Source organism: Pseudomonas sp. RW407 (assembly GCF_003176655.1).
In the GTDB taxonomy this organism is placed as follows: Bacteria; Pseudomonadota; Gammaproteobacteria; order Pseudomonadales; family Pseudomonadaceae; genus Pseudomonas; species Pseudomonas delhiensis.
Genome location: NZ_QGSL01000091.1, coordinates 146,503 through 197,676, shown reverse-complemented (window position 1 = coordinate 197,676; position 51,174 = coordinate 146,503). Strand labels below are relative to the sequence as shown.

Below are 51,174 nucleotides of genomic sequence, written 5' to 3'. Positions count from 1 at the left end.
GAATTGATGGCCTGATGTTCCCCAGAAAAGCCAACGCCCCGAACCAGTCGGGGCGTTGGCTTGGCCTTGCTCTCAGCGTGTTTTCACACAGTCTGCATTGGCGGGGCTTTTTCATGGGCGCGATGGCTCAGGCGGCGTCGGCGACGATACCGGCGGCGCGCTGGGCCTTGCGGCGGTTCGACACCAGCAGGCCGGAGCACACCACCACTATGGTCAGCAGGGCGGTGGCGACCACCTCCATGCGGTGGTCCGGGCGGATCATCATGATGATCAGCGCGGCGCCGATGAACAGGATCACCGCCCAGGTCAGCCAGGGGAACAGCCACATCTTCAGCGTCAGCTGGTGGCCCTGGGCGAGCAGCTTCTTGCGCATGTTCAGCTGCGAGATGGCGATCACCAGGTACACCAGCAGGGCGATGGCGCCGGAGCTGGCCAGCAGGAAGTTGAACACTTCGGCTGGGGCCAGGTAGTTGGCGAAGGTGCACAGGAAGGCCATGGCGGTGGACAGCAGCACGGCGTACACCGGGGTGCGGCTGGCGCTGGTCACCTGGGCGATGCGCGGGGCGTCGCCGCGCTTGCTCAGCGAGTACATCATCCGCGAGGCGGTGTAGAGCGCCGAGTTCAGGCAGCTGGTCACCGAGACCAGGACGATGATGTCGACGATCAGCTTGGCGTAGGGCACGTGCAGCTGGTCCAGCACGGTCTGGTAGGAGCCCATGCTCACCAGGCGCGGGTCGTTCCACGGCACCAGGCAGACCACGATCAGGATCGACAGCAGGTAGAACAGGGCGATACGCCAGATCACCGAGTTGGTGGCGCGGGTGATCTGCTGCGCCGGGTCCTTGGACTCGGTGGCGGCGATGGTGACGATCTCCGAGCCCATGAACGAGAACATGGTGGTCAGCAGGGCGGCCAGCACGGCGCCCCAGCCCTTGGGAATGAAGCCGCCTTCGGCATACAGGTGGCTGATGCCGCTGACCTCGGTGTTCAGCGAGAAGCCGAAGATGGCCGCGCAGCCCAGGACCAGGAAGGCGATGATCGAGCCGACCTTGATCAGCGCCAGCCAGAACTCGAACTCGCCGTAGTTCTTCACGCTGAACAGGTTGGTCACGGTCAGTGCCGAGGTGATCACGAAGGCCAGCACCCAGACCGGCGCTCCGGGGAACCAGGCGTGGATGATGGCCGCGGCGGCGTTGGCCTCCAGCGGGATCACCAGCACCCAGAACCACCAGTACAGCCAGCCGATGGTGAAACCGGCCCAGTGGCCGATGGCGCGGTCGGCATAGGTGGAGAAGGAGCCGCTGTCCGGCTGCGCGACGGCCATTTCGGCCAGCATGCGCATGACCAGGACCACCAGCAGGCCGGCGACCAGGTAGGAGACCATGACGCCCGGGCCGGCTTCGGCGATGGCGTGGCCGGAGCCGACGAAGAGGCCGGCGCCGATGGCCCCGGCGATGGACAGCATGGTGACGTGGCGGTTCTTCAGGCCCTGGGCCAGACCGGCGGATGGGGTACTGCTCATGCGTTACCTACAGCGAGAAAAGGAAGGAAATGCGTCCTGCGCAGCCGAAGCCGTTTTGATAATCCAACGAGGTGTTCCTTTTCCTGAACGCAAGATGTGCGCCATATTTTGTTACGACCTTGGTCGTAGGCGCGAAATTTCTGGGTAGAAGCGCCACGACGCCCCAGGCTAGGGGCGTTGTGTTCACGGGCATGTCATATCTGGAGGCGACACTGGCATATCCGTCGCCGACAGTCTTTCAATCAGGTGTGTAGAAAATACTCAATTGTGCGAAGTGCTCAAGGCGGGAAGGGTGCGCGGTAACACTGCCAGGCGCGCCAGGTGCAGGGCCACCAGCACGGCGACCGCCAGCAGCGCGGCGATGAACAGGCCCACGCCGGTCCAGCCGAAGTGGTGCCAGAACACCCCGCCGGTGGTACCGGCCACGCTGGAGCCCAGGTAGTAGCTGAACAGGTACAGCGACGAGGCCTGGCCCTTGGCCTTCAGCGCGCGGCGGCCGATCCAGCTGCTGGCCACCGAGTGCGCGGCGAAGAAGCCGAAGGTGAACAGCAGCATGCCCGCGACTATCAGCGGCAGCGCCGGCAGCAGGGTCAGCAGCAGGCCGCTGAGCATCAGCACTATCACCGCCCAGAGCACCTTGCGCCGGCCCAGGCGGTCGGCCAGCGAGCCGACCCAGGCGGAGCTGTAGATGCCCACCAGGTACACCAGCGAGAGTACGCCGACCACGGCCTGGCTCAGGTGGTAGGGGTCGGCCAGCAGGCGGTAGCCGATGTAGTTGAACAGGGTGACGAAGGCGCCCATCAGCAGGAAGCCCTCGAGGAACAGCCAGGGCAGGCCGGCATCGCGCAGGTGCGAGGCGAAGCCGTCGGCCAGTTGCCGGAGGTTCAGCGGCGTGGGGCGGAAGTTGCGCGATTCCGGGAGGATGCGCCAGAACACCACGGCGGCGAGCAGCGCCAGGCCGCCGAGGATGGCGATGGCGGCGTGCCAGGACACGAAGTCCACCAGCACCCCGGTGATCAGCCGGCCGCTCATGCCGCCGATGGCGTTGCCGCCGATGTACAGGCCCATGGACAGGCCGATGTGCTGCGGGTGGATTTCCTCGCTCAGGTAGGTCATGCCCACCGCGGCCAGGCCGCTGAGCGACAGGCCGACCAGCGCGCGCATGGCCAGCACCCCGTGCCAGGTGGGCATCACCGCGCTGGCCAGGGTGAAGAGGGCGGCGAAGGCCAGCGAGGCGACCATGATCGGCTTGCGCCCGATGGCGTCGGAAATCGGCCCGGTGATCAGCAGGCCGAGGGCCATCATGATGGTCGCGATGGACAGCACCAGGCTGCTCTGGGCGGCGGACAGGGCGAAGGTCTGCGACAGCACCGGCATCATCGGCTGCACGCAGTAGAGCAGGGCGAAGGTGGCGAAGCCGCCGGAGAACAGCGCCAGCGAGGTGCGCATGAAGGCCGGGGTGCCTTTCTCGATGTAGCTCTCGATGTCGTTCACGGCGCCGGCCAGCGCCTGGTTGGCCGCTTCGGCGGCCTGCAGCAAGGCGGGTTCGGAATCCGACGAAGCCCGCACGGCAGAGTGACTCACAACTCACCTCGATTCTGGGAAGGGGTGCGCCTCGCGGCGAGCGAAAGCGGCCCGCGCAGCCAGGCTGGCAGAAAGTGGAAAGTCGTTGTTGGGCTTATGTGACAAGGATAGGGAAGGGCTTTTATTATTTCCAATATATTGATCGACACGTTTGATATGTAATTCGAATCATTGAGGTGCCCCATGGAGCTGCGCCACCTGCGTTACTTCATCGCCGTCGCCGAAGAACTGCATTTCGGCCGCGCCGCCGAGGCCCTGGGTATCTCCCAGCCGCCGCTGAGCCAGCAGATCCAGGCGCTGGAGGAGGAGATAGGCGCGCGCCTGCTGGAGCGCACCAACCGCCGGGTGGCGCTGACCGAGGCGGGCCGCCTGTTCCTCGACGAAGCCCGCCAGGTGCTCGCCCAGGTCGACCGCGCGGTGCTGCTGGCGCGCCGTGCGCACCAGGGCGAACTGGGCGAGCTGCGCATCGGCTTCACCGCCTCGGCGCCCTTCACCTCGGCCATCCCGCGCAGCATCCACGCCTTCCGCCAGGCCTACCCCGAGGTGCACCTGGACCTGCAGGAGATGAGCAGCCGGCAGATCGTCGAGGCGCTGCAGGAAGAGCGCCTGCAGGTCGGGGTGATCCGCTCCTTCCAGCTGCCGGCCTCGCTGGAGGCGGTGGAGCTGTTCAGCGAGCCGCTGGTGGCGGTGCTGCGCGCCGACCACCCGCTGGCCCGCGAATCGCTGGAAGGCCTGGCGCTGGCGGCGCTGGCCGACGAGCCCTTCGTGTTCTTCCCGCGCAGCTACGGCACCGGCCTCTACGACCAGTTGCAGGCGCTGGCGCGGCAGGCCGGCTTCACCCCGCGCATCAGCCAGGAGGCCGGCGAGGCCATGACCATCATCGGCCTGGTGGCGGCGGGCCTGGGCGTGTCCATGCTACCCGGCTCGTTCCGCCGCACGCGGGTGGACGGGGTGGTCTACCGCACCCTGCTGGACCCCGGCGCGACCAGTTCGGTGTGGCTGGTGCGGCGGCGCAGCGAAAGCTCGCCGGCGGCGCTCGCCTTCATCGAGCTGGTCACCCGCGGCGCGGCGGCCTAGCCGCCGCCGGGCGGCATGCGCAAGTGCTCGCCCTCGTCATGGGCATTGCATAGAATCCGGTGTCACTTGAACGGCTTGGAGGGGTGCTCATGCGTCGCGTGGTTTTCAATCAGAAGGGCGGGGTCGGCAAGTCGAGCATTGCCTGCAACCTGGCCGCCGTGAGCGCCGCCGAGGGCTACCGCACGCTGCTGGTGGACCTGGACGCCCAGGGCAACTCCACCCACTACCTCACCGGCCTGACCGGTGAGGACGTGCCCATGGGCATCGCCGACTTCTTCAAGCAGACGCTGGCCAGCGGCCCCTTCGCCCGCAAGGGCAAGGTGGACATCTACGAGACGCCGTTCGACAACCTCCACGTGGTCACCGCCACCGCCGAGCTGGCCGACCTGCAGCCCAAGCTCGAGGCCAAGCACAAGATCAACAAGCTGCGCAAACTGCTCGACGAGCTGGCCGAGGACTACGACCGCATCTACCTGGACACCCCGCCGGCGCTGAACTTCTACACCGTTTCCGCGCTGATCGCCGCCGACCGCTGCCTGATCCCCTTCGACTGCGACAGCTTCTCCCGCCAGGCGCTGTACGGCCTGCTGCGCGAGATCGAGGAGCTGAAGGAAGACCACAACGAGGACCTGGAGGTGGAAGGCATAGTGGTCAACCAGTTCCAGCCGCGCGCCAGCCTGCCGCAGCAACTGCTCGACGAACTGGTGGAAGAGGAAATGCCGGTGCTGCCCGTCTACCTGATGAGCTCAGTGAAAATGCGCGAATCCCACCAGGCCTGCACTCCCCTGATCTACCTCGACCCCCGCCACAAACTGACGCAACAGTTCGTCGAACTGCACGGCCTCCTCGAAGCCTGACACCTACCACCTACCGCCTGCCGCCTGAAGCCGCTCTTCAAGCACTGACCAGCAAATCGCAAGGCGGCCGGCGCAGGTAGTAGCGCGCCGTGCTGCCCAGCAGGGCCTGCTGCAGCGCGCCGCGGCCGCGGCTGCCTAGCACCAGCAGCTGCGGCTGCCAGTCGGCGAGGCTGTGGTCCAGCGCTTCGCGAACCCCCATCGAACTCACCCGGCACTCCAGCTGCGGTAGCGGGCCGCCCACCTGCTGGCCCTCGTCGTGCATCAGTTGCTCCAGCAGTTCGCGCTGCTCGTCCAGGCGCTCGCGCAGCCGTGCGGGGTCGTTGCCGGCGTCGTAGGCATGCAGGGCCAGCAGTTCGCCGCCCGGTGCCAGCCAGGCGCAGGCGCTGCGCCAGGCGTGGCAGGCGCCGACGGAGAAGTCCAGGGCGCTGAGCGCCCGCCGGTAGGGGCGTAGCTGCGCGTCGGCCACCAGCAGCGCGGGTACCCGGCTGCAGCGCAGGATCTGCTCCAGGGTGGTGCCGTCGAAACGTTCCACCAGCGCCTGGCGGTGGGTGCCGGTGACCAGCAGGTCCGCCTGCAGCTCCTCCGCCGTGGCGGCTATCACGCTGGCCGGGCGGCCCTCGGCGACCAGCGGCTGGTAATCCGCCAGGCCAGCGCTGCGGGCGCTGTCCTGCAGCGCGGCGACGGCGCTCTGCCGGGCCTTGGCCAGCAGCGGTGCGCCCAGGGGTTGTTCGATGACGTGCAGCAGGCTGACGCGGGCGCCGTGTTCGGCGGCCAGTTGCGCGGCGCGACGCACGGCGACGTCGGCTTCGACGCTGAGATCGTGGGCGACCAGGATGTGCTTGGGCATGGTGGGATCCTCCGGCGGTCCCACCACTCTGGCCCAGCTGCGCGCGCCCATGTTGACGCAGCGCAAGGGCCGCGGATCAACGGCTGCGCAGCTGATAGACGGCGCGGCTCTCGGCCACTACCTCGCCGTGGATGTCCTTGAGTTGCAGTTCCAGCACGTACTCGGCCTTGCCGTTGAGCGTGGCTTCCTCGGCGATGCGCTGGAGCTCGGCCTCGTCCAGGCGCGCCTCCACCCGCACGTCGCTGGCCGCCGGGCGGCGGAAGCGCAGGCCGGCTTCCTTGACGATGGGGTAGAAGCGGTGGCTGTCGAAGCTGGTCAGGGTGATGACGCCGCCGGGCAGCTCGGCGAGGGTGAAGAGCGCGCCGGCGTACATGTTGCCCAGGTGGTTCTCGTTGCCGTGCAGCGGCATGCACAGGCGCACGTGGCCGCGTTCGAGGATTTCGGCCTTGAGTCCGCAGCGCTTGACGAAGGCGATGTGCTCTTCGGTCATCTGGCGGACGAATTCGACGGGAAAGGACATCGGGCGGCTCCGTTTCTTGTGTTGTTCAGGCAAGCCTAGCCGCCCTGCCGTGGCGGGCAATGACCGCTTCGCTCAGGCGCGCTGACCGAAGCGGTCGCGGTGCCTCACAGGCCCTGCCGGGCCAGCCAGTCGAGCAGTTGCGGCAGCGGCAGGGCGCCGCTCTGGCGCGCCACTTCGCGGCCGCCCTTGAACAGGATCAGGCTGGGGATGGAACGGATGCCCAGCTGACCGGCCAGGCGCTGGTTGGCCTCGCTGTCCAGCTTGGCCAGGCGGCAGCGCCCGGCCAGGCGCGCGGCGGCCTGCTCGAAGGTCGGCGCGAAGGCCTTGCACGGCCCGCACCAGTCGGCCCAGACGTCCAGCAGCAGCGGCAGGTCGCCCTTGAGCTGGGCGGCGAAGCCGGCCTCGTCGACGGCGAAGGGCTTGCCCGGCAGCACATCGCCCTTGCAGCGGCCGCAGCGCGGGTGGTCGCCCAGGCGCGCGGCCGGCAGGCGGTTGAGCCCGCCGCAATGCGGGCAGGGAATCAGCAGGGGGTCGGACATGGCGCGGCTCCAGCGGGTGATTTCCCCAATCTGGAGCCGCGCCCGGCGGATATCAAGCCGCGGCGGCGGCCAGGGCCTGTTCGAGGTCGGCGATGATGTCGTCGCTGTGCTCGATGCCGATGGACAGCCGCACCATGTCCTGGCTCACTCCGGCGCGGGCCAGTTCCTCGGCGTTGAGCTGGCGGTGGGTGGTGCTGGCCGGGTGGCAGGCCAGGGACTTGGCGTCGCCGATGTTGACCAGGCGCACCACCAGCTTCAGCGCGTCGATGAAGCGCGCGCCGGCCTCGGCGCCGCCCTGGATGCCGAAGGACAGGATCGAGGCCGGCTTGCCGTCCAGGTAGCGCCTGGCCAGGGCGTGCTCGGGGTGCTCCGGCAGGCCAGCGTACTTCACCCAGGCCACCTGCGGGTGCTGCTCCAGGTAGTGGGCGACCTTCAGGGCGTTCTCGCAGTGGCGCTCCATGCGCAGGGCGAGGGTCTCCAGGCCCTGGAGGATGAGGAAGGCGTTGAACGGTGACAGCGCCGCGCCGGTGTTGCGCAGCGGCACCACGCGGCAGCGGCCGATGAACGCGGCCGGGCCGAAGGCCTCGGTGTAGGTCACGCCGTGGTAGGACGGGTCCGGGGTATTGAGCAGCGGGAAGCGGTCCTTGTGCTGCGCCCAGGGGAACTTGCCGGAGTCGACCACGATGCCGCCGATGCTGGTGCCGTGGCCGCCGATGTACTTGGTCAGCGAGTGCACCACGATGTCCGCGCCGTGCTCGAAGGGGCGGCAGAGGATGGGCGTGGCCACGGTGTTGTCGACGATCAGCGGCACGCCGTGGCGGTGCGCGGCGTCGGCCAGGGCCTGGAGGTCGACGATGTTGCCCGCCGGGTTGCCGATGGACTCGCAGAACACCGCCTTGGTGCGCTCGTCGATCAGCGCTTCCAGGGCGGCCACGTCGTCGTGGGGGGCGAAGCGCGTCTGGATGCCGAAGCGCGGCAGGGTGTGGGCCAGCAGGTTGTAGGTGCCGCCGTAGAGCTTGGCCACCGAGACGATGTTGTCGCCGGCCTCGGCCAGGGTCTGGATGGCATAGGTGATGGCGGCCATGCCCGAGGCCACGGCCAGCGCGCCCACGCCGCCTTCCAGGGCGGCGACGCGCTGCTCCAGCACGTCGTTGGTGGGGTTCATGATGCGCGTGTAGATGTTGCCGGCCACCTTGAGGTCGAACAGGTCGGCGCCGTGCTGGGTGTCGTCGAAGGCGTAGGAGGTGGTCTGGTAGATCGGCACGGCCACCGCCTTGGTGGTCGGGTCGGGGCTGTAGCCGGCGTGGATGGCCAGGGTTTCCAGTTTCATCGTGCGTGCATCCTTGGTGGGCAGAAAGGCCCGAGGATGCGAGCGGCCCCGCCCGCGGTCAATGACCCGGAGCAATGCCCGGCGGGCGCCGCTAGATCGCTTTTCGCTGAGCTTATAACCGCTCAGGAGGAGCAGCTGATCTCCAGGTGGCGGCCCCAGTCCGGCGGGCGGCGGGTGAAGGCCTCGCGCCCGGGCTGTTCCTCGAAGGGCCGGCTGAGGGTTTCGTGCAGCTCGCGCACCACCGAGTAGTCGCCCTGTTCGGCGGCGGCGATGGCTTCCTGGGCCAGGTAGTTGCGCAGCACGTACAGCGGGTTCACCGCGTGCATGCGGGCGCGGCGTTCATCCTGGCTGCCGCCCTCGCGTTCGGCGCGGGCGCGGTAGTCGGCGGCCCAGGCGTCGAAGCCGGCGAGGTCGACGAAGTCCTCGCGGACCACCGCCAGCGACGCCTCCGGCGCCTGCTCGCCGAGCCGGCGGAAGAACAGGCTGTAGTCCACCGCGCCGCTCTGCATGGCCTGCAGCAGGTTCTGCACCAGCTCCAGGTCGCCGTCTTCCGCCGTGGTGAAGCCCAGGCGGCGGCGCATCAGGTCCAGGTAGTGGGCCTGGTACAGCGGCAGGAACAGGCCGAGGGCCTCGCGCAGCTCGTCCACCTCGACGAAAGGCGTCAGCGCCTGGGCCAGGGCCGCCAGGTTCCAGTGGGCGATGGGCACCTGGTTGTTGAAGCTGTAGCGCCCGGCGTCGTCGGAGTGGTTGCAGATGTGCCTGGCGTCGAAGTCGTCGAGGAAGGCGTAGGGGCCGTAGTCGAAGGTGATGCCGAGGATCGACATGTTGTCGGTGTTCATCACCCCGTGGCAGAAGCCGTAGGCCTGCCAGTGGGCGATGAGTCCGGCGTTGCTTTCCACCACTTCGCGGAAGAACGCGGCATAGGGCCGCTCCTGCGCCAGGCAGTCGGGGAAGTGGTTGGCCAGGACGAACTCGCCCAGTTCCTTCAGCTTGTCGTGCTGCTGGGTGTAGTAGAAGTACTCGAAGTGGCCGAAGCGCACGTGGCTGGGGGCCAGGCGCAGCAGCATGGCGGCGCTTTCCTTCTGCTCGCGCCACACCGGGGTGGCCGAGCCGGTGACGCAGAGCGCGCGGCTGGTGGGGATGCCCAGGGCGTGCAGGTATTCGCTGGCGAGGAATTCGCGGATGGAGCTGCGCAGCACTGCGCGGCCGTCGCCCATGCGCGAGTAGGGCGTCTGCCCGGCGCCTTTCAGGTGCAGGTCCCAGTGCTCGCCGGCGTCGTTGACCACCTCGCCCAGCAGCAGGCCGCGGCCGTCGCCCAGGCGCGGGTTGTAGGCGCCGAACTGGTGGCCGGAGTAGACCATGGCCCGCGGCTCGGCTTCGGACCAAAGCTTGTGCCCGGAGAAGATTTCGGCGAACACCGGCTCCCCGGCCACCGCCGGGTCGAGATCGAGCAGCGCCATCGCAGCAGGGCTGGCCACCACCAGGCGCGGTTCGGCGATGGGGTCGGGGAGGACTTCGGTGGAGAAGGCGTCGCCCAGGCGGGCGAAGCGGTTGTCGAAGGTCAGTTCGTCGAGCTTTTTCACAGTCACAAGGCGGGCTCCGGTAAGTCCGAGCATTGTGCTCGGACTTGTCCGGAGCCGTCCAGACTCAGGGCTTGCTGCCGGGCGGCAGCGGCGGCTCCTGGTCCTTCACCGGCGCCCCGGGCAGCGCCAGGGGCAGCTGGGTGACGTTCTGCGCCAGGTGGATTTCCTTGCCCTCGCCGTTCTTGACGAACACGTCCAGTTGGTTGAAGGCCATGTCCACGCCGTGCTCGCGGAAGCTCAGGGCGATGGCGGTGAGCAGTTCGTCCACCGCCGGGTTGCGGTCGCCCAGCTCGCGCACGTGGAAGCGCAGCTCGTAGTCGAAGGTGCTGGCACTGATGGCCAGGAAGTACAGCGATGGCGCCGGGTCGGTGAGCACCCTCGGGTTGGCCCGCGCGGCCTCGAGCATGAGCTTGCGCGCCAGGGCCAGGTCGCTCTCGTAGGCCAGGCCGATCTTGATGGTCACGCGGGTCACGGTGTCGCTCAGCGACCAGTTGATCAGCTGCCCGGTGATGAACGTCTGGTTGGGGACGATGATTTCCTTGCGGTCGAAGTCGGTGATGGTGGTGGCGCGGATGCGGATGCGGCTGACGGTGCCGGACAGGTTGCCGATGGTCACGGTGTCGCCGATGCGCACCGGGCGCTCGAAGAGGATGATCAGGCCGGAGACGAAGTTGGAGAAGATCGCCTGCAGGCCGAAGCCCAGGCCCACCGAGAGGGCCGCCACCAGCCACTGCAGCTTGTCCCAGCTCACCCCCAGGGTGGACAGCGCGCTGACGATGCCGACGCCGCTGATGGCGTAGGACAGCAGGGTTGTGATGGCGTAGGCGCTGCCCTGGGCCAGGGTCAGGCGCTGCAGCACCAGCACTTCCAGCAGGCCCGGCAGGTTGCGCGCCAGGGCCATGGTCACCGCGGCGATGACCAGCGCCATGAGCACGTCGCCGAGGCTGATCGGCAGGTTGGTGGCGCTGTCGCCGGTGCCGCCGGTGTACTGGTAGAGGGTGACGTTGTCCAGGTAGGCGGCGACGCTGATCAGGTCGGCCCACACCCAGTACAGCGCCACCACGAAGCCGATCAGCAGGCCCAGGCGGATCAGGCGCAGGGACTGCTCGTTGATCTGCTCGATGCCCAGGGTCGGTTCTTCCGCGGTCTCGCCGCCGTCGACGCCTTCCTTCGGTGGGTTCTGACGCTTGGCCTGGGCGCGCTGGTAGGCCAGGCGCCGCGCCGCCACGCTGAGGCCGCGGACGAAGGTGGCCTCGATCACCACCCAGACCATCAGCAGGAACAGGGTGTCGATCAGCCGGTCGCTCAGGCGCAGAGCGGTGTAGTAGTAGCCAAAGCAGACGGCGACGAAGAGCAGCACAGGTAGCGCGGTGAAGAGCGCGCCGACGATCATCTTCACCGCCGACGGCCGGCTGGTGCTGGGGCTGGCGAAGAGCATGCGCGCCATCAGCCAGGTCATCACCGCGAAGCCGGTGAGCACCACGGCGATGCCGATCACGTCATCGGCCAGGCTGCCGGGCTGGCGCTCGGCCACGGTGACCACCGCGGCCAGGGCCATGACCACCACGCCGAGGCGGCGGATCAGCTTGCTGCTGAAGCGCACCTGGGCCTGGCTCCAGTGGAAGTGCCGCTCGGCGATGCCGCCGGGGCTGAGGATGCGGTGCGCGGTGTAGAACACCAGCCAGACCTCGGCCATCTGCAGCAGCGCGGCGCCCAGGGTGGCGTTCTGCCCGCGGGCGTCGAGCATCAGGGCCAGGCCGGCGATGGCCAGGGTCAGTGTCCCGGGCAGTGCCAGCAGTACCGCCAGCAGCAGGGCCAGCGGGGTGTGCGCCTGGCTGTCGCGCTTGAAGTGGCCGATGTCGTCGTTGATCGAGGCGAGCTTGTCGTAGAGGTAGCGGCGCTTCCACAGCAGCCCGGCGATCAGCAGCAGCAGCGGCAGGAACAGCAGCGGGCGGTCCACCAGGCCCTCGCCCACCTCCACCACCGCCGAGCCCCAGGGCACCTCGGAGAGCTGGTGCTGCAGCAGCACCGGGGTCATCTTGAACCAGGACAGGTCCAGCGGGCGGTTGCTGGGGATCCAGAACATCTGCTCGTCGAGGGTGGCGCGCAGGTTGTCGCTGGTGTCCTTGAGCTGCTTCTGGTTCAGCTGCAGGGTGATGGCCTCGTTGAGCACCGCGTTGAGCTCGTGGTTGAGGCGCTCCATCAGCTCGCCGCGGGTGTCCACCAGGTTCGCCAGGTCCTTGCGCAGCTGCACGGTGACGGCTTCCTGGGGCTGCTGGGCGAGCAGGTTGTCGATGTACAGCTGCGGGTTGGCCAGTTCGTCGCGCTTCTGGTTCAGCTCGAACTGGTACAGGCGCAGGTCGGCGATCTCGTCGGCCAGCTCCTGGTCGGTCTTGATCTTCGGCAGCGACTGCTTCTGCTGGTAGAGCACCTTGGACAGCAGCAGGCTGCCGCGCAGCACGTTGATCTGCTGGTCGAGGGTCTGGTCGAGCTGGGTCAGGCTGTCCAGGTGCTGCTTGGCCTCGAGGTTGCGGCGGGTCAGCTCGTTGAGGCGGTCGGTGGTGCGCAGCAGGTAGTCGGACAGGCGCAGGTTCTCGGCGCTCTCCTGGCTCAGCAGGCTGTCGCTGCCGGTGCCCTGGCTGCCGTCGCGGGCCAGTTCGGCGACGGTCTTCTCCGACTGCTCGCGGCGCATGCCGCTGATCATGGTCTGCAGTTCGAGGGTCTCGCGCTCGGCGCGGGCCACCTGTTCGCCGAGCAGGTCCTGCTGGCTGCTGGCCAGGTCCTGCAGCAGGTTGTTGCCGGCCAGCTGCTGGCGCAGCAGCTGGATCTGCGCGTTGAGCGCGGCCTGTTCGGCGAGCAGCTCGTTGCGCCGCTCGGGGGCCAGCGCCTTGCCGGTCTCCTTGCTGGCCTTGAGGATGTTGCCGATCTCCAGCAGGCGCGACTGGGCGCTGCTGATATCGGACTGGGCGCGTTCCGGGCGGGTCTGCGCGGTGATGTACTGGCTCTTCGCGTCGGTCAGCTGCTTCTGCCAGTCGGCCAGCTGGGTGGAGCGGTCGTTGAGCAGCATTTCCAGGCGGCTGACGTTCTCACCGGCGTAGCGCTGGGCCGCCGGCTTCTCGCTGCTGCCCTTCAGGCGCGCCAGGCTGCGCTGGTTCTCCAGGATCTGCCGGGGCGCGTCGGCCAGGCTGGCCTTGAGCTCGGCCAACTGCTTCTCGCTGTCGTCGCGGGCGCCGAGCAGCTTGAGGGTGCGCTCCAGGCTGGCCTTGGTGACCTTGGCATCGGCGTCGGCGAGCTTGCGATCGGCCAGGCCGTCGAGGCTCTGCTGGACGGCGTCGGCGGACGGTGGCTGGTTGGTGTCCTCGGCGTGCACGGGGAGCACGGCGAGGCAGCCGCCGAGCAGGACGGCGGCGAGCAGGTTGCGCAGCGGGAATGGCATGGTCGCGGGCGGCTATCGATAAGTTGCAGTGAGGGTAGGTGTGCCCGGCGGCGCCAGCAAGAGGGAGCGGCGCCGCCAGGCGTTCGGCAGGTTCAGAGGAACAGCCCGGGGCCCGGGCGACCTTCGGGGAATTTGACCCCCACCTTGCGGATCTTGTTCCCGTCCAGGGCGGCCACGGTCCAGGTCAGGCCGTTCCACTCCACCTGGTCGCCGATGATCGCCTGGCCGCCGATCTGCTGGGCGATGAAGCGGCCGAGGTTCTGCTCGCCGTCGACGCCGTCGAGCTTGAGGCCGTAGAGCGAGGCCACCGCGGAGAGCTGGGCGTCGCCCTCCAGCACGAAGTCGCCGAAGAAGCGCGCGCCCAGACCGCGGTCCGGGGCCTGGCTGAACAGCTTGCCGAGGGCCGACAGGTCGTGCTCGTGGCCGATCACGCAGAGGATGTCGTCGGCCTCGAGGATGGTGCTGCCGGAGGGGTGCAGCAGCTGGGTGCCGCGGAACAGCGCGGCGATGCGGGTGCCCTCGGGCATCTTCAACTCGCGCAGGGCCGCGCCTATGCACCACTTTTCCTTGCTCAGGTGGTAGACGAACAGCTCCCATTCGCTGGTCGGGTGCACTTCCAGGCCGGCGCGGGAGATCGGCGCCGGGTCCGGCGGCACCACCACGCGCAGCAGCTTGGCCGCCCAGGGCAGGCTGGTGCCCTGCACCAGCAGCGAGATCAGCACGATGAAGAAGGCCACGTTGAAGAACAGCTGGGCATTGGGCAGGCCGGCCATCAGCGGGAACACCGCGAGGATGATCGGCACCGCGCCGCGCAGGCCGACCCAGGCGATGAAGGCCTTCTCGCGGCCATGGAAGGCGCGGAACGGCGCCAGGCCCACCAGCACCGACAGCGGCCGGGCGAAGAGGATCATCCACAGCGCCAGGCCCAGGGCCGGCAGGGCGATGGGCCAGAGGTCATGGGGCGTGACCAGCAGGCCGAGGACCAGGAACATGCCGATCTGCGCCAGCCAGGCCATGCCGTCGAGCATGTGCAGGATGCCGTGGCGCGAGCGGATCGGCTGGTTGCCCAGCACCAGGCCGCACAGGTAGATGGCCAGGATGCCGCTGCCGTGCACGGCGTTGGCCAGGGCGAAGATCAGCAGGCCGCCGCTGATCGCCAGTAGCGGGTAGAGGCCGCTGGCCAGCTGCATGCGGTTGATCACCTGCAGCAGCAGCCAGCCGCCGCCCAGGCCGAGCACGGCGCCGATGCCGAACTCGCGCAGGAAGTGGGCGAAGAAGCTCCAGCTCAGCTCGCTCTGGCCGTGGGCGAGCATGTCGATCAGGGTGACGGTGAGGAACACCGCCATGGGGTCGTTGCTGCCCGACTCGATCTCCAGGCTGGCGGTGACCCGCTCGTTCAGGCCCTTGCCGCCGAGCAGCGAGAACACCGCCGCGGCGTCGGTGGAGCCGACGATGGCGCCGATCAGCAGGCCCTCCATCCAGCTCAGCTTGAACAGCCAGGCGGCGGCCACGCCGGTGAGCCCGGCGGTGATCAGCACCCCCACCGTGGCCAGCGACAGCGCCGGCCAGAGCGCCACGCGGAAGCTCGCCACGCGGGTGCGCAGGCCGCCGTCGAGGAGGATCACCGCCAGCGCCAGGTTGCCCACCAGGTAGGCCATGGGGTAGTTGGAGAAGCCGATGCCGCCGGGCCCGTCGGTGCCGGCGACCATGCCCACGGCGAGGAAGATGACCAGGATCGGGATGCCCAGGCGCGAGGACAGCGAGCTGACCAGGATGCTCATGCCCACCAGCACCGCACCGACCAGGAAATAGGTGTTGATCGAGACGGCATCCAAGGTGTCGGAGCTCCTGGCGGGGCGAGGGGGAGTGGCGGCGCTGACGGAACGGATGCAGGCCGCATGCCAAGGGATTCTAACCTGCGGATTTGCAAGGCTGTCAAAGGCTAATTGCGGCGTCTTTCAGCGAGCTTTCAGGGGGCCTTTCACCGATGCCGGATCCCCCTGTAGGAGCGAGCTTGCTCGCGAACCGCCGAAGGTTCCAGGATGACACCTGGCTTCCCGCGCATGCCGATCGGCCCCCTCTCCCTTCAGGGAGAGGGTTGGGGAGAGGGGCGGAGCCCAACCCGGCACACCGTTGCAACCGGGATACTCCGTTCGCGAGCAAGCTCGCTCCTACGAAAGGCAGCCTGTCGCCAGGGTTTGGCCCATAAAAAAGCCCCGGACGTGACCGGGGCCCGAAGGTACATGGGGACTAGAACCAGGCGTCCCGCATGCTCGAACAGGTATCGTCGCGGGCCTCCAGCAGGGCCAGCTCGTGGTGGCAGGACGGTACTTCCCAGGTCAGGAAGTAGCGCGCGGCCTGCAGCTTGCCGCGGTAGAAGTCCTCGTCGGCGGCGTTGCTCACGCCGTTATGGATCGATGCCAGGCCTTCCTCGGCGCGGATCGCCTGTTCCAGCCAGCGCCAGCCGATGATGGTGTGGCCGAACACCTTCAGGTACAGCGCCGAGTTGGCCAGGCCCTGGGCCACCTTGCCCTGCATCAGGTCGCCGAGCAGCGCCAGGGTCACCTCCGACAGGCGCGCCAGCAGTTGTTCCAGCGGCTGGCGCAGGGTGTCCAGCGACGGGTACGCCCGGGCGCGCTCGCAGGCCTGGTGGATCAGGCGGGTCAGCTGCTTGAGGCCCGCGCCGCCGTTCTGCGCCAGCTTGCGGCCCAGCAGGTCCAGCGACTGGATGCCGTGGGTGCCCTCGTGGATGGGGTTGAGGCGGTTGTCGCGGTAGTACTGCTCCACCGGGTATTCGCGAGTGTAGCCGTGGCCGCCGAGGATCTGGATGGCCAGTTCGTTGGCCTTCAGGCAGAACTCCGAGGGCCAGGACTTGACGATCGGGGTGAGCAGGTCGAGCAGCTCGTGGGCCTGCTTGCGCGCATCCTCGGTGGGCAGCGTCTCGCAGTCGTCCACCAGGCGCGCGGCGTACAGGCCGAGGTCGAAGGCGCCCTCGACGTAGGCCTTCTGCGTCAGCAGCATGCGCTTGACGTCGGCGTGCCCGATGATCGACACCTGCGCCGAGGTCGGGTCCTTGGCGTCCACCGGGCGGCCCTGGGGGCGCTCGCGGGCGTATTCCAGGGAGTACAGGTAGCCGGCGTAGCCGAGCATGATGGCGCCCATGCCGACGCCGATGCGCGCCTCGTTCATCATCTGGAACATGTAGGCCAGGCCGTGGTGCGGCTTGCCCACCAGGTAGCCGACGCAGTCGCCGTTGTCGCCGAAGTTCAGCGCGGTGGAGGTGGTGCCGCGCCAGCCCATCTTGTGGAACAGCCCGGCCAGGGCCACGTCGTTGCGCTTGCCGAGGCTGCCGTCCGGGTTCACCAGGAACTTGGGCACGATGAACAGCGAGATGCCCTTCACTCCGGGCGGCGCATCCGGCAGCTTGGCCAGCACCATGTGGACTATGTTTTCCGAAAGCGGGTGGTCGCCGCCGGAGATGAAGATCTTGTTGCCCTTGATCCGGTAGCTGCCGTCGGCATGGGGTTCGGCGCGGGTGCGGATGTCGGCCAGGGAGGAGCCGGCGTGGGGCTCGGTCAGGGCCATGGTGCCGAAGAAGCGGCCTTCGATCATCGGCTGCAGGAACAGGCGCTTCTGCTCGTCGTTGCCGAAGGACTCGATCAGGTGGCTGGAGCCCATGCTCAGCATCGGGTAGGACGAGGTGGCGATGTTGGCCGACTGGAAGTGCGCGAAGCAGGCCCGCGAGAGCAGGTGGGGCAATTGCATGCCACCCTGTTCGAAGCTGCGCGAGGCATTCTGGAAGCCGGCTTCGTTGAAGGCGTCCACCGCCGGCTTGACCTCGGGGATCAGCACCGCGGCGCCGTCCACGTACTGCGGCTCGTGCTCGTCGTTCTTGCGGTTGTGCGGGGCGAAGAGTTCCTCGGCGATGCCGCGGGCGGTGGCCAGGGCGGCGTCGAAGGTCTCGCGGTTGTGCTCGGCGAAACGTTCGCGTTGGGTCAGGGCCTCGGCGTCGAGCACTTCGTAGAGCTCGAAGGCGAGGTTGCGGGAGCTGAGCAGGGTCTCGGACATGGTCGGCCTCCAGGGGAATGGCCGCAGTCTAGTCTGGTGAATGAAGCGGGCACAGCAACATCGACGAGCGTGATAAAGGCCTAAAACAATGCCGGTGCAGCTAAACTGCACGCCCCCAAGGAGTCTGCCGTCCATGAACTACCGTCACGCCTACCACGCCGGCAACCACGCCGATGTCCTCAAGCACCTGGTCCTGTCGCGGATCTTCGCCCTGATGGTACGCAAGGACACGCCCTTCGCCTTCCTCGACAGCCATTCCGGCATCGGCCTGTACGACCTGCAGGGCGACGAGGCCAGCCGCACCGGCGAGTGGGAAGCGGGCATCGGCCGCCTGTGGCAGCTCGACGAAGTGCCGGAACTGGCGGCGGACTACATGGAAGTGGTGCGCGCGCTGAACCCCGACGGCGAACTGCAGTACTACCCCGGCTCGCCCGAGCTGGCGCGGCGCCTGACGCGTTCCCAGGACCGCGTGCACCTGAACGAGCTGCACCCGGAGGACGGCCGCCTGCTCAAGGCCAACATGGGCGGCGAGCGGCGCATCGCCGTGCACCAGAACGACGGCTGGCTGCTGCCGCGGGCGCTGCTGCCGGTGCAGGAGAAGCGCGGCGTGCTGCTGATCGACCCGCCCTTCGAGGAGGCCGACGAACTGGAACGCTGCGTCATCGCCCTGGAAGAGGCCATCGGGCGCATGCGCCAGACGGTGGTGGCGATCTGGTACCCGATCAAGGACGAACGCCAGCTCAAGCGCTTCTACCAGGGCCTGGAACGCAGCAAGGCGCCCAAGCTGCTGCGCGTGGAGCTGCTGGTGCACCCGGCGGACAGCGCCGACCGCCTCAACGGCTCCGGCCTGGCCATCGCCAACCCGCCGTGGCCGCTGGAGGACGAACTGCGCGAGCTGCTGCCCTGGCTGGCCGAGGTGCTGGCGCAGAGCGAGGGCGGCTGGCGGCTGGATTGGCTGATCGAAGAAGCTGCAAGCGGCAAGCTTTAAGCCTCAAGCAAGAGCATCCAGGGCGTAGGGCGTATAACCGTTCGCGGTTATACGCCGTTGGTCGGGTCTCTCCTGGCGCCCTGGTGCCAGGGCCAATCGGCGGATAACGCTGGCGCGTTATGCGCCCTACGATGTTGGGCTTGCAGCTTGCAGCTTGCAGCTTGCAGCTTGCAGCTTGCAGCTTGCAGCCTCCGGCTACGCCGGCAGGCACACCCCGGTCCCACCCAGCCCGCAATAGCCGTTGGGGTTCTTCGCCAGGTACTGCTGGTGGTAGGCCTCGGCGTAGTAGAACGGCGGCACCTCGCGGATCTCGGTGGTGATCTCGCCGTAGCCGCTGGCGCTCAGTTCCTGCTGGAAGGCCGCGCGGCTGGCTTCCACCGCGGCCTTCTGCGCCTGGTCGTACCAGTAGATGGCCGAGCGGTACTGGGTGCCGGTGTCGCCGCCCTGGCGCATGCCCTGGGTCGGGTCGTGGGATTCCCAGAACACCTTGAGCAGCTGCTCCAGGCTGGTCTGCTGCGGGTCGAACACCACCAGCACCACCTCGCTGTGCCCGGTCAGGCCGGAGCAGACCTCGTCGTAGGTGGGGTTGGGCGTCAGGCCGCCGGCATAGCCCACCGCGGTGACCCACACCCCCGTCTGCTGCCAGAAGCGCCGCTCGGCACCCCAGAAGCAGCCGAGGCCGAGGACGATCTGCTGCAGGCCGCCGGGGAACGGCGGGCACAGCGGGTGGCCGTTGACGTAGTGGGTCTCCGGCACCGGCATCGGCGCTTCGCGGCCGGGCAGGGCCTGGGCCTGGGTGGGCAGCTCCTGCTTGTGCACGAGTATCTGCGAGCGGAGGGTCATGGCGTGGGTCTCCTTTGTCCTGGGTGGCGATAGACGCGCGAAGACCCTGGAGATTACAGCCTTTGTCCGGGCGGTGGGGCTTTTCAGTCGCCGCGGCAGGGGTAGCGCTGCAGGCTGCTGGCGAGCAGGGCGCCGGGGATCGGCTTGTCGAACAGGTAGCCCTGGCCGATGTCGCAGCGGTTGCGCCGCAGGAAGGCCAGCTGCGCCGCGGTCTCGACGCCTTCGGCGACTACCTGCAGCTTGAGGTTGTGGGCCATGGCGATCACCGCCGAGGTGATTTCCATGTCGTCCTGGTTGTCGGGGATGTCCTTGATGAAGCTGCGGTCGATCTTGATCACGTCGATGGGGAACTTCTTCAGGTAGCTCAGCGACGAGTAGCCGGTGCCGAAGTCGTCCATGGCCAGGGTCAGGCCCAGTTGCTTGAGGCGTTCCAGCTGCTGCTTGGTGTCGGCGGTGGCGTCCAGCAGCAGGCTTTCGGTCAGCTCCAGTTCCAGGCGCCCGGCCGGTACCTGTTCTTCATGGAGGATGGCGGCGATGGAGCCGACCAGGTCGGGGTCGCTGAACTGCTTGGGCGACAGGTTGATGGCGATGTTCAGGTCGCCCAGACCGGTTTCCGCCAGCTCGCGGCCCTTGCGGCAGGCCTCGCGGATCACCCACTTGCCGATGGGGATGATCAGCCCGGTTTCCTCGGCCACGCTGATGAACTGGTCCGGGCGGATCATGCCCTTCTCCGGGTGCTGCCAGCGCAGCAGCGCCTCCAGGCCTAGCAGCTGGCCGCTGCGCAGGCACAGCTTGGGCTGGTAGTGCACCGCCAGCTCGTTCTGCACCAGGGCGCGGCGCAGGTTGCTCTCGACGAACAGCTTGTGGCTGGCCTCGGCGGTCATTTCCTCGGTGAAGGTCTGCAGCTGGTGCTTGCCGTTGGCCTTGGCCTTGTGCAGGGCCAGGCCGGCGTTCTTCATCAGCGTCTGCGGGTCCTGGCCGTGCTGCGGCGCGTAGGCCAGGCCGATGGAGCCGGTGATGTTGATCAGCTGGTTGTCGACGAACAGCGGCTTGTCGAGCACGTCGAGGATCTGCGCCGCCACCCGCTCGCCGCGGCCGGGGCTGGATTCCTCCAGCAGCACGGCGAATTCGTTGCTGGCGAAGCGCGCCAGGGTGGTGCCGTCCACCAGGCTGCTGCGCAGGCGCCGGGCGAGGCTGGCGAGGAGTTTGTCGCCGGTCTGGTGGCCGAGGCTGTCGTTGATCCGCTTGAAGTTGTCGATGTCCACCAGCAGCAGGCCCAGGGGCGGGCCGGAGCCGGCGCGCAGGCGTTCTTCCAGCACGTTGATGAAGTAGTGCCGGTTGGCCAGGCCGGTGAGGTTGTCGCGGTAGGCGAGCTTCTCGATGTGCTGCTGGGCCAGCTTGCTCTGGGTGATGTCCTCGTAGATGCCGATGTAGTGGGTCAGCTCGCCGTCGTCGGCGTAGACCTTGGACAGCGACAGCTGCCCCCAGTAGGGCTCGAGGTTCTTGCGCCGGCTGCGGAACTCGCCCTGCCAGCTGTTCTGGTTGACCAGGGTGGAGCGCGCGTCGAACAGCAGCTCGCTGAGGTTGGCCAGGGCCGGCACTTCGGCCAGGCGGCGGCCGCGCACCTCGTCGGCGCCGTACTGGGTGATGGCGGTGAAGCTGGGGTTGACGTACTCGATGACGCCGTCGCGGTCGATCAGCAGGAAGGCGTTGGCGCTCTGCTCGACGGCGCGCTGGAACAGGTGCAGGGCGCTGGAGGCGCTGCGCCGCTCGTGGTTCATCAGGACCTGGGCGTACTGGTCGGCCAGCTCGCCGGCGAAGGCGATCTCGTCGCTCTGCCACAGGCGCACTTCGCCGATGTGCTCCAGGCAGAGCACGCCGACCACCTCGCCGCCGACGCGGATGGTGGCGTCGAGCATGGCGCTGATGCCCTGCGGGCGCAGGTAGGCCTCGGCCAGCTCGCGGGTGCGCGGGTCCTGCAGGACGTTGTGCGCGTCGATGGCGCGGCCGCTGTTGATGGCGTCCAGGTAGTTGGGGTAGCGGCTGGCGTCGAAGCCGCGCGGCAGCTCGAACTGGTCGATGTCGCGGCGGTACACCGCCAGCGGCTCCATGTGGTCGTCGTCGGTCAGCCGCCAGATGCCGGCGCGGGCCACGTCGTAGGCCTCGCTGGCGGCCTGGGCGATCAGCTGCGCGGCCTCCAGCAGCGGGTCGCTGGACTGGTAGCGGTGCCGCGCCAGGCGCACGATCAGGTTCTGCTGGGCGCGCGAGCGCACCAGGTGCTGTAGGTGCTCGTCCTGGGAGCGCTGGTACATCTCCAGGGACATCTGCAGGCGCAGGTTCTGTTCCGCCAACTCGCCCTGGGTTTCCTGGCGGGCGCCTTCCTCGTCCTGCAGCAGGTAGCCGTGGAGCAGCTGGCGGCCGCGCTGCTGGAAGGCCTCGCCGACTTCCAGCAGGTTCAGCACGCCGCGGGGCGTGTGCAGGGAGTAGCGCACCTGGTAGTGGGCATGTTCCACCAGTTGCTGCTGGATCTGTTCGTGCAGGCGGTGCCGCGCCTCGGGTTCCATCAGGCTGGCGTAGGGGGCGTCGAGCAGGCCGCAGAGCTCGGCGGCGGCGACGCCGAAGGCGCGCTCGCAGGCCGGGTCGAGGAACAGCAGGGTCCAGCTCGGTTCATTCAACCGCTCGAAGCGCAGCAACCCCAGCCGCGAAGGGACGGGGAGCTGGGTGACAGCCTCGACCGCCGGGCGATTGGCGGTATCGGGATGACTCTTCATGCTCGGCGGTTTTCCAATACTGGGCGAGGTACTTTGCCTCGGCCGACTTCTGCTGGGCGAAGGCAAGGGTGCATGATGCGGTTTTGTCTGACAAGCAATGCCTGTATCGGCGGGACCGGGAGGATTTTGAGCCGCGTGCGGGGTGCCGTTGATCGGAGAATGCCACGCGTCATGGCGTTTTGCCATTATCGCGGCTGGCGGAAATAAAAAAAGCCCCGTCATCCGGCGGGGCTGGAGAGAACGAGCGTGGCGTGCCCGTTGGTGGAAAGCGATCGGCCCCCGGGCGGGGGCCGATGCGGTTACAGCAGCAGGGTGCGGATGTCGCCGAGCAGCTCGCCCAGGCGCTTGGTGAAGCGCGCGGCGGCGGCGCCGTTGATCACCCGGTGGTCGTAGGACAGCGACAGCGGCAGCATCAGGCGCGGCTGGAAGGTCTTGCCGTCCCAGACCGGCTGCATGGAAGCCTTGCTCACTCCCAGGATCGCCACTTCCGGCGCGTTGACGATCGGCGTGAAGCCGGTGCCGCCGATGTGCCCGAGGCTGGAGATGGTGAAGCAGGCACCCTGCATGGCGTCGGCCGAGAGTTTCTTGGAGCGCGCCTTCTCCGCCAGTTCCGCGGCCTCGGCGGCCAGCTGCAGCAGGCTCTTGCGGTCGACGTCGCGGATCACCGGCACCAGCAGGCCGTCCGGGGTGTCCACGGCGAAGCCGATGTGCACGTACTTCTTGCGGATCAGCGCCTTGCCGCTGGGGGCCAGGGAGCTGTTGAAGTCCGGCAGCTCCCTGAGCAGGTGGGCGCAGGCCTTGAGCAGGATCGGCAGGATGGTCAGCTTGGTGCCGGCCTTTTCCGCCACCGCCTTCTGCGCCACGCGGAAGGCTTCCACCTCGGTGATGTCGGCCGACTCGAACTGGGTCACGTGGGGCACGTTCAGCCAGCTGCGGTGCAGGTTGGCGGCGCCGACCTGCATCAGGCGGGTCATGGCCACTTCTTCCACTTCGCCGAACTTGCTGAAGTCGACTTCCGGGATCGGCGGGATGCCCGCGCCGCCGCCGGCTCCCACCGCCGCGCCCTTGGGCCGTTGCAGCTGCTCCTTGACGAACAGTTGCACGTCTTCCTTGAGGATGCGGCCCTTGGGCCCGGTGGCCTTCACTTCCGCCAGTTCGACGCCGAACTCGCGGGCCAGCATGCGCACGGCCGGGCCGGCGTGGACCTTGGTGCCATCGCGGCTGGGCGCGCCCACCGGCGGGGGCGCCTCGGCCTTGGCCGGCGCGGCGGCGGGCGCCGGGGCGCTGGGGGTGGCTTCCGGCGCCGCTGCCGGTGCCGCAGAAGCTGCAGCCGGGGCTGCCTCGCCCTCGGCTTCCAGTTCGAGGATTTCGTCGCCTTCCTTCAATGTGTCGCCAAGCTTCACCTTGAGGGCCTTGACCACGCCGGCGGCGGGCGAGGGGATTTCCATGCTGGCCTTGTCGGACTCCAGGGTCAGCAGGCTCTGGTCGGCCTCGACGCGCTCGCCGACCTTGACCATCAGCTCGATGATCTCGCCCTGGCCGTTGCCGATGTCCGGCACCCGCACCGTCTGTACGCCGCCGCCACTTGCCCGCGGCGTCGGCGCAGGCGCCGGTGCCTCGGCGGGCGCCGCCTCGGGCGCTTCGGCAGCCGGGGCGGGCGCCTCCGCCCTGGGGGCCTCGGCGGCGCCGCCCTCGGCCTCCAGTTCGAGGATTTCGTCGCCCTCCTTCAGGGTGTCGCCGACCTTGACCTTGATGCTCTTCACCACGCCGGCCTTGGGCGCGGGGATTTCCATGCTGGCCTTGTCGGATTCCAGGGTCAGCAGGCTCTGCTCGGCCTCGACCTTGTCGCCAACCTTGACCAGCAGCTCGATGACTTCACCCTGGCCATTGCCGATGTCGGGTACGCGGATCAGCTCGCTCACGATGCGTCTCCTCAGCAGTCCAGGGGGTTGCGCTTGTTCGGGTCGAGGCCGAGCTTGACGATGGTCTCGGCCACCACCTTGGGCTCGATGTCGCCGCGGTCGGCCAGGGACTCCAGCGCCGCCAGGACGATCCAGCGGCGGTCCACCTCGAAGAAGTCGCGCAGCTTGCGGCGGGTGTCGCTGCGGCCGAAGCCGTCGGTGCCCAGCACCTTGTATTCCTTGCCCGGCACCCACTGGCGGATCTGCTCGGCGTACAGCTTCATGTAGTCGGTGGAGGCGATCACCGGGCCCTTGCGGCCTTCCAGGCACTGCTCGACGTAGCTCTTCGCCGGCTTCTGCTCCGGGTGCAGGCGGTTCCAGCGCTCGGTGGCCAGGCCGTCGCGGCGCAGCTCGTTGAAGCTGGGGACCGACCAGACGTCGGCGCCGATGCCGAAGTCCTCGCGGAGGATCTTCGCCGCGGCTTCCACTTCGCGCAGGATGGTGCCCGAGCCCAGCAACTGCACGTGGTGGGCGGCGTCCTTTTTGTCTTCCTCCAGCAGGTACATGCCGCGGATGATGCCTTCCTCCGCGCCGGCGGGCATGGCCGGGTGCGGGTAGTTCTCGTTCATCACGGTGATGTAGTAGAAGATGTTCTGCTGTTCCTGCAGCATGCGCCGCGCGCCGTCGTGGATGATCACCGCCAGCTCGTAGGCGTAGGTGGGGTCGTAGGTGCGGCAGTTGGGGATCACCGAGGCGAGCACGTGGCTCTGGCCGTCCTCGTGCTGCAGGCCTTCGCCGTTGAGGGTGGTGCGCCCGGCGGTGCCGCCGAGCAGGAAGCCGCGGACCATGGCGTCGCCGGCGGCCCAGGCCAGGTCGCCGATGCGCTGGAAGCCGAACATCGAGTAGAAGATGTAGAACGGCAGCATCGGCTGGCGGTAGTTGCTGTAGGCGCTGCCGGCGGCGATGAACGAGGACATGGCGCCGGCCTCGGTGATGCCTTCCTCCAGTATCTGGCCCTTCTTGTCCTCGCGGTAGAACATCAGCTGTTCCTTGTCGACCGGCTCGTACAGCTGGCCCACCGAGGAGTAGATGCCCAGCTGGCGGAACATGCCCTCCATGCCGAAGGTGCGCGCCTCGTCGGGGATGATGGGGACGATGCGCGGGCCCATCTCCTTGTCCTTGATCAGCTGCGAGATGATCCGCACGAAGGCCATGGTGGTGGAGATCTCGCGGTCGCCGGTGCTGTCGAGCATGGCCTTGAGGGTCTCCAGCGGCGGCACCGGCACGCTGAAGGCGTTGCCCGGGCGGTGCGGCACCGAGCCGCCCAGCTCGGCGCGGCGCTCGGCCAGGTACTTGGCCTCGGCGCTGCCCGGCTCGGGCTTGTAGAAGGGCACCTTCTCCAGGTCGGCGTCGCGGATCGGGATGTCGAAGCGGTCGCGGAAGGCGCGCAGGCTGGCCACGTCGATCTCGTGGATGTTGTGGGCGATGTTCTTCGCCTCGCCGGTGCCGGTGCCGTAGCCCTTGATGGTCTTGGCCAGGATCACGCTCGGCTGGCCCTTGTGGTTCACCGCCGCGTGGTAGGCCGCGTAGACCTTGTAGGGGTCGTGGCCGCCGCGGTTGAGCTTCCAGATCTCGTCGTCGGAGAGGTCCTTGACCATCTCCAGCAGTTCCGGGCGGGTGCCGAAGAAGTGCTCGCGCACGTAGGCGCCGTCCTTGGCCTTGTAGTTCTGGTAGTCGCCGTCCACCGCCTCGTCCATGCGCGCCTGCAGCAGGCCGGCGGTGTCCTTGGCGAACAGCGGGTCCCAGAAGCGGCCCCAGATGACCTTGATGACGTTCCAGCTGGCGCCGCGGAACACGCCTTCCAGCTCCTGGATGATCTTGCCGTTGCCGCGCACCGGGCCGTCCAGGCGCTGCAGGTTGCAGTTGACCACGAAGATCAGGTTGTCCAGCTTCTCGCGCCCGGCCAGGGAGATGGCGCCGAGGGATTCGGGCTCGTCGGTCTCGCCGTCGCCGAGGAAGCACCACACGCGCTGCTGGCCCGGGGGAATGAAGCCGCGGCTTTCCAGGTACTTCATGAAGCGCGCCTGGTAGATGGCCTGGATCGGCCCCAGGCCCATGGACACCGTGGGGAACTGCCAGAAGTCCGGCATCAGCCAGGGGTGCGGGTAGGAGGACAGGCCGTGGCCGTCCACCTCCTGGCGGAAGTTCTCCAGCTGCTCCTCGCTCAGGCGCCCCTCGATGAAGGCGCGGGCGTAGATGCCGGGGGAGGCGTGGCCCTGGAAGTAGATGAGGTCGCCGCCATGTTCCTCGGTGGGGGCGCGGAAGAAGTAGTTGAAGCCGATGTCGTAGAGCGTCGCCGAGGAGGCGAAGGTGGAGATGTGGCCGCCCAGGGACGGGTCCTTGTGGTTGGCGCGCATCACCATGGCCAGGGCGTTCCAGCGCACCAGCGAGCGGATGCGCCGCTCCATGAACAGGTCCCCCGGCATTCGCGCCTCGTGGCCCACCGGGATGCTGTTGCGGTAGGGGGTGGTGATGGCGTAGGGCAACTGGGTGCCGGTGCGGCTGGCCAGCTCGCCCATGCGCGTCATCAGGTAGTGGGCGCGCTCTTCGCCTTCGCGGTCGAGCACCGATTCCAGTGCGTCCAGCCACTCCTGGGTTTCAACGGGGTCGATATCGTGCATTGCGGAATACCTTGCCGGTTGCGATAGGTCCACGCTTGTTCAGCGCCCCGGGCAATCCCCCGGCCGAAGGGCCGGAAAGCCGCTGGACCAATCGCCGGCAGGGCCGACGTCCCGGCTTGCGGGAGGTCGCTGGTCGCTGCGAAAGAAACCCGGGTGGTCGCTATAGCCTAGCTGGCGAGACGCGGGGCGCCACCGGCAATAAGTCGCAGAAGGCGCTTCAGGGCGCTTCGTCGCGCAGCGCCAGGCTCAGCTCCTGCAGGCGCTGCTGCAGGGCCTGCAACTGCCGGGACTGCTCGCGGCCGTGCTGCTCCAGGCGCGCCAGTTCCTCGCCCTGGGCCAGGTTGCGCTGCTCCAGCACCGAGCGGGCGCCTTCGGCCTGGGCCCGTTCCTGGCGCAGGGCTTCCATCGCCAGGGCGTGGCGGGCCAGCTGCTGCTGTTGCTCCTGCTGCTGGTCGCGCAGCAGGCGCGCCTCGGTGAGCAGGCGCTCGTTGTCGCGGTTCAGCCGTGTCAGCTCGTCCTGGCGCGCGGCCAGGCCCTGCTGCGCCTGGCGCAGTTCGCCCGCCAGCTGCTGCAGCTGGGCTTCGTGCTGGCGCTGTTGCTGTTCGCGTTCCTGCTTCGCGGCCTGGCGGTAGTGCTCCAGGGAGAGGCGGGCGTGGTTGTGCTTTTCCTCCAGCGCGGCGATCTGCGCGTCGCGTTCGCGCAGGCGGGCCTCCAGGTCGCCGGCGGCCTGGCGCAGGCGGGCGCTGGCCAGCTCGCCCTGGTGCTTCTGCTGGCGGGTCTGCTCCAGCTGCTCGCGGGTTTCCCGCAGTTGCGTCTCCAGCGTCTGGTTCTGGGCCTGCAACTGCTCGATGCGCTGCTGGGCGGTGCGCACCTGCTGCTGGTAGTCCAGCCGCTCGCGGGACAGCCTGGCGCGGTCCTCGGCCACCGAGTCGCGGGCCTCCTGCTGCAGGCGCTCGGCCAGCTGCGCCACCAGGTTGCCCAGCTCTTCGCTGAAGGCGAGGGGACGCCCGGTGCTGCCGCCGGCCTCGGCTTCCAGCTCCTTCAGGTAGCGGTGGATGGTGGTCTTGGAGCCGGTGTTGCCCAGCTCCACGCGCAGGGCGTCGATGCTCGGGTTCTCCCCGCGGGCCAGTATGGCCATGCGTGCCTTCTGTACCAGCACCTTGTTGATCCCGCCCCGTGCCATGGCCGCTCCCGTGATTTCGTAATGTACTACGTAGCATGTAATTACATACTAAAAATGCGCGATGGGGAAGCGCTCGAAGGCCCGCACGCGCCAAATCCGTGGCGCGGTTTGCGTACGAGGTGCGGGCCTGGCGCCCGGGCGGTGGTGCGGGTTCAGCGCCGGCGGTTGATCAGGCAGGCGGCGACCAGCGCTCCGCAGGTGGCGGCGAGGATGAGCGCGACCTGCCAGGGATGCTCGCTGGCGTAGTCGCCACCGCGGCGCAGTGCGCGCCGGCCCTGGTAGGCCAGGCGGTCGCCGATGGCATGGCAGTCGTCCGTCAGGTGGCGCAGGCGCGCCTTGAACGCGGGGATGTCCTTGGCGGCCAGGTCGTGGCTGCCTTCGAGCAGCGCCCCCAGTTCGTCGACCAGGGTCTGCAGTTCGGCCACGCCGTCGTGCCGGCGGGAGGGAAACCATCGATGCGGGGTCATGGGGTTCTCCTGTGGTGTCTTCATGGGGCCGCGTCCGCGCGCTCCTGCGCGGCCCGGAGCCGTCCTGCGTATCGTCCCCAGTAGGTTTAGCCGGTTTCGCCCGGCCCAGGCCGGCCCGCGACGAGGGGCCGCGGCGCTCAGCCGGCGCCATGGGCCTCGGCCAACTGGCGGGCCATCTGCAGGTGCAGGCGCAGCACCGCCAGGTTGTTCTGGGCGAATTGCCGCACGTCCTCGTCGCCGGCCTGTTCCGCCGCCTCGCTGAACAGCTGCAGCGCCTCTTCCTGGGCACGCACCTGGCTGTGGGCGAAGGCTGCGTCGAAGTCGTCCTGGCGCGCCTGCAGCTCCTGCAGCCTGGCGCGGCCGGCCTCGTCGGGCCCTTCGGCCAGTTGCAGGCGGCGGCTTTCGGCCAGGGTCTTGAGCTGGACGTTGGTCTTGGTGTTGTCGTCGATGAGGTGGACGGCGAAGGTCTTCACGTCCGCCGAGCGGCTTTTGCTCAGCGCCATCTTGGCCGCGTCTATGTTGGCCAGGCCGGCGGCCGAGGCCCGGCTGACGAAGTCCTGCACCCCGGCGTCCGCCGCCAGCAGCGGTGCGGATACCAGCAGGGCGCCCCAGAGCAGGGCGCCGCGGAGGATGCCAATGCCTTTCATGTTCGATGCTCCTTCCTCGTTGCGTCTACTGGATTGACGGGCACAGGCGGCCCGGGGTTCCGGCGGCTTGCCGGTGGAAATGCCGCGGGAAGTTGCCGGGCGGAGATTGCCAGCGGAAAACAGGAAGCATTACCATTTGCTCATTCTTCGCGTTTATTCCCCCCATGCCCGCCAAACCACCGCGCAAGCCTGGCCTCTTCGAACACTACGAGGAGCTCATCGGAGCCTGGACCCGCCGCCTGCGCAACCGCGTCGATGCGGAGGACCTGGCCCACGACACCTACCTGCGCCTGCTGGAAACCCCGCAGGCCGCGGTGGCGCAGCCGCGTGCCTACCTGCATCGCACGGCGCGCAACCTGGCCATCGACGCCTTCCGCCGCGAGCAGGCGCACCCGCCGGTGGGCATCGAGCACCTGGACGGGCACGAAGCGCCCGACGGCGACCCGGAGACCACCATGCACGCGGTACAGCTGGCCGGTTCCATCGAACGCGCCCTGGCCGAACTCCCGGCCAATTGCCGCAAGGTGTTCGTCTGGCAGAAGCTGGAGGGGCTGTCCCAGGCGGAAATCGCCGAGCGGCTGGGGTTGAGCAAGAACATGGTGGAAAAATATATGATCCGTACCCTGCGCCACCTCAGGGACCGCCTGGGCGATGCACCGTGATTCACCGTGATGAAGGACCAGCCAGTGAAACCCACCCTCAGGACCGTGCCGGGGAAACGCCCATGGCGCTGACCGAGCCGCCGCGCGACGCCGCCGCCCGCTGGTTCGCGCGCCTCCAGGACGGCGCGCTGGACGCCGCCGGGCAGGCCGCCTTCGAGGCCTGGCTGGCGACGTCGGCGCACCGCCACGAATTCGAGCAGTTGCAGCGCCTGTGGAGCGCCGCCGACCTGATCCCGGCGCAGCGCCTGCGCCAGCTGGCCGCCGACGAGCCCATCACCCTGCGCCCGCGCGGCACGCGGCGGCGCTGGCCGGCGTTCGCCGCGGCGGCCTGCGTGGCCGGGCTGGCCGCCGGCGTCGTGCTGTTCGGTGGCTGGGGCCGCGACTACAGCGCCGAGTTCCACACCGCCCTGGGCGAACGCCGCCAGGTGGAGCTGCCCGACGGCAGCCAGCTGGAACTCAACGGCAACACCCGCCTGCAGGTGCGCTTCCGAGACCTGCGCCGCGACGTGACCCTGGAGCGCGGCGAGGCCATGTTCAGCGTCGCCCATGCCGCCGACCGGCCCTTCGTGGTCGACGCCGGGCTGGGCGCGGTGACCGTCACCGGCACGCGCTTCGACGTGCGCCGCGACGCCGGGGAAGTGCGGGTAGCGGTGGAGGAGGGCAAGGTACGGGTGGCCGGGCGTGACGCGGCCGTCGCCGAACAGCTGCTGACCGCGGGGCTGGGCACGCGCATCGACGCCCGGGGACGGGTGGCGCCGGCCACGGCCACCGACGTCGCCGCACAGACCGCCTGGCGCGACGGGCGCCTGGTGTTCAACGGCGCGAGCCTGGCCGAAGTGGCCCGCGAGGTTTCCCGCTACCGTGCCCAGCCGCTGCGCGTCGCAGGGCCGGAAGTGGCGAAGATGCGCCTGACCAGCGTGTTCCGCGTGGACGACACCGACGCCCTGCTGATGGCGCTGCCGCACCTGCTGCCGGTCAGGGTGCGGGCCTTGCCCGACGGCTCGAGCGAAATAATTCTCCGTTAGATTCAGGTTTTCATCGCCCTGTTTCGTCTTCCCCGGCAAAGGCTCGCCAGGCCCCTTTCCTGCGAGCCGCCATTGGGACCTCAAGGAACAGGAACATCGTGACCAACCCTTCGCTTCGCATGCCTTCCCCCCGCGCCGGCCGGCGCCTGCTGCCACTGGCCCTGAGCCTGGCCATCGCCGCCGCCATCGGCCAGGCCCAGGCCGCCCAGGTGGACATCCACCCGATGCCGCTGAACGACGCGCTCAAGCAACTGGGCCAGCAGACGTCGCTGCAGCTGTTCTTCACCCCCGACCTGGTGGACGGCAAGCAGGCCCCGGCGGTCAGCGGCGAACTGACCCCGGAGCAGGCCCTGGAGCGCCTGCTGCAGGGCAGCGGCCTGGACTACCAGGTGGTCGGCAACGGCATCGTCCTGCGCAAGCGCGCGGCCGGCGCCGACGAGCCGCTGCAGATGGAGTCCTCCGAGGTGAAGGTGGTCGGCGACTGGCTGGCCGACGCCCAGGAACGCGACGTGCAGAACCACCCCGGTGCGCGCACCGTGGTGCGCCGCGAGGCCATGCAGGAGAAGGGCGTGGTCAGCGTGCGCGAGGCGCTGCGCGGCATCCCCGGCGTGCAGGTGCAGGACAACAACGGCACCGGCGGCAGCGACGTCTCCCTCAACGTCGGCGTGCGCGGCCTGACCTCGCGCCTGTCGCCGCGCTCCACCATCCTCATCGACGGCGTGCCGGCCGCCGTGGCGCCCTACGGCCAGCCGCAGCTGTCGATGTTCCCCGGCGTGGCCGGCAGCTACGACAGCATCGACGTGGTGCGCGGCGCCGGTTCCGTGCGCTACGGCCCGCAGAACGTCGGCGGGGTGATCAACTTCGTCACCCGCGCCATTCCCGAGAAATTCTCCGGCGAGGTGGGCACCACCGTCGAGCACGCCGGCCACGGCGGCTGGAAGCAGATGCAGAACGCCTTCATCGGCGGCACCGCCGACAACGGCATCGGCATGGCCCTGCTGTATTCCGGGGTGAAGGGCGACGGCTACCGCGACAGCAACAACCACAACGACATCGACGACGTTACCCTGAAGACCCACTGGGCGCCCACCGACGCCGACGATTTCGCGCTGAACCTGCACTACTACGACGGCACCGCCGACATGCCCGGCGGCCTGACCCAGGCGCAGTACGACCACGACCCCTACCAGTCGGTGCGCGACTACGACAACTTCCGCGGCCGCCGCAGCGACGGCTCGCTCAAGTGGACGCGCAAGATCGACGACCTGACCCAGCTGGAAGTGCTGACCTACTACAGCGACAGCTTCCGCGGCAGCGACATCGCCAACCGCGACCTCAAGACCCTCGCGTCCTACCCGCGCGACTACCACACCTTCGGCTTCGAGCCGCGCCTGTCGCGGATCTTCTTCCTCGGCCCGACCACCCAGGAAGCCAGCGTCGGCTACCGCTACCTGAAGGAAGACATGGAAGAGCGCGCCTCCCAGGTAGCCCTGGTGAACAACGTGCCCACGCCGCAACCCGGCGCCGACGGCCACGTCTACCAGGACCGCACCGGCGGCACCGAGGCCAACTCGCTGTACATCGACGACAAGATCGACGTCGGCAACTGGACGGTGACCCCCGGCATCCGCTTCGAGCGCATCTCCACCGACTGGCAGGACCGCCCGGTGCTGGACAACAAGGGCAAGCCGGTGCAGGCGAAGAACCGCAGCAAGGACTACAACGAGCCGCTGCCGGCGCTGAGCGTGATGTACCACGTCTCCGACGCCTGGAAGCTGTTCGCCAACTACGAGACCTCCTTCGGCAGCCTGCAGTACTTCCAGCTCGGCCAGGGCGGCCGCGGCGACCAGACCGCCGACGGCCTGGAGCCGGAGAAGGCGCGCACCTACGAGCTCGGCACGCGCTACGACGACGGCGCCTGGGGCGGCGAGGTGACGCTGTTCTACATCGACTTCGACGACGAGCTGCAGTACATCAGCAACGACGTGGGCTGGACCAACCTGGGCGCCACCAAGCACCAGGGCATCGAGACCTCGCTGCACTACGACCTGGCGGCGCTCGACCCGCGCCTGGAAGGCCTGTCCGCCTACGGCACCCTGACCTACACCCGCGCCACCTACGAAGGCGAGATCCCCGGCTTCAAGGGCCGCGACCTGCCGTTCTACTCGCGCCAGGTGGCCACCCTGGGCCTGCGCTACGTACGCGACCGCTGGACCTACAACGTCGACGCCTTCGCCCAGTCGAAACAGCGCTCCCCCGGCCCGAGCACCAACGCCGACGGCAGCTTCACCCACAACTACATCACCGAGCCGACCGCCGACGGCCAGTACGGCGACATCCCCGGCTACGCCCTGTGGAACGCCCGGGTGGGCTACGACTTCGGCCCGCAGCTGTCCAACCTCAAGCTCGGCGCGGGGGTGAAGAACATCTTCGACAAGGAGAGCTTCACCCGCTCCAGCGACAACAACGCCGGCATCTACGCCGGCCAGCCGCGGACGTTCTTCGTGCAGGCGAGCGTGGGGTTCTGAGCGGGAGAGGGTGCGGAGCTCGATCCGGGGTGAGGTATTCGGATAACGCCATGATCGCGGACAGAGTCCGCTCCTACGGTTCCAGGAAGCACGGTCGTAGGAGCGGACTCCGTCCGCGATTGGACTCACCGGCGGCACGAATGGCGGCGGATAACCGCGAACGGTTATTCGCCCTACGGACTTGCCGGCTGATGGCGCGTTATCCGTTTGCTCGGGACAGCCCCTCTCCCTGCAGCGCGGGCCGCGTAGACGAGGGTTGGGGGATAGGGCACCGTCCGGCGTGAACGGGAAGTTCTGCGTCAGCCGGAAATGCCGGCATCACCGGCTGGCACGACACTCACGCTGGGCACGGATAGCCCCCTCTCCCTTCAGGGAGAGGGCTGGGGAGAGGGTGCGGAGCTCGATTCGGGGTGAGGTATTCGGATAACGCCATGATCGCGGACAGAGTCCGCTCCTACGGCTCCAGGAAGCACGGTCGTAGGAGCGGACTCCGTCCGCGATTGGACTCACCGGCGGCACGAAATGGCGGCGGATAACCGCGAACGGTTATTCGCCCTACGGACTTGCCGGCTGACGCTGCGTTATCCGTTTGCTCGGGACAGCCCCCTCTCCCTTCAGGGAGAGGGCTGGGGAGAGGGGACGGAGCTCGATCCCAGTGATGGCGTTTCCCCTGACACCAAGCCCCCTCCCTAGCCCTCCCCCTGAAGGGAGAGGGGACCGTTCGGCGTGAACGGGAAGTCCGGCGTCAGCCGGAAACGCCGGCATTGCCGGCTGGTACGACACCCATCCTACGCAAGCCCCATATGCCAGGCTCATCCACCCGCCGGACTGAATCGACGAATAGCCTCCAGCACCGTATCGCGGTCGCCGCGCAGCGGCTGGCTGCCCAGGTACTCGACGAACCGCGGATCGTCCAGCAGCACGAGGAAGCGCTCGCCGTCCCCGGTCAGGCGTTCGCCGTCGCTGGTGGTGCCGACCTCGTTGCCGTGGTAGAGGGCTTCCAGCAGGCCCAGGCGGCGCATCAGGTCGGTGAGGATCAGCGCGTTGGCGATGACCACGTCGGCATCCGGCGCCTCCGCGCCCAGGCGGCGGTGCAGTTCGGCGTGGTAGTGGCGGGCGATGGCCTCCGCCGGGAAGGGACCGCCGTCGGCGCGGCGGGCGCCCTCCAGCAGGCGCTTGGTCAGTTCCAGGTCGATCATGGCTTGGTTTCCGTCACTACAGGCGTTCTCCTGGCAGGGGAGCGGCGCCCCTGCCTCAATGGATGTCCAGGTAATCCCACAGTTCCCGCGCGACCTGGCCGTCGCCGAACAGCAGGCGGCCTATGTCCAGGCCGAGCTGGCGGTAGCTCTCGAACTGCGCCTCGTCGAAGAACTGGTCGGCGGTGGTCTGGTTGGGGAACTCGGGGTTTTCGCGGGCGTAGTTGAGCACATCCGCGGACATGCCGGCGATCCGCCGTGGCTTGAGCACCAGCAGCCAGCGGCGCGGCGGCGCCTCCGGGCGGGGCGGGCGCGCCTCGCCATCGGCGCAGTCGCTCACCTCGAACAGCAGCGCGCACTTGCTGGCGTTCGTTGCCGGCGGCTGGCGGAACTCCTCCAGGCTGCCGAACACCTTGGCCAGCACCGGGTTGCGCAGCACGCCACTGTCCTCGCGCACTTCCAGGTGGTGGTCGATGCGCGCCAGGCGCACCAGGTTGGCCAGGTCGTCGAAGCGGTAGTCGGCGTCGCAGCCGCAGTCGCACACCAGCGTCAGCTCGATGTCACGCCCCGGGCGCAGCAGTTCGTAGCCGGCGGTGTTCTCGAAATGGCCGCCGTCGGACAGGTACTGGTACTCGCGGCGGTGGCCGTGGAAGTGCGCGGTCAGCTCGTAGAGCAGGTAGGTCTGCGTCGGCAGCAGGCTGGCGAAGCCCGGGGCCTGGTCGTGCACGGCCTCGAAACGGCTCGGCCACCAGACGCCCAGGCGCACGTTGGCCAGGCCCAGCACCAGCGAATAGCCCAGGCTGGTGGCGCGGCCCAGGCCGGTGCTGACCGCGGCGCCGGAGATGCCCACCCACTGGCCGATGCTCAGCGGCATGCCGATTTCCGAGGCCAGGCCCGTGGCCGGGCCGCGGCGTTGCGGCGTGCCGTCGTAGATGAAGGCCGGCTCGCTGATGTGCCGGCCGCCGGGCGCCAGGCACAGCGGCTTGCCCTTGCGGTCGCGCTGGACCAGTTGCTCGGCGGGGTCGACGGTCAGGTTCAGGGTGACGTTGAGCAGGTGCAGCGGGCCGGCGGTGGGCGGGCCGTAGTAGTGCTCCACGGCGAGGTCGTCGCCGCGCTGCGGCTCGGCGACGCTCATCTGGCGCTTGCGGGTGGCGCTGTCGGTTTCCGCGAAGCGTTCGCCGTTCGAGGCGCCCAGGTAGGCGCGGGTCAGCCGCGCGGCGTAGTAGGGCTGCAGCGTCGAGGTATTGAGGAAGCCGACGAACTGGCTGTTCAGCAAGGCCACCAGCAGCGCCGAGAGGCCGAGCAGGAACAGCCGCAGCAGGGCGCCGTCCTGGTCGAGGCGGACGGCGCCGTCGGCGCCCACCCAGAGGGCGAACAGCGCCCAGGCCAGGCACACCACGGACAGCAACAGCACACCGGCGATCAGCCCTAGCACGTCCAGCGGCAGCTTCGCCAGCCAGCCGGGGATGGCCTTCTCGTCCTTGAACACCGCCAGCTTGCGCACCAGCCAGATCAGCAGCGGCAGCACCCCGCCCACGCCGGCGGCCCAGGGGCCGTGCAGCTTCTCGTAGAGTTCCTCGGCGAGGAGGCCGAGCAGGGCCAGGTAGAGCAGGGCGGCGGTGAGGATCAGCGCCTGGCTGAGGCAGCGGGTCACCAGCACCCGGTAGTTGCGGACCGAGTCGGGGCCAAGCTCGTCGCGCGGCCCCGGCCGCACCCAGGCGGCGAACTGCAGCAGCCAGTTGCGGGCCACCCCGCGCAGCACACCGGTGCCTTGCAGGGTGCCCGCCAGGCGCTCGATGGCGGCACCCAGGCGCGCCCGCGGGCCGCTGCCGCCACCGGGGCGCGGTCGCTTCGGCGCCATGCGGCGGACCAGCAGGGCGGCGGCGAGCATGGCCAGCGCCACCACCACCGCGGCCACCAGGTGCCAGGCGGCCAGTGGCCCGTAGCCCAGCAGCAGGCACAGCACGCAGCCGATGGCCAGCGCGATGAACATCGCCAGCGTGGCGCCGGCGGCCCAGTTGAACAGGCTCGGCCGTTCGTCCAGGTCGTTGCGCGGGATGACCTGCCAGTAGGCGATCACCAGCGGCAGCACGGCGAAGACGAACAGCGCGGCGGGCGCCAGCAGCAGGTTGGCGGTCAGCGCCAGGCGGAACAGGTACAGCAGGGCGAAGGCCAGCAGCAGCGGCATGCCGATCACCAGGTGCAGCGACAGCCAGTTGCGCCAAGTCATCGCCAGGGCATAGAACATGTCTCCAGCCCCGGTGGGGGTGAGGTAGCGGCCGTTCTCCCGCAGCCAGGCGCCGGGCGCCCCGAGGATGTTGGCGCCCTGGTAGTCGGTGCTGGTGCTGATGCGCCCCGGCGGTTCGTGGCGCAACACGCCATAGGCGTCCAGGGCGGCCTGGCGTGCATCGCTGGCCGGCGCCGGCGGGTGGCGCGGCGGCAGTTCGCGCAGGCGCCCGGGCAGGAACAGGCTGTAGAGGAAGCTGCCGACGTAGCCGCCACCGCTGACCGTGGACAGGTAGTCGAAGTCCGCCAGCAGCGGCGGCGCCTCGCCCTGCGCCTGCTCGCCGCGGCGCGGCGACGGTGCCCGGGCCAGGGCCTGCAGCACGCCCAGGCAGAAGGTGGCGCTGCGGATGCCGCCGCCGGACAGCCCCAGCCCCCACTTGTACGCATCGGCGTTCAGGCCGAGGCTTTCGCGGCGGAAGGCGATGCGCTCCCGTTCGTTCTCCAGCTGGGGCTCCAGCGGGTCCTTTTGCACGCGGGGCATGGGCGTCCTCCTTGGCGTGGCACGCTGCCAATCGGCCGGGCTAATCGAAGTAAAGCAGGCGCCGGGAACCCCGCCAGCGACCGCCCGTCCCGCCGCCGCCCGACGCAGCCGGGAGGTGCCGGCGGCGCCGGGCTGAGGTAGTCTGGCCGAATGCCGCCACCTGAAGAGACGCCACCCGTGGAGTACCGCCTGACCACCCGCGACGCCGTGCTGGTACGCCCCAGCCTGGCGCTCTGCGAACCCTTGCGCCGGGCCCTGCAGGACAGCTACGCGGAGCACGCGCCCTTCCTCGACTGGGTGACGCCGCAGGTGAGCGCCGAGCAGGTGCTGCGCTCGCTCAAGGGCGCCATCGCCAACTACGCCGCGCCCCTGGCGGAGAAGCGCCTGTTCCTGCTCTCCGCCGACCGCGCCGAAGTGATCGGCTGCATCGGCCTGCAACCCCGGGGCAGGGGCGACAGCTACGTGATCGGCTACTGGGCCAGTTCGCGCTTCGCCGGCCAGGGCTACCTGAGCGCGGCCCTGCGCGAGGTCTGCGCGCAACTGCCGAGGGCCAGGCTTTACCTCACCACGTCCTCGGCCAACCCGCGCAGCCAGCGCCTGGCCGAGGCCGCCGGCTTCTGCCTGGTGCGCACCCTGCGCGGGGCGCGCAACGATGCCTGGCATGGCACCCAGGACACCCTGGTCTACCGCCGCGCGCCCCGGGCCTGACGCACGCAGGCGGCGAACAGCGGGTCCTGCAGGTAGGCGACGTTCAGGCGCATCCAGGGGTTGGCCTGGCCGCGATCGGTGCTGAAGATGGCGCCCGGCGCCAGGGCCAGGCCCTGGGGCAGCGTGGTGCGGGTGAAGGCCGCGGCGTCGTCGATGTGCGGGAAGCGCGCCCAGAGGTACAGGCTCTGCTGCGGGCGGCACAGCACCTCGGCGTCCAACTCGTCCAGCACCGCCAGCGCGGCGCGGGTGGCCTCGGCGACCTGGGCCTGCAGGCGGGTGAGGTGGCGCAGGAAGTAGCCTTCGCCCAGCGCCACGTCCACGGTGCGCTCGCACAGCTCCGAGCAACTGGTGTGCAGCAGCATCTTCAGGTCCGCCAGTTCCTCGATGCGCTCGCGGCTGCCGGCGATGAAGCCGACCCGCAGCGAGGCCGAGATCGACTTGGAGAAGCTGCCGACGTAGAGCGTGCGGCGCAGCTGGTCGAGGGTGGCGACCTTGATCGCCGAACTGGGCTTGAAGTCGGCCAGGGCGTCGTCCTCCACCAGCAGCAGGTCGTGCTCGTCGGCCAGCTTCAGCAACTGGTGCGCCTTCACCGGCGAAATGTCCGAGCCGGTGGGGTTGTGCCCCACCGATTGCAGGAAGAACAGCTTCGGCCGTTCGTGGCGCAGCAACTGCTCCAGCACCTGCAGGTCCGGCCCGTCGGCCAGGCGCGGCACGCTGAGCATGCGCGCGCCCTGCAGCTGCAGCTTGCCGAACAGCGGGTAGTAGCCGGGGTTCTCCACCAGCACCGCGTCGCCGGGGGCGACGAAGCGCCGGACGATCAGGTCCAGCGCATGGTTGGCGCCGTGGGTGGTGAGGAGCTGCCGCGGGTTGCCGTCGATGGCGTAGCCGGCCAGGCGGCGCACCAGGCTCTGGCGCAGCGCCGGGTTGCCCAGGCGGTTGCCGTAGCGGAACAGCGAATTGGCGTCGGTGCGCAGCACCTGGCGGGTGAAGCGGTCCAGGCGCATGTCCTGCAGCCAGGCCACCGGCGGGAAGCCTTCGCCCAGTGGCGCCCGGGCCGGCTCGCGGACGAACTGCTGGCGCATCATCCAGATGGTGTCCAGGGCGCGGGTGTAGGGCAGCGGCTCCTCGGCCTCGCTGCCGCGCGGGACGCTGGCGCGGACGAAGAAGCCCTTGCCGTGGCGCGCCTCCACCAGGCCCTGGGCGGCCAGCAGCTCGTAGGCGGTGATCACGGTGTTCTTCGAGTGGCCGTGCAGGCGCATGTACTCGCGCAGCGAGGGCAGGCGGTCGCCGCGCTGCAGCGCGCCTTCGCGGATCTGTCGGGCGAGGGACTGGGCGACCTGCTCGGCGAGGGTCTGGCGGGGCACGGCGCTCTCCGGGAGTGTCATGGGTACAGTGTGGGTACTGTTGCAGCCAACTGTACCTTCATCGACGGGACCAGTCATAGCACCTTAGGGCCTCGGGCGGCCCCGGCGCCGCCCGCATCCCACAAGAACCACAACGGACGCCCACGATGCCCATCGATTCCCGCCTTCCCGAATTCCGCAACCTGTCGCCTCGCCAGCGCCTCGACCAGCTCGCGGCCCTGCTGCAGCTGCCCGAGCTGCAGCGCCTGGCCGAACCCGGTGCGCTGCCGCTGGAGGTGGCCAACGGCATGATCGAGAACGTGCTCGGCACCTTCGAGCTGCCCTATGCGGTAGCCAGCAACTTCGCGGTCAACGGCCGCGAGCTGCTGGTGCCGATGGTGGTGGAGGAACCCTCGATCGTCGCCGCGGCTTCCTACATGGCCAAGCTGGCCCGCGCCGGCGGCGGTTTCCGCACCTCCAGCAGCGCGCCGCTGATGCGTGCCCAGGTCCAGCTGGTGGGCCTGGGCGACCCGTTCAACGCGCGCCTGGCGCTGCTGCGGCACAAGGAAGAGATACTCGAGCTGGCCAACCGCAAGGACCAGCTGCTCAACAGCCTGGGCGGCGGCTGCCGCGACCTGGAGGTGCACTGCTTCGCCGACAGCCCGCGCGGGCCGATGCTGGTGGCGCACCTGATCGTCGACGTGCGCGACGCCATGGGCGCCAACACGGTGAACACCATGGCCGAGGCGGTGGCCCCGCTGATGGAGCGCATCACCGGCGGCCAGGCGCGCCTGCGCATCCTCTCCAACCTGGCCGACCTGCGCCTGGCCCGGGCCCAGGTGCGCATCGCCCCACAACAGCTGCAGTCACGGGACTACAGCGGCGAGGCGGTGATCGAGGGCATCCTCGACGCCTACTGCTTCGCCGCCGTCGACCCCTACCGTGCGGCCACCCACAACAAGGGCATCATGAACGGCATCGACCCCCTGATCGTCGCCACCGGCAACGACTGGCGCGCCGTGGAGGCGGGCGCCCATGCCTACGCCTGCCGCAGCGGCCACTACGGCTCGCTGACCACCTGGGAGAAGGACGCCGAAGGGCACCTGGTGGGCAGCATCGAGATGCCCATGCCGGTGGGCCTGGTCGGCGGCGCCACGCGCACCCACCCGCTGGCCCAGCTGTCGCTGCGCATCCTCGCCGTGCAGAGCGCCCAGGAACTGGCGGAAATCGCCGTGGCCGTGGGCCTGGCGCAGAACCTCGGGGCCCTGCGCGCCCTGGCCTGCGAAGGCATCCAGCGCGGCCACATGGCCCTGCACGCGCGCAACATCGCCCTGGTGGCCGGCGCCCGCGGCGAGGAAGTGGACTGGCTGGCGCGGCGCCTGGTGGAAGCCGGCGACGTGCGTGCCGACCGCGCGGTGGAACTGCTGCGCGAAAGGCGTGGCGCATGAGCGGCCGGGTGAAAATCGTCGAGGTCGGCCCGCGCGACGGCCTGCAGAACGAGCCCCAGGCGCTGCCGGTGGCGGCGCGCGTCGAACTGGTCGAGCAACTGGCCGACACCGGGCTGCGGCACATCGAGGCCGGCGCCTTCGTCTCGCCGCGCTGGGTGCCGCAGATGGCCGACAGCGGCGAGGTGCTGCGCCGCCTCGGGCGCAGGCCCGGGGTGCGCTTCAGCGCCCTGGTGCCCAACCAGCAGGGCCTGGAGGCGGCGCTGGCGGCGGGCTGCGAGGAGGTGGCGGTGTTCGCCGCCGCCTCCGAGGCCTTCTCCCAACGCAACATCAACTGCTCCATCGCCGACAGCCTGCGCCGCTTCGAGCCGGTGCTGGCGCTGGCCCGCGAGCGCGGCGTGCGGGTGCGCGGCTACGTGTCCTGCGTGCTCGATTGCCCCTACGGCGGCCCGGTGGCGCCGCAACGGGCCGGCGAGGTGGCGCAGCGCCTGTACGAGCTGGGCTGCTACGAGATCAGCCTGGGCGACACCCTCGGCAAGGGCACCCCGGATGCCACTGCGCGGCTGGTGGAGCACTGCGCCGAACGCCTGCCGCTGGCAGCCCTCGCCGGGCACTTCCACGACACCTTCGGCATGGCCGTTGCCAACGTGCACGCGGCCTTGCAGGCCGGCGTGCGCACCTTCGACAGCTCGCTGGCCGGCCTCGGCGGCTGCCCCTATTCGCCGGGCGCCAGCGGCAACGTCGCCACCGAGGATGTGCTGCACCTGCTGCACGGCATGGGCTACGCCACCGGCGTCGACCTGCCGGCCGTGGCCCGCCTGGGCACGGCCATCAGCCAGCGGCTGGGCCGGCCCAACGCCTCGCGCGCCGGCCGCGCCCTGGCCGCCGCAGGCGGTGAGCGGCACCCCTGAAACAGCGCAACCGCAACATAACAACAAGAGCCCAACAGGGCAGGAGCCTTACCATGAACACCCACGAAACGGCGCCGTCGACGGCGCCTGGTCCCCATCCCGAAGCCCGGCTCTACGAGGTCTGGGGCGACACCATCGACAGCCGCCACCTGGCTGGCGCCATCGCCATAGGCGCCGCGGTCAGCCTGGGCGCCTTCCTGCTCGCCGAGCGGCTGTTCCTCGGCCTCGTCGACTCCAGCCAGATGGCCCGCGCCTACGCCATGCTGGTGGGCATCCTCGGCTGCCTGGCCGGCGGGGCGATCAGCGCCATGCTGTTCAAGCCCAAGCGCCTGGTGGTCGAGCATGTGGCCGACGCGGCCTGGCGCGAGCAGGCCCTGCGCGAGCTGGAGGCCGAGTACGGCGGCCTCGGCGAGCTGCGCGACCTGCCGCCGGAAGTGCTGGCGGAGCTGAAGGAGGTCCAGCTGTACGACCTGTTCGCCCAGGCCCACGGGGCCGCGGAGAAACGCGTGCCTGCCGCGGCGCCGGTGATGGGAGGGGCGGCCTGATGGAGCTGTTCCTCGACCAACTGCCCGTCGCGCTGCTGATGGCGGTGATCGGCGCCGTGGCCTTCGCCGCCATCGGCCTGGTCTCCGGCAGCGACGAAACCACCACCCTGGCGCCGCTGACCCTGCTGGTGGTGCTGCTGGGCGTGGCCCCGGCCGGGGTGTTCGCCTTCTTCCTCGCCGGCGCGGTGGCCAAGCACATGACCCACGCGGTGCCCACGGCGCTGCTGGGCATCCCCGGCGACACCATGGCCACGCCGCTGATGCGCGAGGCGAACTTCCTGCGCAACCTCGGCGTGCCGCACATCGCCCTGCGCAAGATGATCTCCGGCGCGGTGCTGGCGGCGTTCATCGCGGTGCCCCTGGCGGTGCTCTTCGCGGTGCTGCTGGCCCCCTTCGGCGAGGCCATCAAGCAGGCGGCGCCCTGGGTGTTCCTCTGCGCGGCCCTGGCCATCGCCTGGTTCTCCGCCGGGCGCTGGGCCGCGCTGCTGGCCCTGGGGCCCTTCGTGCTGCTGATCGTGGCGCTGCAGGCGCTGACCGCCCAGCACGGGGTGAAGCTGGCGGTCAGCTACTTCCTCGGCATCGCCGTGGGGCCGCTGATCGTCTCGCTGTTCGCCCTGCTGGCGCCGGCCGAACGCCAGCGCATGCGCCGCAGCGAGCCGCGCACCTTCGCCCTGGCGCCGGACGTGAAGGGCTGGGACGGCTACTTCCCCAACCCGCTGAAGGTGCTCGACCGCCGCCAGACCGGCTGGACCCTCGGCACCGCCGCCGTCTCCAGCGCCACCTTCGTGTTCAGCCCGGTGGCCATGACGGTGATCCTCGGCGAGATCGTCGGCTCGCGCATCCGCCATGCCTACCACCGCCTGACCTCGGTGCTGGCGGCGCGCAACGGGGTGACCGAGTCCACCTACATCGCCGAGGCGCTGATCCCGCTGATCGCCTTCGGCCTGCCGCTCAGCCCGGTGGCGGCGGGCCCCGCGGCGCCGCTGTTCAACGCGCCGCCACGCTTCTACGTGGATGCCGCCAGCGGCCAGGTGCACAACCTGCACAGCCTGATGGAACCCTGGGAATTCCTGGTGTTCGGCCTGCTGGCGGTGCTGGTGGCGGTGCTGATCGCCTATCCCTTCGCGATGAACTTCGCCCACCGCGCGGCCTCGTTCGTCTCGCGGCGAGTCAGCCACGAGGCGGTGATCGCCACCTTCGTCGGCCTGATCCTGGTGATCGGCCTGTGGGAGGGCGGGGTGCTGGGCCTGCTGGTGATCCTCGGCGTGGGCCTGGTCGGCGGCCTGCTCGGCCGCTTCCTCGGCTTCAACATCGGCGTGCAGTTCATGGGCTACTACACCGCCGTCCTCAGCGTGCCGGCGCTGCTCGCGCTGGCCGGCTGAGCCATCCGGAGGCCGCCGCGCCTCCATCCCCGGCCGCGTCCCGCCGTTGCCCCGCAGCGGTGCGGCGGCCTTCGTCCCGAGAAAAGGAAACAACAACAATGACAATCCTTGCCAACCCGCTGTCCACCCCCGGCCGTCGCCTGTTCGGCCTCACCTCCGCCTGCCTGCTGGCCAGCGGCGAGAGCCTGGCCGGGGGCTTCGCCGAGGATGCGCAGGCCTCGCTGAACCTGCGCAACTTCTACATCAACCGCAATTTCGTCGACGCCGACTTCCCCCGCGCCAAGGCCGAGGAATGGACGCAGAGCTTCATCCTCGACGCCCGCTCCGGCTATACGCCAGGCGTCCTGGGCCTGGGCGTCGACGTGCTGGGCCTGTACTCGCTGAAGCTGGACGGCGGCAAGGGCACCGCCGACACCCAGTTGCTGCCGCTGCACGACGACGGCCGCCCGGCGGACGACTTCGGGCGCCTGGCGGTGGCGGCCAAGGCGCGGCTGGCCAACAGCGAGCTGAAGGTCGGCGAGTGGATGCCCAGCCTGCCGGTGCTGCGCGCCGACGACGGCCGCTCGCTGCCGCAGACCCTGCGCGGCGCCCAGCTCAGCGTGCGGGAGATCGACGGCCTGGGCCTGTACGCCGGGCAGTTCCGCAGCAACAGCCCGCGCAACGACGCCAGCCAGGACGACCTGTCCATGGCCGGGCGCCCGGACGCCACCTCCGACCGCTTCGACTTCGCCGGCGCCGAGTACCGCTTCAACGGCCAGGCCACGCAGCTGGGCCTGTGGCACGCGCGGCTGGAGGACATCTACCGCCAGCAGTACGTCAACCTGCGCCACAGCCAGGGGCTGGGCGACTGGCGCCTGGGCGCCGACCTCGGCTACTTCGTCGGCCGCGAGGATGGCGCCGCCCGCGCCGGCGAGCTGGACAACCGCACCCTGTCGCTGCTGCTCTCGGCGGGGCAGGGTGGCCACACCTTCTACCTGGGCCTGCAGCGGCTGTCCGGCGACAGTGGCTGGATGCGGGTGAACGGCAGCGCCGGCGGCAGCCTGGCCAACGACAGCTTCAACTCCAGCTACGACCAGGCCCGCGAGCGCTCCTGGCAACTGCGCTACGACTACGACTTCGCCGCTGCCGGGGTGCCGGGGCTGACGTTCATGACGCGCTACATCCGCGGCAGCAACGTGCACACCCGCGATACCGCCGACGGCCGCGAGCGCGGGCGCGAGACGGAGCTGGGCTACGTGGTGCAGAGCGGCCCGTTCAAGCGCCTGAACCTGCGCCTGCGCAACGCCAGCATCCGCCGCGACTTCAGCAGCAACGCCTTCGACGAGTACCGGCTGATCCTCAACTACCCGCTCCCGCTGTTCTGACGCCCCTGGTCGGCCCGCCGCCCGTGCCGGGGCGGCGGCGCTAGACTGGAAGCAAACGGGGAGCGGGAGGCTCCCCCGCAGCCGGCCGCGCCGGCGCCACGGGGCAGTGGGGCGGCGCCGCTTTCCCGGAGGTGTGCCATGAGCATGTCCAGTCGTTTGCAGAGCTGCCTGTCGCAGCACCAGAGTCGCTACGATCTGCTGCCCCACGCCACGTCCATGACCACCCGCGAGGCCGCCCGCCGCGCCGGCGTGCCGCCGCAGCAGATGGCCAAGCCGGTGATCCTCGACGACTTCCAGGGCCACTGGCTGATGGCCGTGGTGCCGGCCAGCCGCCAGGTCGACCTGCACAAGGTGCACAAGCTCACCCGGCGCAACTGGCGCCTGGCCCACGAGGGCGATTTCTCCGCGCGCTTCGAGGACTGCGCGCCCGGCGCCATCCCGGCGGTGGGCAGCCTGTTCGGCCTGGAGACGCTGATCGACGAATCCCTGGGCGAGCAATCGGACATCTACTTCGAAGCTGGCGACCACAACGCCGTGGTGCACATGAGCGGCCGCCAGTACCTGGAGCTGATGCCCGAGGCACGGCAGGGGCGCTTCTGCGAATAGTGCGGGCCTCGAACCTTTTCCGATCCTGCGCCGCCAGCGACCGGCGGGTTCAGGCCATGTCGCTGTGGGCGAAGCCCTGGCCGAGGAAGTCCAGCAAGCCGCGCACCGACGGCAGCAGGCCGCGCCGGGAAGGGTAGACGGCGTGCACGATGCCGGTACGTGGCGCCCAGTCCGGCAGCAGGTTGACCAGGCTGCCGTCGGCCAGCGCCTCGCGCACCACCACCGACGGCAGGTGCACGGCGCCCACCCCGGCCACCGCCGCCTGGCGCAGGGCTAGCAGGTCGTCGGTGACCAGCCGCGGCTGGTAGCGGGCCTGGGCGCGGGCGCCGTCGGGGCCGTCCAGCTGCCACTGGTAGTCGCGCTGCGGCGAGCCCCAGTGCAGCGTCGGCAGCGCCGCCACCTCGGTGGGCGAGGGGCGCTCGCTCAGGCGCTGGCGTAGGGCCGGCGCGCCCACCACCAGCTGCCGGCTCTCGCCCAGCACCTTCATCACCAGTTCGCTGCCCTCCAGCGGCGGGAAGCGCACGCGCAGGGCGATGTCGAAGCCTTCCTGGATCAGGTCCACCTGGCGGTTGGTGGCCTCCACCTGCAGCTCCACCAGCGGGTAGCGCAGCATGAACTCGGCCAGCATCGGGCCGACCCAGAAGTTCAGCAGCGCCGTGGGGCAGCTCAGCCGCACCCGGCCCTGGGGTTCGGCGCGGTGGCGCTCGATGACCTCGGCGGCGCCCTCGGCCTCCACCAGCATGGCCAGGCAGTGGCGATAGTATTCCTGGCCGATCTCGGTCACCGAGAAGTGCCGGGTGGAACGCTGGATCAGGCGCACGCCCAGGCGTTCCTCGAGGGCGGCGATGCGCCGGCTGAGCTTCGACTTGGGTTCGCCCAGGGCCCGGCCGGCCGGGGCGAAGCCGCCGTGCTCGACCACCTGGGCGAAGTAGTAGAGGTCGTTGAGGTCTTCCACGACGGTGTTCTCCAAATGGAACGCTGAGGATGATTTTCGCAGTCTACCGACTGTAGCGTTGCGATTCTAAGGTGTCTCCATGCACTCAGGAGGCACCCCCATGAAAGACATCCTCGGTATCTACAGCGCCCCGCGCCCGCACTGGGTCGGCGACGGCTTCCCGGTCCGCTCGCTGTTCTCCTACGACCGCCTGGGCGACCAGCTCAGCCCCTTCCTGCTGCTCGACCATGCCGGGCCGCACGACTTCCCCGGCGACGGCGCGCGCCGTGGCGTCGGCCAGCACCCGCACCGCGGCTTCGAGACCGTGACCCTCGTCTACCAGGGCGAGCTGGAGCACCGCGACTCCAGCGGCGCCGGCGGGCGCATCGGTCCCGGTGACGTGCAATGGATGACCGCCGGCGGCGGCATCCTCCACGAGGAGTACCACGCCCCGGCCTTCGCCCGCAGCGGCGGCACCCTGCACATGGCGCAGCTGTGGGTGAACCTGCCGGCCCGGGACAAGCTCACCGCGCCGGCCTACCAGACCCTGCTGGACGCCAGCATCCCCCGCGTCGAACTGCCCGGCGGCGCCGGCCAGCTGCGGGTGATCGCCGGCGACTACCGCGGCCACCGCGGCCCGGCCCACACCTTCAGCCCGCTGGACGTCTGGGACCTGCGGCTGAACCCCGGCAAGGCCTTCGAACTGCGCGTCGAACCGGGCCGCAACACGGCGCTGGTGGTGCTGCGCGGCAGCCTGCGGCTGAACGGCGAGGAGCGGGCGGGCGAGGGCCAACTGGTGCTGTTCGAGCGGCGCGGCGACGCCATCCACCTGGAGGCCGAGAGCGACGCCCTGGTGCTGCTGCTCAGCGGCGAACCGCTGGACGAGCCCATCGTCGGCTACGGCCCCTTCGTCATGAACACCAGCGAACAGATCGAGCAGGCCCTCGACGACTTCCGCCGCGGGCGTTTCGGACAGATGGCCGGCTGATCGTCACATGCCGGACTCGGCCAGCGCCTAGTCTGGTTGAACGCCCGCGCAGGGACGTGCGGGCCATCCGGGCGGGAGGCCCACTTGCGAGGAAACGAAGATGAGCAACTTCAGTAACATCGCCAACTTCAACGGCCAGCGCCCGGTGATCGATCCCGACGACACCGCCATGCTGCTGATCGACCACCAGAGCGGGCTGTTCCAGACGGTCAAGGACATGCCCATGACCGAACTGCGCGCCAACGCCATCACCCTGGCCAAGATCGCCAGCCTGGCGAAGATCCCGGTGATCACCACCGCTTCGGTGCCACAAGGCCCCAACGGCCCGCTGATCCCCGAGATCCACGAGGCCGCGCCCCATGCCCAGTACGTGGCGCGCAAGGGCGAGATCAACGCCTGGGACAACCCCGAGTTCGTCGCCGCGGTGGAGAAGACCGGCAAGAAGACCCTGGTCATCGCCGGCACCATCACCAGCGTGTGCATGGCCTTCCCGGCGATCGCCGCGGTCAACGCCGGCTACCGGGTATTCGCGGTGATCGACGCTTCCGGCACCTACTCCAAGGCCGCCCAGGAAATCACCCTGGCCCGCGTGGTGCAGGCCGGCGTGGTGCCCATGGACACCGCCGCGGTGTGCTCGGAAATCCAGCGCACCTGGAACCGCCCCGACGCCGCCGAGTGGGCCGAGGCCTACAGCCACATCTTCCCGCACTACCGCCTGCTGATCGAAAGCTACACCAAGGCCCAGGAAGTGGTGAGCAACCACGAGGTACTGGACTCGCAACGCTGACCCCCGACCGCGCCCGGCGCAAGCCGGGCCTTCCCACCGCAAGAGGAAAAGCGCAATGAGCAAGCCCTACGTCCGTCTCGACAAGTCCCAGGCCGCCGTGCTGCTGGTCGACCACCAGGCCGGGTTGCTGTCCCTGGTGCGCGACATCGAGCCGGACAAGTTCAAGAACAACGTGCTGGCCCTGGCCGACCTGGCCAAGTACTTCAAGCTGCCGACCATCCTCACCACCAGCTTCGAGAGCGGCCCCAACGGCCCGCTGGTGCCGGAGCTGAAGGAACTCTTCCCGGACGCCCCGTACATCGCCCGCCCGGGCAACATCAACGCCTGGGACAACGAGGACTTCGTCAAGGCGGTCAAGGCCACCGGCAAGAAGCAGCTGATCATCGCCGGCGTGGTCACCGAGGTGTGCGTGGCCTTCCCGGCGCTGTCGGCCCTGGAGGAAGGCTTCGACGTCTTCGTGGTCGCCGACGCCTCCGGCACCTTCAACGAAGTCACCCGCGACGCCGCCTGGCGCCGCATGGAAGCCGCCGGTGCACAGCTGATGACCTGGTTCGGCGTGGCGTGCGAACTGCACCGCGACTGGCGCAACGACATCGAGGGCCTGGCCGCGCTGTTCTCCAACCACATCCCGGACTACCGCAACCTGATCACCAGCTACAGCACGCTGACCGCCGCCAAGTGAGCCCGGCGCGCACCGGTGCAGCGGTGCGCACGGCCCAACGGACCGCCAGCCGGGGACGTCCGGCGTGGCCGGTGAGTCCAATCGCGGACAAAAGTCCGCTCCTACGCCCGTGCTTCCCTGTAACCGTAGGAGCGGACTCTGTCCGCGATTCGGCGGATAACGCCGTAGGCGTTATGCGCCCTACGAACGCGCAGCCGAGGGCTGGGGAGAGGGCGCTCTTAAACCCCATCCGCAACCGCCCCCACGCTACCCCCCATCTCCCACCTGGCGCAGCAGTTCCACCAGCGTCCGCGCGCAGCCCGGCAGTGCCTCGCGCTCGCGCACCAGCACGCTGCGTTCGCGCACCACCCAGGGCTCGTCCAGCTGCAGGATGCTCAGCCCCATGCTGCGCTGGTGGCGGCGCGCGGCGGTTTCCGGGAGCACGCCGATGCCCACCCCGGCCTCGATCATCCGGCAGGCCGCCTCGAAGCTGGCCACCTGGATGCGCAGGTTGAGGGTGCCGCCCAGGCGTTCCACCTGCTCGCGCAGGAAGCTCTGCAGGGTGCTGCCCTCGTGCAGGCCGACGTGGAAATAGCCGAGTGTGTCGGCCAGGGTGGGCGGGCGGCCCAGGTGTTCCAGGGCATGGCCGGGCGGCACCGCCAGCACCAGGTGGTCGGTGCTGAAGTGGAGGATTTCCAGGCCCTCGGCGCGCACCGGGCCGGCGACTATGCCCAGGTCCGCCGAGCCGTCGAGGATGGCCCGGACGATGTCGCGGTTCAGGCGCTCCTGCAGGTCCACGGTGACCGCGGGGCGCGCGGCGAGGAAGCCGGCCAGCACCTCCGGGAGGAACTCGGTGACCGCCGTGGTGTTGGCGAAGATGCGGATGTGCCCGGCCTGGTCGCCGCCCTGTTCGCCGAAGTCGTCCTTGAGCCGCTCCACCTGGCGCAGGATCAGCCGCGCGTGCTGCAGCAGGCGCTGGCCGCTGGGGGTCAGCTCGACGCCGCGGTTGTCGCGGTACAGCAGGCGGCTGTCGAGCTGGCTTTCCAGGGCCTTGATGCGGGCGCTGGCGGCGGCGGCCGAGAGGTGCGCGCGGCGGGCGCCCTGGGTCAGGCTGGGGGATTCGGCGATGTGCACGAAGAGGCGCAGGTCGGCCAGGTCGAAATGCATGGCGGGGCGTCCGGATGGCGTTCGGTTTCGGTTAACGCTGGATTATGGAAATGCGGATTCACGGAACGCAAGCCAACTTGCATGCTGTTCGGAAATTTCCCGGTCAGAGACACTGAGCATGAGCGAATCTTCCTACAAGGCCTGGATAGGCCGCAGCCAGGAAAGCCGCGAGGAGCTGAGCACGCTGCTGGTTAGCCGCCTGGCCGCCACCCTCGGCGAGCAGGCCCCGGCCGCCGGCGAGGCGCTGCCGCCGCTGTGGCACTGGGCATTCTTCCAGGACGCCGTGGCCGAGGCCGGCCTGGGCGCCGACGGCCACCCGGCGCGCGGCGGCTTCCTGCCGCCGGCGGACGGGCGCAACCGCATGTGGGCCGGCGGCCGCCTGGAGTTCCACGCGCCGCTGCGCGTCGGCCGCGAGGCCAGCCGGGTGACCCGCATCCTGAACGTCGAGGAAAAGCACGGCCGCACCGGCGCGCTGCTGTTCGTCACCCTACGCCACGACTACCTGCAGGACGGCCACCTGGCCCTGCGCGAGGAGCAGGACATCGTCTACCGCGAACCCAGCCCGCCCAAGCTCGGCGGCACCGAGGCGCTGCCCGAAGGCGCCTGGCGCGAGGCGGTGGAACCCAGCCCGGTGCTGCTGTTCCGCTATTCCGCGGTGACCTTCAACGGCCACCGCATCCACTACGACTGGCCCTACGTCACCGAGGCCGAGGGCTACCCGGGCCTGGTGGTGCACGGCCCGCTGATCGCCACCCTGAGCCTGCGCGCCTTCTGCCGCGCCAACCCGCAGGCGCGCCTGCGCCGCTTCGCCTACCGCGGCCTGCGCCCGCTGATCTGCCCCGAGCCCTTCGAGCTGGGCGGCCGCCCCAGCGGCCCCGGCAAGGCCGAGGTCTGGGCCGGCAACGGCGCCGGCATCGCCCAGCGCGGCGAAGTGGAATTCGACTGAACCCCCATCGAGGAACCCCCATGAGCAGCACCCCGGAAGAACTGCAGGCCATCCGCGAAGGCGTGCGCGCCCTGTGCGCGGAATACGGCAGCGCCTACTGGCGCGAGATCGACGAGCGCAAGGGCTTCCCCGAAGCCTTCGTCAAGGCCATGACCGAGGCCGGCTGGCTGTCGGCGATGATCCCCGAGGAATACGGCGGCTCCGGCCTGGGCCTGGCCGAGGCCTCGGTGATCCTCGAGGAGGTCAACCGCTGCGGCGGCAACTCCGGGACCATCCACGGGCAGATGTACAACATGTTCACCCTGCTGCGTAACGGCAGCGAGGAGCAGAAGCGCTACTACCTGCCCAGGCTCGCCAGCGGCGAG

40 protein-coding genes are annotated in these 51,174 nt (G+C 69.4%); 18 read left to right on the top strand and 22 right to left on the bottom strand.

What is annotated here, in order from left to right; translation table 11 throughout:
• Positions 1 to 127: 127 nt before the first annotated feature.
• Both gabP and DK254_RS13200 read right to left on the bottom strand, forming a co-directional pair.
• A complete protein-coding gene (gene gabP, locus DK254_RS13205) occupies positions 128 to 1,522 on the bottom strand; it encodes a GABA permease (RefSeq protein ID WP_109934130.1) in 1,395 nt (464 codons plus the stop codon).
• A gap of 261 nt (positions 1,523 to 1,783) precedes the next feature.
• Entirely contained in the window at positions 1,784 to 3,106 is a 1,323-nt protein-coding gene (locus tag DK254_RS13200) for an MFS transporter (protein WP_109934129.1), read from the bottom strand.
• A 183-nt stretch (positions 3,107 to 3,289) separates the two neighbouring features.
• Here DK254_RS13200 and DK254_RS13195 point away from each other — a divergent pair, with 183 nt between their 5' ends.
• Together DK254_RS13195 and DK254_RS13190 are read left to right on the top strand one after the other, a co-directional pair.
• Entirely contained in the window at positions 3,290 to 4,183 is an 894-nt protein-coding gene (locus DK254_RS13195) for a LysR family transcriptional regulator (protein WP_109934128.1), read from the top strand.
• An 89-nt stretch (positions 4,184 to 4,272) separates the two neighbouring features.
• Entirely contained in the window at positions 4,273 to 5,040 is a 768-nt protein-coding gene (locus DK254_RS13190) for a ParA family protein (protein WP_089389919.1), read from the top strand.
• Between the two features lie 37 nt (positions 5,041 to 5,077).
• On the opposite strand, the gene DK254_RS13185 is transcribed toward DK254_RS13190, so the two are convergent.
• From DK254_RS13185 to DK254_RS13150, 8 genes are all read right to left on the bottom strand, one after another.
• Positions 5,078 to 5,887, bottom strand: coding sequence for a universal stress protein (locus DK254_RS13185; RefSeq protein WP_109934127.1), 810 nt, complete (start codon positions 5,885 to 5,887; stop codon positions 5,078 to 5,080).
• A gap of 76 nt (positions 5,888 to 5,963) precedes the next feature.
• On the bottom strand, positions 5,964 to 6,407 hold the full coding sequence (locus tag DK254_RS13180; RefSeq protein ID WP_089389921.1) for a PaaI family thioesterase: 444 nt from the start codon (positions 6,405 to 6,407) through the stop codon (positions 5,964 to 5,966).
• A 104-nt stretch (positions 6,408 to 6,511) separates the two neighbouring features.
• On the bottom strand, positions 6,512 to 6,946 hold the full coding sequence (gene trxC, locus DK254_RS13175; RefSeq protein WP_089389922.1) for a thioredoxin TrxC: 435 nt from the start codon (positions 6,944 to 6,946) through the stop codon (positions 6,512 to 6,514).
• Positions 6,947 to 6,998: 52 nt separating this feature from the next.
• On the bottom strand, positions 6,999 to 8,276 hold the full coding sequence (locus DK254_RS13170) for a bifunctional O-acetylhomoserine aminocarboxypropyltransferase/cysteine synthase (RefSeq protein WP_109934126.1): 1,278 nt from the start codon (positions 8,274 to 8,276) through the stop codon (positions 6,999 to 7,001).
• 122 nt (positions 8,277 to 8,398) lie between these two features.
• The gene (gene selO, locus DK254_RS13165) at positions 8,399 to 9,859 is read right to left on the bottom strand and encodes a protein adenylyltransferase SelO (protein WP_109934663.1); all 1,461 of its coding nucleotides are present in this window, start codon (positions 9,857 to 9,859) and stop codon (positions 8,399 to 8,401) included.
• 64 nt (positions 9,860 to 9,923) lie between these two features.
• Entirely contained in the window at positions 9,924 to 13,295 is a 3,372-nt protein-coding gene (gene mscK, locus DK254_RS13160; protein WP_109934125.1) for a mechanosensitive channel MscK, read from the bottom strand.
• A gap of 92 nt (positions 13,296 to 13,387) precedes the next feature.
• Positions 13,388 to 15,130, bottom strand: a complete 1,743-nt coding sequence (locus DK254_RS13155) for a potassium/proton antiporter (RefSeq protein ID WP_109934124.1) — start codon at positions 15,128 to 15,130, stop codon at positions 13,388 to 13,390.
• A gap of 415 nt (positions 15,131 to 15,545) precedes the next feature.
• The gene (locus tag DK254_RS13150; protein WP_109934123.1) at positions 15,546 to 17,363 is read right to left on the bottom strand and encodes an acyl-CoA dehydrogenase; all 1,818 of its coding nucleotides are present in this window, start codon (positions 17,361 to 17,363) and stop codon (positions 15,546 to 15,548) included.
• 133 nt (positions 17,364 to 17,496) lie between these two features.
• Between DK254_RS13150 and DK254_RS13145 the strand changes: the two genes are divergently transcribed.
• Positions 17,497 to 18,351, top strand: coding sequence for a 23S rRNA (adenine(2030)-N(6))-methyltransferase RlmJ (locus tag DK254_RS13145; RefSeq protein ID WP_109934122.1), 855 nt, complete (start codon positions 17,497 to 17,499; stop codon positions 18,349 to 18,351).
• A gap of 195 nt (positions 18,352 to 18,546) precedes the next feature.
• On the opposite strand, the gene msrA is transcribed toward DK254_RS13145, so the two are convergent.
• From msrA to DK254_RS13110, 7 genes are all read right to left on the bottom strand, one after another.
• Complete coding sequence (gene msrA, locus DK254_RS13140) at positions 18,547 to 19,194, bottom strand: peptide-methionine (S)-S-oxide reductase MsrA (RefSeq protein WP_109934121.1); 648 nt, start codon at positions 19,192 to 19,194, stop codon at positions 18,547 to 18,549.
• 83 nt (positions 19,195 to 19,277) lie between these two features.
• The gene (locus DK254_RS13135; protein WP_109934120.1) at positions 19,278 to 21,965 is read right to left on the bottom strand and encodes a bifunctional diguanylate cyclase/phosphodiesterase; all 2,688 of its coding nucleotides are present in this window, start codon (positions 21,963 to 21,965) and stop codon (positions 19,278 to 19,280) included.
• 299 nt (positions 21,966 to 22,264) lie between these two features.
• Positions 22,265 to 23,887 carry a dihydrolipoyllysine-residue acetyltransferase gene (gene aceF, locus DK254_RS13130; protein WP_109934119.1) on the bottom strand — a complete coding sequence of 541 codons (1,623 nt, stop codon included), beginning with the start codon at positions 23,885 to 23,887 and terminating at the stop codon, positions 22,265 to 22,267.
• An 11-nt stretch (positions 23,888 to 23,898) separates the two neighbouring features.
• Positions 23,899 to 26,547 carry a pyruvate dehydrogenase (acetyl-transferring), homodimeric type gene (aceE, locus tag DK254_RS13125; protein WP_109934118.1) on the bottom strand — a complete coding sequence of 883 codons (2,649 nt, stop codon included), beginning with the start codon at positions 26,545 to 26,547 and terminating at the stop codon, positions 23,899 to 23,901.
• A 217-nt stretch (positions 26,548 to 26,764) separates the two neighbouring features.
• A complete protein-coding gene (locus DK254_RS13120; RefSeq protein WP_109934117.1) occupies positions 26,765 to 27,730 on the bottom strand; it encodes a DNA-binding protein in 966 nt (321 codons plus the stop codon).
• A 152-nt stretch (positions 27,731 to 27,882) separates the two neighbouring features.
• Positions 27,883 to 28,197, bottom strand: coding sequence for a hypothetical protein (locus tag DK254_RS13115; RefSeq protein ID WP_109934116.1), 315 nt, complete (start codon positions 28,195 to 28,197; stop codon positions 27,883 to 27,885).
• 137 nt (positions 28,198 to 28,334) lie between these two features.
• A complete protein-coding gene (locus DK254_RS13110) occupies positions 28,335 to 28,844 on the bottom strand; it encodes a DUF4142 domain-containing protein (protein ID WP_109934115.1) in 510 nt (169 codons plus the stop codon).
• A 164-nt stretch (positions 28,845 to 29,008) separates the two neighbouring features.
• Between DK254_RS13110 and DK254_RS13105 the strand changes: the two genes are divergently transcribed.
• From DK254_RS13105 to DK254_RS13095, 3 genes are all read left to right on the top strand, one after another.
• Entirely contained in the window at positions 29,009 to 29,506 is a 498-nt protein-coding gene (locus tag DK254_RS13105; protein ID WP_109934114.1) for a sigma-70 family RNA polymerase sigma factor, read from the top strand.
• 62 nt (positions 29,507 to 29,568) lie between these two features.
• Positions 29,569 to 30,531: a FecR family protein gene (locus DK254_RS13100; RefSeq protein WP_109934113.1), complete on the top strand. Its 963-nt coding sequence runs from the start codon at positions 29,569 to 29,571 to the stop codon at positions 30,529 to 30,531.
• A gap of 119 nt (positions 30,532 to 30,650) precedes the next feature.
• Positions 30,651 to 33,059: a TonB-dependent siderophore receptor gene (locus tag DK254_RS13095; protein ID WP_109934112.1), complete on the top strand. Its 2,409-nt coding sequence runs from the start codon at positions 30,651 to 30,653 to the stop codon at positions 33,057 to 33,059.
• A gap of 812 nt (positions 33,060 to 33,871) precedes the next feature.
• Here the strand turns inward: DK254_RS13095 and DK254_RS13090 are convergent.
• Both DK254_RS13090 and DK254_RS13085 read right to left on the bottom strand, forming a co-directional pair.
• The gene (locus tag DK254_RS13090) at positions 33,872 to 34,258 is read right to left on the bottom strand and encodes a hypothetical protein (RefSeq protein ID WP_109934111.1); all 387 of its coding nucleotides are present in this window, start codon (positions 34,256 to 34,258) and stop codon (positions 33,872 to 33,874) included.
• A 55-nt stretch (positions 34,259 to 34,313) separates the two neighbouring features.
• Positions 34,314 to 37,022, bottom strand: a complete 2,709-nt coding sequence (locus tag DK254_RS13085) for a hypothetical protein (protein ID WP_109934110.1) — start codon at positions 37,020 to 37,022, stop codon at positions 34,314 to 34,316.
• A 150-nt stretch (positions 37,023 to 37,172) separates the two neighbouring features.
• On the opposite strand from DK254_RS13085, the gene DK254_RS13080 reads away from it, so the two are divergent.
• Positions 37,173 to 37,730 carry a GNAT family N-acetyltransferase gene (locus DK254_RS13080; RefSeq protein WP_109934109.1) on the top strand — a complete coding sequence of 186 codons (558 nt, stop codon included), beginning with the start codon at positions 37,173 to 37,175 and terminating at the stop codon, positions 37,728 to 37,730.
• Here DK254_RS13080 and DK254_RS13075 read toward each other — a convergent pair.
• On the bottom strand, positions 37,706 to 39,094 hold the full coding sequence (locus DK254_RS13075) for a PLP-dependent aminotransferase family protein (RefSeq protein ID WP_109934108.1): 1,389 nt from the start codon (positions 39,092 to 39,094) through the stop codon (positions 37,706 to 37,708). The genes DK254_RS13080 and DK254_RS13075 overlap by 25 nt on opposite strands.
• A 146-nt stretch (positions 39,095 to 39,240) precedes the next feature.
• On the opposite strand from DK254_RS13075, the gene DK254_RS13070 reads away from it, so the two are divergent.
• From DK254_RS13070 to DK254_RS13045, 6 genes are all read left to right on the top strand, one after another.
• Complete coding sequence (locus DK254_RS13070; protein ID WP_109934107.1) at positions 39,241 to 40,521, top strand: hydroxymethylglutaryl-CoA reductase, degradative; 1,281 nt, start codon at positions 39,241 to 39,243, stop codon at positions 40,519 to 40,521.
• Positions 40,518 to 41,429, top strand: coding sequence for a hydroxymethylglutaryl-CoA lyase (locus DK254_RS13065; protein ID WP_109934106.1), 912 nt, complete (start codon positions 40,518 to 40,520; stop codon positions 41,427 to 41,429). Before DK254_RS13070 ends, DK254_RS13065 begins: the two co-directional genes overlap by 4 nt.
• A 53-nt stretch (positions 41,430 to 41,482) precedes the next feature.
• On the top strand, positions 41,483 to 41,974 hold the full coding sequence (locus tag DK254_RS13060; RefSeq protein ID WP_109934105.1) for a hypothetical protein: 492 nt from the start codon (positions 41,483 to 41,485) through the stop codon (positions 41,972 to 41,974).
• Complete coding sequence (locus tag DK254_RS13055; protein WP_109934104.1) at positions 41,974 to 43,356, top strand: tripartite tricarboxylate transporter permease; 1,383 nt, start codon at positions 41,974 to 41,976, stop codon at positions 43,354 to 43,356. The genes DK254_RS13060 and DK254_RS13055 overlap by 1 nt, the downstream gene beginning before the upstream one ends.
• A 98-nt stretch (positions 43,357 to 43,454) precedes the next feature.
• Positions 43,455 to 44,720, top strand: a complete 1,266-nt coding sequence (locus DK254_RS13050) for an OprD family porin (protein ID WP_089393236.1) — start codon at positions 43,455 to 43,457, stop codon at positions 44,718 to 44,720.
• Between the two features lie 138 nt (positions 44,721 to 44,858).
• Positions 44,859 to 45,326 carry an aminoacyl-tRNA deacylase gene (locus tag DK254_RS13045; protein WP_109934103.1) on the top strand — a complete coding sequence of 156 codons (468 nt, stop codon included), beginning with the start codon at positions 44,859 to 44,861 and terminating at the stop codon, positions 45,324 to 45,326.
• Positions 45,327 to 45,375: 49 nt separating this feature from the next.
• Here DK254_RS13045 and DK254_RS13040 read toward each other — a convergent pair whose 3' ends face one another.
• Positions 45,376 to 46,281 carry a LysR family transcriptional regulator gene (locus tag DK254_RS13040; RefSeq protein WP_109934102.1) on the bottom strand — a complete coding sequence of 302 codons (906 nt, stop codon included), beginning with the start codon at positions 46,279 to 46,281 and terminating at the stop codon, positions 45,376 to 45,378.
• Between the two features lie 100 nt (positions 46,282 to 46,381).
• Here DK254_RS13040 and DK254_RS13035 point away from each other — a divergent pair, with 100 nt between their 5' ends.
• The 3 genes from DK254_RS13035 (at position 46,382) to ycaC (ending at position 48,717) form a co-directional block, all read left to right on the top strand.
• Positions 46,382 to 47,248: a pirin family protein gene (locus tag DK254_RS13035; protein WP_109934101.1), complete on the top strand. Its 867-nt coding sequence runs from the start codon at positions 46,382 to 46,384 to the stop codon at positions 47,246 to 47,248.
• A 100-nt stretch (positions 47,249 to 47,348) separates the two neighbouring features.
• Positions 47,349 to 48,035, top strand: a complete 687-nt coding sequence (locus DK254_RS13030; RefSeq protein WP_109934100.1) for a hydrolase — start codon at positions 47,349 to 47,351, stop codon at positions 48,033 to 48,035.
• A 55-nt stretch (positions 48,036 to 48,090) separates the two neighbouring features.
• Positions 48,091 to 48,717, top strand: coding sequence for an isochorismate family cysteine hydrolase YcaC (ycaC, locus tag DK254_RS13025; RefSeq protein ID WP_109934099.1), 627 nt, complete (start codon positions 48,091 to 48,093; stop codon positions 48,715 to 48,717).
• A gap of 246 nt (positions 48,718 to 48,963) precedes the next feature.
• Here ycaC and DK254_RS13020 read toward each other — a convergent pair whose 3' ends face one another.
• On the bottom strand, positions 48,964 to 49,863 hold the full coding sequence (locus DK254_RS13020) for a LysR substrate-binding domain-containing protein (protein ID WP_109934098.1): 900 nt from the start codon (positions 49,861 to 49,863) through the stop codon (positions 48,964 to 48,966).
• Between the two features lie 118 nt (positions 49,864 to 49,981).
• Here DK254_RS13020 and DK254_RS13015 point away from each other — a divergent pair, with 118 nt between their 5' ends.
• Entirely contained in the window at positions 49,982 to 50,809 is an 828-nt protein-coding gene (locus DK254_RS13015) for a MaoC family dehydratase N-terminal domain-containing protein (RefSeq protein WP_109934097.1), read from the top strand.
• Positions 50,810 to 50,829: 20 nt separating this feature from the next.
• Positions 50,830 to 51,174: acyl-CoA dehydrogenase family protein (locus tag DK254_RS13010; RefSeq protein WP_146219606.1), on the top strand; the 345-nt coding region annotated here is incomplete at its 3' end.

Coding starts and splice junctions, on each gene's coding strand:
- DK254_RS13070 (WP_109934107.1), top strand. CDS start 39,241: ATGCCCATCGATTCCCGCCTTCCCGAATTCCGCAACCTGTCGCCTCGC.
- DK254_RS13145 (WP_109934122.1), top strand. CDS start 17,497: ATGAACTACCGTCACGCCTACCACGCCGGCAACCACGCCGATGTCCTC.
- DK254_RS13095 (WP_109934112.1), top strand. CDS start 30,651: ATGCCTTCCCCCCGCGCCGGCCGGCGCCTGCTGCCACTGGCCCTGAGC.
- DK254_RS13105 (WP_109934114.1), top strand. CDS start 29,009: ATGCCCGCCAAACCACCGCGCAAGCCTGGCCTCTTCGAACACTACGAG.
- DK254_RS13150 (WP_109934123.1), bottom strand. CDS start 17,363: ATGTCCGAGACCCTGCTCAGCTCCCGCAACCTCGCCTTCGAGCTCTAC.
- trxC (WP_089389922.1), bottom strand. CDS start 6,946: ATGTCCGACCCCCTGCTGATTCCCTGCCCGCATTGCGGCGGGCTCAAC.
- DK254_RS13110 (WP_109934115.1), bottom strand. CDS start 28,844: ATGAAAGGCATTGGCATCCTCCGCGGCGCCCTGCTCTGGGGCGCCCTG.
- DK254_RS13065 (WP_109934106.1), top strand. CDS start 40,518: ATGAGCGGCCGGGTGAAAATCGTCGAGGTCGGCCCGCGCGACGGCCTG.
- DK254_RS13190 (WP_089389919.1), top strand. CDS start 4,273: ATGCGTCGCGTGGTTTTCAATCAGAAGGGCGGGGTCGGCAAGTCGAGC.
- DK254_RS13080 (WP_109934109.1), top strand. CDS start 37,173: ATGCCGCCACCTGAAGAGACGCCACCCGTGGAGTACCGCCTGACCACC.
- DK254_RS13180 (WP_089389921.1), bottom strand. CDS start 6,407: ATGTCCTTTCCCGTCGAATTCGTCCGCCAGATGACCGAAGAGCACATC.
- gabP (WP_109934130.1), bottom strand. CDS start 1,522: ATGAGCAGTACCCCATCCGCCGGTCTGGCCCAGGGCCTGAAGAACCGC.
- DK254_RS13170 (WP_109934126.1), bottom strand. CDS start 8,276: ATGAAACTGGAAACCCTGGCCATCCACGCCGGCTACAGCCCCGACCCG.
- aceE (WP_109934118.1), bottom strand. CDS start 26,547: ATGCACGATATCGACCCCGTTGAAACCCAGGAGTGGCTGGACGCACTG.
- DK254_RS13015 (WP_109934097.1), top strand. CDS start 49,982: ATGAGCGAATCTTCCTACAAGGCCTGGATAGGCCGCAGCCAGGAAAGC.
- DK254_RS13135 (WP_109934120.1), bottom strand. CDS start 21,965: ATGAAGAGTCATCCCGATACCGCCAATCGCCCGGCGGTCGAGGCTGTC.
- mscK (WP_109934125.1), bottom strand. CDS start 13,295: ATGCCATTCCCGCTGCGCAACCTGCTCGCCGCCGTCCTGCTCGGCGGC.
- DK254_RS13195 (WP_109934128.1), top strand. CDS start 3,290: ATGGAGCTGCGCCACCTGCGTTACTTCATCGCCGTCGCCGAAGAACTG.
- DK254_RS13120 (WP_109934117.1), bottom strand. CDS start 27,730: ATGGCACGGGGCGGGATCAACAAGGTGCTGGTACAGAAGGCACGCATG.
- DK254_RS13100 (WP_109934113.1), top strand. CDS start 29,569: ATGGCGCTGACCGAGCCGCCGCGCGACGCCGCCGCCCGCTGGTTCGCG.
- DK254_RS13055 (WP_109934104.1), top strand. CDS start 41,974: ATGGAGCTGTTCCTCGACCAACTGCCCGTCGCGCTGCTGATGGCGGTG.
- DK254_RS13050 (WP_089393236.1), top strand. CDS start 43,455: ATGACAATCCTTGCCAACCCGCTGTCCACCCCCGGCCGTCGCCTGTTC.
- ycaC (WP_109934099.1), top strand. CDS start 48,091: ATGAGCAAGCCCTACGTCCGTCTCGACAAGTCCCAGGCCGCCGTGCTG.
- DK254_RS13115 (WP_109934116.1), bottom strand. CDS start 28,197: ATGACCCCGCATCGATGGTTTCCCTCCCGCCGGCACGACGGCGTGGCC.
- DK254_RS13020 (WP_109934098.1), bottom strand. CDS start 49,863: ATGCATTTCGACCTGGCCGACCTGCGCCTCTTCGTGCACATCGCCGAA.
- msrA (WP_109934121.1), bottom strand. CDS start 19,194: ATGACCCTCCGCTCGCAGATACTCGTGCACAAGCAGGAGCTGCCCACC.
- DK254_RS13085 (WP_109934110.1), bottom strand. CDS start 37,022: ATGCCCCGCGTGCAAAAGGACCCGCTGGAGCCCCAGCTGGAGAACGAA.
- DK254_RS13045 (WP_109934103.1), top strand. CDS start 44,859: ATGAGCATGTCCAGTCGTTTGCAGAGCTGCCTGTCGCAGCACCAGAGT.
- DK254_RS13030 (WP_109934100.1), top strand. CDS start 47,349: ATGAGCAACTTCAGTAACATCGCCAACTTCAACGGCCAGCGCCCGGTG.
- DK254_RS13060 (WP_109934105.1), top strand. CDS start 41,483: ATGAACACCCACGAAACGGCGCCGTCGACGGCGCCTGGTCCCCATCCC.
- DK254_RS13090 (WP_109934111.1), bottom strand. CDS start 34,258: ATGATCGACCTGGAACTGACCAAGCGCCTGCTGGAGGGCGCCCGCCGC.
- DK254_RS13035 (WP_109934101.1), top strand. CDS start 46,382: ATGAAAGACATCCTCGGTATCTACAGCGCCCCGCGCCCGCACTGGGTC.
- DK254_RS13185 (WP_109934127.1), bottom strand. CDS start 5,887: ATGCCCAAGCACATCCTGGTCGCCCACGATCTCAGCGTCGAAGCCGAC.